Origin of the sequence: Klebsiella sp. JB_Kp031, from assembly GCF_040064295.1 — a bacterium.
GTDB classification, from domain to species: Bacteria; Pseudomonadota; Gammaproteobacteria; order Enterobacterales; family Enterobacteriaceae; genus Klebsiella; species Klebsiella quasipneumoniae.
The window spans coordinates 168,777-224,184 of sequence record NZ_JBEAJW010000023.1; the positions used below are offsets into that span (position 1 = coordinate 168,777).

The window sequence follows — 55,408 nt, forward strand, 5'->3', positions numbered from 1 at the left end:
TGCCGACATCGTGAACGCCAACATCAACTCCCTGCTGGAGAAAGCGGAGGACCCGCAAAAGCTGGTGCGTCTGATGATCCAGGAGATGGAAGACACGCTGGTTGAGGTACGTTCCACGTCGGCCCGCGCGTTGGCCGAAAAGAAACAGCTGACCCGTCGTATTGAGCAGGCGGTCGCCCAGCAGGCGGAATGGCAGGAAAAGGCCGAGCTGGCCCTGCGCAAAGAGAAAGAGGATCTGGCCCGGGCGGCGCTGATCGAAAAACAGAAGCTGACCGACCTTATTGCTCAGCTGGACCACGAAGTGCAGCTGGTGGATGAAACGCTGGCGCGGATGAAGAAAGAGATTGGCGAGCTGGAGAACAAACTCAGCGAAACCCGCGCTCGTCAGCAGGCGCTGGCGCTGCGTCATCAGGCGGCGAGTTCGTCGCGCGATGTGCGTCGCCAGCTGGACAGCGGTAAACTGGATGAGGCGATGGCGCGCTTTGAATCCTTTGAGCGTCGCATCGATCAGATGGAAGCGGAAGCGGAGAGCCACCGCTTTGGCAAGCAGCAGACGCTGGATCAGCAGTTTGCCGAACTGAAAGCGGACGATGAAATCAGCGAGCAGCTGGCGGCGTTGAAAGCCAAAATGAATCAGTCCAACCAGTAAGTACGATTGCACGGCGCGGCGTTGCGCCGCGGCTCACCCCCTGTAAGGAGTACACATGAGCATGCTTTTTCTCGCCATTCCGCTGACGCTGTTTGTGCTGTTTGTTCTGCCGGTCTGGCTATGGCTGCACTACAACAATCGCGGCGCCAACGGCAGTCTGACGCAAAATGAGCAGCAACGGCTGCTGCAGTTGACCGATGACGCGAAGCGGATGCGCGAGCGCATTCAGGCGCTGGAAGCGATCCTGGATGCCGAACATCCGAACTGGAGAGACAAATAATGGCTGGACTGGATCTGAATAAAAAACTGTGGCGTATTCCGCAGCGCGGGATGGTGAAGGGCGTCTGCGCGGGCATTGCTCAGCATCTTGACGTCCCGGTGAAGCTGGTGCGCCTGATTACCGTGCTGGCGATGATTTTTGGCCTCTTTTTCTTCGTCCTGGTGGCCTACATCATTCTGACCTTCGCCCTGGACCCGATGCCGGACAGTGAGCTGTACGGCCATAAAGCGCCGAGCAATGGCGATCTGTTGGCCGCCGTGGATGCCGAACTGGCCTCCGGCGAACAGCGTCTGCGTGAGATGGAACGGTACGTCACCTCCGACACCTTTACGCTGCGCAGCCGCTTTCGTCAGCTGTAAACCCTGTTGTTAACGAGTGAGGCAACGCATGAATAGCAAATGGCAACGCGCCGGGCAGCAGGTGAAGCCCGGTCTGAAAATCGTCGGTAAGCTGGCGCTGCTGACCGCGCTGCGTTATGGCCCGGCGGGCGTTGCCGGCTGGGCGGTCAAATCGGTCGCGCGGCGGCCGCTGAAAATGCTGCTGGCGGTGGCGCTGGAGCCGCTGCTCAGCCGGCTGGCCAACCGCGTCACGCGCGGGATGAAATAACGCCGCCGTGGGGAAGGCGCAAAAGGATTAACGTTGTCCTGCTTATTCCCGGCGGATAGCTTATGATGACGAGACACACCTTCAGGGCATAACGGACTGGCGATGAAGCGACTGAAAACTGAACTGAATGCGCTGGTCAACCGCGGGGTTGACCGGCATTTACGCCTGGCGGTGACCGGCCTGAGCCGCAGCGGCAAAACGGCGTTTATCACCGCGCTGGTCAACCAACTGCTAAATATTCACACCGGCGCCCGCCTGCCGCTGCTGAGCGCCGCGCGCGAAGAGCGACTGCTTGGGGTCAAGCGCGTGCCGCAGCGGGACTTCGGCATTCCGCGATTCACCTACGATGAAGGGCTGGCCCAGCTGTACGGCCAGCCGCCCATGTGGCCAACCCCGACGCGCGGCGTGAGCGAGATCCGTCTCGCGCTGCGCTACCGTTCCAATGACTCCCTGCTGCGCCACTTTAAAGACACCTCCACGCTGTATCTGGAGATTGTCGACTATCCGGGGGAGTGGCTGCTCGATTTACCGATGCTGGCGCAGGATTATCTGAGCTGGTCGCGGCAGATGACCGGACTCCTGCAGGGACAGCGTGCAGAGTGGTCGGCCCGCTGGCGGCAGCTCTGCGCCGGGCTGGATCCGCTGGCTCCTGCCGACGAGGCCCGTCTGGCCGACATCGCCGCCGCCTGGACGGACTATCTGCACGCCTGTAAGCGCGAAGGGTTGCACTTTATCCAGCCCGGGCGCTTTGTCCTGCCCGGCGAAATGGCCGGCGCGCCGGCGCTACAGTTCTTCCCATGGCCAGACGTCGACGCCGTCGGCGAAGCCAAGCTGGCGCAAGCTGATAAACACAGCAACGCCGGCATGCTGCGCGAACGCTATAAGTACTACTGCGAAAAGGTAGTGAAGGGGTTCTACAAAGAGCACTTCCTGCGCTTCGACCGGCAGATTGTGCTGGTGGACTGCCTGCAGCCGCTCAACAGCGGGCCGCAGGCGTTTAACGATATGCGCCTGGCGCTGACCCAGCTGATGCAAAGTTTCCATTACGGGCAGCGCACCTTATTTCGCCGGCTGTTTTCGCCGGTCATCGACAAGCTGCTGTTCGCCGCCACCAAAGCCGACCACGTCACGGTGGATCAGCACAGCAATATGGTGTCGCTCCTGCAGCAGTTGATCCAGGATGCATGGCAGAATGCCGCCTTCGAGGGGATCAGTATGGATTGCCTGGGGCTGGCGTCCATTCAGGCGACCCAGAGTGGGCTGATTGAGCTGAACGGCGAGAAAATTCCCGCCCTGCGCGGCAATCGGCTGAGCGACGGCCAGCCGTTGACCATCTATCCCGGCGAGGTGCCGGCGCGCCTGCCGGGCCAGGCCTTCTGGCAGCAGCAGGGCTTTCAGTTTGAAAACTTTCGTCCGCAGGTCATGGATGTCGATCGGCCCTTGCCGCACATTCGCCTCGACGCGGCGCTGGAATTTTTGATTGGAGATAAACTGCGATGAGCGAACCGTTAAAACCGCGGATTGATTTTGATGGCCCGCTGCAGGCGGAAAAAACGCCGCCGCTGAAAAGCGCTCGCGCCTTCGACCGACTGGAAGCCGATAACTTCGCGCCGGCGCGTCTGGTGACCGGCGAAGAGGAAGAGGGGGCGGCAGAGGCGGTGGTGGAGTCAGTGCTGCGGCCGAAACGCAGTCTGTGGCGGCGGATGGTCAGCGCTGGCCTGGCGATCTTCGGCGTCAGCGTCGTGGCGCAAGGGGTGCAGTGGACCGCCAACGCCTGGCAGACCCAGGACTGGATTGCGCTGGGCGGCTGCGTCGCCGGGGCACTGATCGTCGGCGCCGGCGTCGGATCGGTGGCCACCGAGTGGCGCCGCCTGTGGCGACTGCGCCAGCGCGCCCACGAACGCGATGAAGCCCGCGATATGCTGCACAGTCACGCGGTCGGTAAAGGGAAAGCCTTTTGTGAGAAGCTGGCGCAGCAGGCCGGGCTGGATCAGTCGCATCCGGCGCTGCAGCGCTGGTATGCCGCCATCCACGAAACGCAAAGCGACCGGGAAGTGGTCAGCCTCTATGCCCAACTGGTGCAGCCGGTGCTTGATGCTCAGGCGCGGCGGGAAATCAGCCGTTCGGCGGCGGAGTCGACGCTGATGATCGCCGTCAGCCCGCTGGCGCTGGTGGATATGGCGTTTATCGCCTGGCGCAATCTGCGGTTGATCAACCGGATTGCCACCCTGTACGGCATTGAGCTCGGGTATTACAGCCGCCTGCGCCTGTTTCGCCTGGTGCTGCTGAATATCGCTTTCGCCGGCGCCAGCGAACTGGTGCGCGAGGTGGGCATGGACTGGATGTCGCAGGATCTGGCGGCCCGGTTGTCGGCGCGCGCTGCGCAGGGCATCGGCGCCGGCCTGCTCACCGCCCGCCTCGGGATCAAGGCGATGGAGCTGTGCCGCCCACTGCCGTGGCTCGCCGATGATAAACCGCGGCTCGGCGATTTTCGTCGCGAGCTGATTGGCCAGCTGAAAGAGACCCTGCAGAAAAGCAAAACCAGTCCGGAGAAGTAACCTCCGCTCAGAGACATTGCCGGGCGGCGGCTTCGCCTTGCCCGGCCTTGAGGTTATGTTGAATCCCGGCTCGCCCTGGCGTCAATTTCACCACTGACCGCCTGACTTTACGGCGCAACGCCCATTTTTCCGCCATGCTGTCAATAATTGTTGACAGTTAGCTTCCCGAAAGTCCATTCCTGGCCTATTATTCTCCGGTCATTGGCACTTTTAGGGTGAACACTCCCATGCGTCTTGAAGTCTTTTGTGAAGACCGCCTCGGTCTGACTCGTGAATTGCTCGATTTGCTGGTGCTGCGCGGCATTGATCTGCGTGGTATCGATATTGACCCTATTGGCCGTATCTACCTCAATTTTGCCGAACTGGAGTTTGCCACCTTCAGCAGCCTGATGGCGGAGATCCGCCGTATCGCCGGCGTGACAGACGTGCGCACCGTGCCGTGGATGCCATCTGAGCGTGAACATCTTGCGCTCAGCGCGCTGCTGGTGGCGATGCCGGAGCCGGTGCTGTCGCTGGATACCAAAGGCAGGGTCGAACTGGCCAACCCCGCCAGCTGCCTGCTGTTTGGCCAAAGCCAGGCGAAGTTGCGCAACCATCCGGTGGCCCAGCTGATCGCCGATTTCAACGTCCAGCGCTGGCTGGAAAGTAGCCCGCAGGAGACGCATGCGGAGCATGTGGTGGTGAACGGGCAGAATTACCTGCTGGAAGTGACCCCGGTCTATCTGGAAGGGGAGCATAACGAGCGAGTGCTGACCGGCGCCGTGGCGATGCTGCGCTCAACCGTGCGCATGGGACGGCAGCTGCAGACCATGACCAGCCAGGACACCAGCGCCTTCAGTCAGATCCTCGCGGTGGGGCCGAAAATGCGCCACGTGGTGGAGCAAGCGCGCAAGCTGGCGATGCTCAGCGCGCCGCTGTTGATTGTCGGCGATACGGGCACCGGCAAAGATCTGCTGGCGCATGCCTGCCATCTGGCCAGCCCGCGGGCGGGCAAACCCTATCTGGCGCTTAACTGTGGCTCCATTCCCGAGGACGCGGTCGAGAGCGAACTGTTCGGCGACGCCCTGCAGGGCAAAAAAGGCTTCTTCGAGCAGGCCAATGGCGGTTCGGTGCTGCTGGATGAAATTGGCGAGATGTCGCCGCGAATGCAGACCAAGCTGCTGCGCTTTCTCAACGACGGCACCTTCCGCCGCGTCGGCGAGGATCATGAAGTACACGTCGATGTGCGGGTGATCTGCGCGACGCAGAAAAACCTGGTCGAGCTGGTGCAGAAAGGGCTGTTCCGCGAAGATCTCTACTATCGCCTCAACGTCCTGACCCTGTATCTGCCGCCGCTGCGCGACTGCCCGCAGGACATTATGCCGCTGACGGAGCTGTTTGTTGCCCGCTTTGCTGATGAGCAGGGGATCCCGCGGCCGAAGCTCTCCGCCGACCTGAGTACGGTGCTTACCCGATACAGCTGGCCCGGCAACGTTCGTCAGCTGAAGAATGCTGTCTATCGTGCGCTAACCCAGCTGGAAGGATTCGAACTGCGTCCGCAGGACATTCTGCTGCCGGACCACGACGTCGCCTCGCTGCCGGTGGGCGAGGAGGCCATGGAAGGGTCGCTGGACGACATTACCCGCCGTTTTGAGCGCTCGGTGCTAACCCAGCTCTATCGCAGCTACCCCAGCACCCGTAAGCTGGCGAAGCGGCTGGGGGTGTCGCATACCGCCATCGCTAATAAGCTGCGTGAATATGGCCTGAGTCAGAAAAAGGGCGACGAATAATCCCGCCAGGCCGGCGACTCACGTCGCCGGCATCCCGGCCTGCAAAGCGGGCCAAACCTGTATATACTGGTTTTTTAATCCTTTTTCCGGGGTGGTGCATCTTGGCGTCGCGTCGCGCGATCGGGCACTGGCTGATATTGCTGCTGCTCTCTGTTCTCTTTTCCTCGCTGCTGTTACGAATACACCTGCCGGCAGCGCTGCTGCTGGGGCCGCTGATCGCCGGTCTCATTTTGAGCCTGCGCGGGGTGAAGCTGAGCATACCTCGCCCCTGTTATCTGGCGGCGCAGGCCATTGTTGGCTGCATGATCGCCAGGGCGATTAATCCCTCTGTTTTTGGCGTACTGTTCGCTAACTGGGCGCTGGTGCTGGCGATCCTGTTGACCACCCTGGCGATCAGTGGTCTCACCGGCTGGCTGTTGGTTCGCTATAGCGCGCTGCCGGGCGCCACCGGCGCCTGGGGAAGCTCTCCCGGCGGGGCGTCGGCAATGGTAGTGATGGCCCAGGAGTACGGGGCAGATGTGCGGCTGGTGGCGCTGATGCAGTATCTACGGGTGCTGTTTGTCGTCGGCGCGGCGGCGCTGGTGGTGCGCTATGCCCTGGGCAACGAGGCGCAGGCAATGAGCCAGGCCATCGTCTGGTTTGCGCCGTTGACCCTCAATTTTCCTATCACGCTGTTGCTGACGGCGGCGGCCTGTTGGCTGGGCGTCCGGCTGCGTATCCCTTCCGGAGCCATGCTGCTGCCGATGCTGTTCGGCGCGCTGGTCCAGGGCGGCGGCTGGGTGATGCTGGAGCTGCCGGAGTGGTTGCTGGCGATGGCCTACGCGGTGCTGGGCTGGACGGTGGGCCTGCAGTTTAACAAAGCGGTTTTTCTACTGGCCCTGAAGACGCTGCCGCAGATTATCGCCTCCATCCTCGGGCTGATCCTGATGTGCGCCCTGATGGCCCTTGCCCTGACTCATATTTTGCCGATGGACTTTATGACCGCCTATCTGGCCACCAGCCCCGGCGGGCTGGACACCGTGGCGATTATCGCCGCTGGTACCCGGGCGGATATGTCGTTCATCATGGCGCTGCAGACGCTGCGGCTGTTTACCATTTTGCTGACCGGTCCGGCGATGGCGCGGACGATTTCCCGCTATGCGCCGCGGCAATAAAAAGCCCCCGCAGAGCGGGGGCTGAGCAAAGCGAATGTCCGCAGGCGCGATGCGCCAGGGCAGTCTGTTATCAGGCTTTCAGGGCGGCCAGCGCGGCGTCGTAGTCTGGCTCTTCGGTGATTTCGTTCACCAGCTGGCTGTAGACGACCTGATCGTTTTCATCGATAACGACCACGGCGCGAGCGGCCAGGCCAGCCAGCGGACCGGCAGAGATAGCGACGCCGTAGTCAGCGAGGAACGATGCGCCGCGCAGCGTGGAAAGGGTCACCACGTTGCTCAGGCCTTCGGCGCCGCAGAAGCGAGACTGGGCGAACGGCAGGTCAGCGGAAATGCACAGCACCACGGTGTTGTCCAGTTCAGCGGCCAGCTGGTTGAATTTACGCACTGATGCGGCGCACACGCCGGTATCAATGCTCGGGAAAATATTCAGTACTTTACGTTTGCCGGCGTACTGGCTCAGCGCGACGTCAGAGAGATCTTTGGCGACCAGCGTAAACGGCTGCGCTTTAGCGCCTGCCTGCGGAATGGTGCCCTGAACAGAAACGGGGTTGCCTTGGAAATGCACGGTTTGTGACATGGTTATCTTCCTGTTTACATATAGTTAACGTCGCGAGTAGTGTATGACATCCGCCAGCTACACGGCAAACCCTATTTAACATTGACCAGAGAGGACAAGGGAATGCGTAACGTGCGAGTGTATGAGGAAGCCTGGCCGCTCCACACCCCCTTTGTGATCGCCCGCGGCAGCCGCAGCGAAGCAAAAGTGGTGGTGGTGGAACTGGAAGAGGACGGTGTGAAAGGCGTGGGCGAATGCACGCCTTATCCACGCTATGGCGAAAGCATCGCGTCGGTCATGGCCCAGGTGATGGCTATCGGCGAGCAGCTGGAGGCGGGACTTACCCGCGAACAGCTGCAGCGGCTGCTGCCCGCAGGCGCCGCGCGCAATGCCATTGACTGCGCCCTGTGGGATCTGCAGGCGCGGCGCGAAGGCAAAACCTTGCCCCAACTGCTGGGAGTGACGTTGCCCGAGCGGGTGATCACCGCCCAGACGGTGGTCATTGGCACGGCGGATCAGATGGCGGCCAGCGCCGCGGCGCTGTGGCAGAAGGGTGCTCAACTGTTGAAGGTGAAGCTCGACGACCGGCTTATCAGCGAGCGGTTAATCGCTATTCGCCAGGCGGCGCCGCAGGCCACGTTGATTGTCGATGCCAATGAATCCTGGCACAGCGAGGGGCTGGCGGCGCGCTGCCAGCTGCTGGCGGACCTCGGCGTGGCGATGCTTGAGCAGCCGCTCCCCGCCGACGCCGATGCGGCGCTGGAAAACTTCGTTCATCCGTTACCGATTTGCGCCGACGAGAGCTGCCATACCCGGGAGAGCCTGCCGAGGCTGCGCGGGCGCTATGAGATGATCAATATCAAACTGGACAAAACCGGCGGCCTGACCGAAGCGCTGGCCCTGGCCGGGGAGGCGGAACGGCAGGGCTTTGAACGGATGCTGGGCTGTATGCTCTGCACCTCGCGCGGGATCGCCGCCGCGCTCCCCCTGGCGCCGCTGGCGCGCTTCGCCGACCTCGACGGCCCGACATGGCTGGCGGTGGACGTTGAGCCGGCGCTGCGGTTCAGCACCGGCGTGCTTCATCTTTAAGTTTAAGCCTGCCAGCGCAGCAGGTCGGTCATCGCCGGCAGGTAACGCTCCGTTGCCTCGTCGGCGGAGACCGGCGGAAACTCGGCGGTGATGCAGGGGAGCCCGATATCGGCGCACCAGCTGCCAAAGGAACCTGGGGTGTCGTAGCCCACGCTGCCCACCAGCGGCAGGGAGAAGGCGTCCGCCAGCCAGTGTCCCAGCGGGCTGTGTCCCGGGTCTTCGATGCAGGCCAGCGGATCGTGAAAGGAGACCACCCACGCCGGATGGTTCTGATGGATCAACTGACACAGGGCCTGGGTCTCCCGCTCCGAACCAGGCTGCTCGCCGGTCAACAGCACCACGTCTCGTTCCGCCGCCGCGCTGTTCCAGCGGTACACCGTTTCCCCTTGTCTCCAGTTAGCGGCCGGAAAGTTACGGTTGAGGTCCACGCCGCGGGCGTTAGCGCGTAGCCCGAGCTGACAGCCGTCAGGATTGACCGTCAGGACCACGTGGTGGCGGCGCAGCTCCGGCTTCAGGGTGCGCAGGGCGCAGGAGAGGGTCACAATCGACGAATTCTCATCGCCGTGGGTGCCGGCAATAATCAGGCCGCTGCGGCTGTCGGCCATCGGCGCAGGAAACCACAGCAGCGGCGCGCCCAGTTCCGAGCTGCCGTACTGCCGGGTTCCCGGCGGAAAGTCGCCGCGCTGCGGGCGAGGACGTGAAATAGACATAGAGCTTCCTGTGTGTCGTTATTATTCAGTGTTGGCGAAAAGCGTGTTGGAATCAAACCCATTCCCGAGGCGTGAAATCCGACGGCACATCAATTTTCTATCATATGTTGTTTGCAATTTCAGGTGATGAAACAAATAATTATCGCTCTGTTGGCGGTGTTTTTTCTCATTTTAAAGGGGATCTTATGAAGTATCCTGTCGCTTTGACATGCGGCGCGCTGTGGTTAGCCAGCGTATCTTCTCTGGCCTGGGCGGCGGACGTACCGCCGGGCACGGTACTGGCGGAAAAACAGCAGTTGGTGCGCCATATCAAAGATGAACCCGCCTCGTTAGATCCCGCCAAAGCGGTGGGCCTGCCGGAAATCCAGGTGATCCGCGATCTGTTTGAAGGTTTAGTCAATCAGGATGCGAAAGGCAACCTGGTGCCGGGGGTGGCGACCCGCTGGCAGAGCAATGATAACCGCGTCTGGACCTTTACCCTGCGCGATAACGCCCGCTGGTCCGACGGTACGCCGGTCACCGCCGAGGATTTCGTCTATAGCTGGCGGCGTCTGGTGGATCCGAAAACCACTTCGCCGTTCGCCTGGTTCGCGGCGCTGGCGGGGATCGCCAACGCGCAGAACATCATCGACGGCAAAGCCGCGCCGGAGACCCTGGGGGTCACCGCCGTCGACGCCCACACCCTGCGGGTGCAGCTGGATAAGCCGCTGCCATGGTTCAGCAACCTGACCGCCAGCTTTGCCTTCTATCCGGTGCAAAAAGCCAATGTCGACAGCGGCGCGAACTGGACGCGGCCCGGCAGCCTGGTGGGCAACGGCGCCTATGTTCTGAAAGATCGCGTCGTGAATGAAAAGCTGGTGCTGGTGCCGAACAACCACTACTGGGATAACGCCAAAACGGTGATCCAGCAGGTCACCTTTGTGCCGATCAACCAGGAGTCCGCCGCCACCAAGCGCTATCTGGCCGGCGATATCGATATCACCGAATCTTTCCCGAAAAATATGTACCAGAAGCTGCTGAAGGATATTCCTGGACAGGTGTATACCCCGCCGCAGCTGGGCACCTACTATTACGCCTTTAATACCCAAAAAGGGCCGACAGCGGACGAGCGGGTGCGACTGGCGCTGAGTATGACCATCGATCGCCGGGTGATGGCGGAGAAAGTGCTAGGGACCGGGGAAAAACCGGCCTGGCGTTTCACACCGGACGTAACGGCGGGCTTCACGCCGCAGCCGTCGCAGTTTGAGAGTATGAGTCAGGCCGAGCTTAACGCCCAGGCGAAAGCCCTGCTGGCCGCCGCCGGCTATGGCCCGAATCGCCCGCTAAAGCTGACGCTGCTGTATAACACCTCTGAGAACCATCAGAAAATTGCCATCGCAGTGGCGTCGATGTGGAAGAAGAACCTCGGCGTGGAAGTGAAGCTGCAGAATCAGGAGTGGAAAACCTATATCGACAGCCGCAACACCGGCAATTTCGATGTGATCCGCGCCTCGTGGGTAGGGGATTACAACGAGCCGTCCACCTTCCTGTCGCTGCTGACTTCCACCCACAGCGGAAATATCTCCCGCTTTAACGATCCGGCATACGATAAAATCCTCGCGCAGGCGGCGGTGGAAAATTCAGCCAAAGCGCGTAACGACGATTACAACGCGGCGGAGAAGATCATTATGGTCAAAGCGCCGATTGCGCCGATCTACCAGTACACCAACGGTCGGCTGATTAAGCCGTGGCTGAAAGGCTACCCGATCACCAACCCGGAAGATGTGGCCTATAGCCGTACCATGTACATTGTGAAGCACTAATCGGTACTGGTTTCCTGATTACGCCACGTAACCACGTATAAACCCAGAACTGGCGCGGCTTGCGGCGCCAGTTATTTATTAATAAGTAAATCAGCCAATTGAGAATTTGGTGCTTTAAGCTTTGCCAGATCTTAAAAATTAATATCGTCACTTCCTATAATGATGAATCAGAACTAAATAATATTCCATGTTCGAAATATATAAAAAAGCTGTCCTTTGCATATTAAATGTTTAGTAACTGGTCGCACCGAAGAACGACTTAAGTGAAAATACCAGTTTTCTGTAATCCTGAATTACTAACAATGTACATTGATTTCATATGTCCGGTATGTTCGGTAGCACCATAGAATAGACGAGGGGAAACTATTTCTGTTATAACTGTCTGCAATATTATTTGTTAAAGAAGGAAATTAATGATGGCAAATATACTTCGCTCAATACCTATGCTATTAGTGATTGGTTTTAATCTATTGCTGGCCATCCTGTTTAGTTTGATCTATGCCAGGAAGCATCCGGAAACTGATCTATTCATCATCATAACATTTACTGGTATGTTATTAATTTCTACATATATTATAAATTTCTACTCTGTTCCGACCTTTGCAACTAGTGAGAAAAAGAAAATAAAAGGTGTCTTTCCCGGACGAAGAGGTAAGCTAAAAAGAATTATTACAGACTCGATGGTACTAATCCTGGTTTTTTTTGTATCAGGCTCAATAGTATTTTCAGGGAGTGATTTGAATTATGGTCTTACTCTCTTAGCCATTTCAACAGGCTATTTTACTTTCTTGTTTGTTAATTATTATTTTCTGTGTATGTCAAGAGTAAAAGAAAAGATAGTCAAAATAATAAATAAAATCCTTTTTATTGTGTTCTCGATTATATTGTTTTTTTCTAAGATGATTGCAAATGGTTTTGTTAAAGAGTTTTTTGATGTTGATATCGCTAAAGTTCCTTATATTAGTTGGTCATTCTCGATTCTGTTTGCCATTCCATTTTTTTTGATTACTTCCCACGTGGGGGGGATGATTTTAGAAGGTACAACAGATTTATTCCGGATAAGAAAAATTAAAGTGCCTTCGATGATCCATTATTCGATATTATGTTTATCTTGCGTTTTTTTTAGCATTAGTTATATTTCTTATTTGGGTAGCGCAGGTTGGTTATTTAATGCTGTGACGAAAAAGGTTTATTCTTATGATACCAGGAGCTCTTTTCAATGCAATAATAAGTACTGGACGATTCCAGAGTTAGGGAAGGATGCGAGGTATCTCGCTGAAACATCTGATAGTTACCGTGTTATCTATATTAGAGGAAATAAAATTAATGTGGAAGTTGTAAAATGTGAAAAAAAAGAAGGATATATCCGTTTTCCCATTGAAAATGCTAACGATATATTAAAAAAGCCGGTTCCACAGGGAGGCTGACTCACGTAAGGCTGCGAATATTGAGTCTTGATTTAGTGCGGATAGAGGTACATTTTGCCACAGTTCTAAACACGATCCAGGCATCCTCTACTACATTCGCAATGTATCAATGACCGCTCTCAGCGCGGGCGATACATTGCGGTGCGGGTAATAGAGAAATGAACCTTCCAGACGCTGGCTATAGCGCTGGAGCACCCGGATAAGCGTGCCCTGCGCTAGATCGTCGGTAATCAGTTCTTCCGGGACATAGGCCAGCCCCAGACCGAGCCTGGCCGCTTTGGCTTCCATATAGCTATCGGCGAAAGCCCACTGTCCCTGAGGCGGGTGGGTAATTTTTTTGCCTTCCACGTTAAGTTCCCAGGCGTACAGGCTGCCGTCGCCGAACTGATAGGCGATGCAGGGATGACCGGTTAAATCGGCAGGGGTTTGCGGAAAGCCGTAGCGACGAAAATGCTCCGGGGTTCCGACAACCGCCATCTCCATATCGGGCGAAATACGTACCGCAATCATGCCACTCCCCACTTCCGGGCCCAGACGCACGCCCGCATCGAAACGCTCCGCAATAATATCGACGAACCGGCTTTCGGTGATCAGTTCCAGGCGGATATCGGGATAGCGTTGTTTAAATATCGCCAGCTTAGGCAGCAGAACTTTATCAATAGCGTGCTGGCTGGCATTGATGCGAACCGTACCGGACGGTGTTTGCCGATAATGGGCCAGCGTGGCGAGTCCCATATCTAAGGCGTCGAAACCGGATTCGACATTGTGATAGAGCTGCTCACCCGCCTGAGTGAGCGACAACCGGCGGGTGGTGCGCACCAGAAGCTGAACGCCCAGCCGCTCTTCGAGTTCGCGAACCGCACGGCTGATCCCGGACTGCGCCAGACCCAGTCGTTGCGCTGCGGCGGTAAAACTGCCTTCCCGTACCACCTGCATAAACAGGTAGAGGTCATTATAGTTTTCCCGTTTCGCCATCTTCCGCCTCGTAACAATCGCGCTATTTAGAACTAAATGGTATTAATCTTAGCATTTTTTAGCCTCTAATAAGCACTTTTATTGCTAGCTACAATAAGCGCATGACAACAAAGCCCAGCAGCGTTGTCCTCTGGAGACTGGTTTTCACACGTTTATTTAGGGGGATTTAATGACGGTTTTCAGCAAAAAAATGACAGCCACGATACCCGCCATGCTGCTTTGCGCCTTATTAAGTGGAGCCACAACGATGAGTTATGCTGATACAACTAACCCGAACGCACCTGTTTCATTGATTGAACAATGGGATAAAACATTCCCGGAGAGCGCAAAAGTGGATCACCGTAAGGTGACCTTTCAGAACCGCTACGGGATTACCTTAGTTGGAGATCTCTACCTGCCGAAGGATCGCGGTGAACGCAAACTGGCAGCTATTGCTGTGAGCGGTCCCTTCGGCGCGGTAAAAGAGCAGTCCAGCGGCCTGTATGCCCAGACGCTGGCCGAACAGGGGTTTGTCACCCTGGCGTTTGACCCATCCTATACGGGCGAAAGCGGTGGCTACCCACGCAACGTGGCCTCACCGGATATCAATACCGAGGATTTCAGTGCCGCGGTGGACTTTCTGGGCCTGCAAAAAGAGGTGGATCGCAACCGTATCGGTTTGCTCGGCATTTGCGGCTGGGGTGGTATGGCCCTAAACGACGCGGCGATGGATACACGCGTCAAAGCGGTGGCGACCAGCGTCATGTATGACATGAGCCGCGCGATGGGTCATGGGGTAGGCGATGGCAAAGACCGCTACACGACAGCCGACCGCCGAGCGGTACTGCAGTACTTGAACGCGCAGCGCTGGAAGGATGCGGCAAACGGCACTTTCGCCCCAGGTGGGCATGACATATATGTTGATGATAAAGGCAACGTCAGCGCTGCCGCTCGTATTTTGCCGGAAACCTTGCCCGCCAACCCCAACCCGGTGCTGAAAGAGTTCTTCGATTATTACCGTATGCCGCGAGGTTTCCATGCGCGTTCGGTTAATTCAACCGGGGCATGGAATGCGACGATGCCGCTGTCGTTTATGAATATGCCGCTGCTGAGTTACGCCAGCGAGGTGACTATTCCGACGCTTATTGTGACCGGCGAACAAGCCCATTCACGCTATTTTGCCGAAGATGCTTTCAAGGCGATCGGCAGCAAAGAGAAAGCGCTGGTGATTGTCCCTGGGGCAAACCATGTCGACCTCTATGACAACGCCGCGGGCAAAATTCCCTTTGCTACGTTCGCGCAGTTTTTCGAAACCAACCTGTAATCGCTCTCCTGTGCCGGAGACATCCCCAAAGCCGCCTGCTGGCGGCTTTGTTTTGTCGGAGATAAATAATGTCTGGATTACATAACACCCGCGCATACTGGAGCGGCGTCCTGGCGATGACGCTCTGCGTATTTGTGCTCATTGCCTCAGAGTTTATGCCGGTCAGTCTGTTGACACCCATCGCGGGTGATTTACACATTACCGAGGGATTAGCAGGCCAGGGGATCGCGCTTTCTGGCGCGCTGGCGGTACTGACCAGCCTGACGATTTCCCCTCTTACCGGGTCGCTGGACCGTAAATGGCTGCTGCTGGGGCTCACGGCGCTGATGGCGGCCTCAGGATTGATGATTGCCCAGGCGTCCAGTTTTCCGGTTTATATGCTGGGCAGGGCGCTCATCGGGATCGTCATCGGCGGATTCTGGTCATTGTCGGCAGCAACGGCCATTCGGCTGGTGCCGCAACGCCAGGTTCCCCGCGCGCTGGCCATTTTTAACGGTGGTAACGCATTGGCCACGGTCGTCGCGGCCCCGCTGGGCAGCTACCTGGGGGCCACCGTCGGCTGGCGCGGCGCCTTTTTATGTCTCGTCCCGCTGGCGATGGTAGCCTTCATCTGGCAATGCGTTAGCCTGCCATCGATGAAAAGTCAGCGCGCACGACAGCGACAGGGAACCGTGCTGCGTCTGTTCCGTCGCTCGACGGTATCCCTTGGATTGTTGGCCTGCGGGCTGTTCTTTATGGGGCAGTTTACCTTATTTACCTATGTGCGACCGTTTCTGGAGATAGTGACTCGAGTCAAGCCTTCTGGCCTCTCCCTGATATTACTGGCGATTGGCGCCGCCGGTTTTGTCGGCACGCTGCTTATTACGACCGTTCTGAACGCCCGGTTTTATCCGACACTGGTGGCTATCCCTTTGTTAATGGCCGCGATTGCCGGAACGCTTCTGCTGGCCGGGCACCACACAGGTTCAGTCGCCGTACTGTTAAGCTTTTGGGGCCTGCTGGCGACGGCAGCGCCCACCGGCTGGTGGACATGGATTGCGCGGACGCTGCCCGAGGATGCGGAGGCGGGCGGTGGTCTGATGGTCGCCGTGATCCAACTATCGATTGCCCTCGGGTCAACGGCAGGAGGCCTGGTGTTTGATAGTCTGGGATGGCGCAGCACTTTTGCTCTGAGCGGTCTGTTACTTTTGGGCGCGGCAGGGGGGAGCTTCCTGCTTTCTGTCAAACACAGGAGATATCAGCGCACTGCGATTAATGAGCTGGATGCATAAGTCAAATCACAAATGACGGGGTAATCGCGGCGATGTTTCTGGTCTATCATGAAATTTTTAACAAACTGAGACTGCACCGTGGAATATTGTGTATTAAGTAACAACCGTAAAATGCCGATGCTGGGTTTTGGCGTTTTTAAGGTGACCGATAAAGCAGAGTGTAAGCGGGCGGTGCTGAACGCTATTCGTGCCGGCTATCGCCTTATCGATACCGCTGCCGTCTACGATAATGAAGATGCGGTGGGGGAGGCCGTTCGCGAAGCCATCGCCGAAGGTCTGTGTACCCGCGAGGCGCTATTTATCACCTCCAAACTGTGGGTTCAGGACATGGCCAACGCCGGGATGGCGAAAGCCGGTATCGCCGCGTCCTTAAAAAAATCCGGGCTGGAATACTTCGATCTTTATCTGTTGCATCAGGCGATGGGCGATTATTTCAGCGCCTGGCGCGCGCTGGAGGAGGCTTATGAGGCCGGTATCCTGAAAGCGATTGGCGTGTCCAATTTCTACGCCCATGTGTTAGCGAACTTCTGCGAAACCGTCAGAATTAAGCCGATGGTGAACCAGGTCGAACTGCATCCTTATTTCGCTCAGCCCGCGGCGCTGGAAACCATGAAGCACTATCACGTTCAGCCGGAAGCCTGGGCGCCGTTAGGCGGCGGCAGACATAACCCGTATGAAGAGGCAACGCTGCAGGAGATTGCCGATGCCCATCATAAAACCATTGCGCAGGTTATCCTGCGCTGGAACGTGCAGCGTGGCGTCACGGTCATTCCAAAATCCACCCGCCAGGAGCGTATTGAAGAGAACTTTGCCATCTGGGATTTCTCGCTCACCGTGCGCGAAATGGCGCAAATCAGCGCTCTGGATTTAGGCTATGTCGGCGAAGCGGTAAAACACTTTAACCCTGAATTCGTTCGCGGTTGTCTGGGGGTGAAAATCCACGACTGATCGCGGCTCAGCGGGAAGCCTCCTTCATTTCGCTGCCTGAGCCGCGGCGACGGGTTCGCTATGTTGGTTAGCCCCCATGCGTTTGCCGCGACGGTTGTCGATGCGGTAGACGATCGTCACGGGCTGCTGGCCGGCGGGGGTGACGGTCAGCTCCCTGACCATCTGGCCGGCGTCGGGCGGCAGGGTCCGCGTGGTTTCCCCCTGAGTCAGTATCCGACCATTTTGCCTGACCTGCCAGGTCAGGCGACAATCCTCGCAGGCTGTCCAGGTATCGTTAATCGCCCACAGGCGCACCGTCGCCGGGCTACCCTGACGCCAGCTGGCGGTCACCGGCTCGATGGACGGCAGGATCGGCTGATAGGCGCGCTGCAGGGCATAGTAACCCGCCTTTGGCTGGCGCAGATAATCCACCACCCCCCAGTTGATGGAGGGCCATGTCTCGACAAACATAAACTGGAACAGGGCGGTCACCGGCTGATAACGCTGGCGACGATAGCTCTCCGCCGCCAGGGCCACCAGCCTGGCCTGATACGCCTGGGTGTTTTCAATCATCTCCTGAATATTGTTGCCTCGCGGAATCCCGGCGAATTTAAAGGTCTGGAAAGGCTGAAAATTATGGTACTTCCATCGCACCCAGCCGGGATCGTCGGCGGCGGTGGTTTTCGGCCACAGCAGACGGGCCGGGATAATGGTCTTCAGGGTGGAGAGGCGGGGCAGCGCCTGGGCGCCAAACTCGGTAATAATCCCGGTTTTCGCCGGGGCGAGCAGGTCGCGCAGGGTGCCGAAATACCACCCTGCCCAGTAGTGCTCTTCGACAGCGGAAAAGCGATGCACGATGCGGGAGGTGTCTTCCGCCAGCGCATCGCCCACCCGCTGCGTCAGGGTCTGGTTTAAGGTTTTACGCCAGTCGGGGAAGCGTTTCTCCATCCACGGCGAGTTCCACGGCGGCTCGTTGTGACCGCCCCAGACAATAATCGCCGGTGAATTGCCGAACTGGTCCATCATCGCCCGGGTCTGGCGCACGGCGTTATCGGCGAAGGCGGCGCTATCATCATAACCCCACTGCAGCGGGACATCCTGCCAAATCATGAGTCCCATCTCATCGGCCACCTCATACAGCGCGCGGCCCGCCACGTGGCCATGAACGCGGATGGCGTTGGCGTTCATCGCCGTGACCAGTCTGAAATCCCGGAGATACTTTTTCCGCGTCATGGTGCTTAGCCATGGGGAGCCAATATAGTTGCTGCCCTTAATGAACAGCCGTCTGTCGTTGATGCGCCAGCCCTGATTGTCCGCCAGCGCTTCCACCTTACGTAATCCGGTGCGGGTGACGGCGGTATCCATCATCCCCCGGTCATCCGTTAGGGTGGCGCGCACCCGGTAGAGGTTCGGCTTGCCTGCGCCCACGGGCCATCAGAGCTTCGCGGACGGCATGGGCAGCGAGACGTGCAGGACGCCTGCGGTTTTCTCCAGAGTGACCGCGAAGGCCTGGTGAAAACGTGGGCCGGAAAAATTGTCCGGGGTAGCCGTCAGACGTAGCGTGACGGGGCCGGGCGTCACAGCCCGATAGCGGATTTCGGCACGCAGCATGGGCTGCTCCAGCCCCTGTTGCCAGTCCGGGCGCAGGATCACCTCGTCGATGGTGACGCCGCGGCTCAGATGGAGCCTCACCGGCGCCCAGATCCCCCCGGAGTTGGCATCCTGCCCCTGAACCGACCAGGCGCCGCCCGGGCGGGTGTCGTGCTGATTCAGGATCCCTTTCATCAGCGTTTTGTGCAGCGGCCAGATCTTTTGCGGGTCTTCATAGGGGCTATCGACCCGCACGGCGAGCTGATTATGGCGGCGTATGGCCCCGCTGATGTCCACCGGGAAGCGCTGAAAATAGCCCTCGTGTCGGGTCAGCGTCTTGCCGTTGAGCGCCACCTCGGCAAAGTAATCGACGCCGTCAAACACCAGGGTAGCCATGGCGTCCGGCGACAGGCCATGCAGGGTAAACTGATGGCGATACCACAGGGCGCCCTGATGATCGTATCCCGCGCTGTACCAGTTTGCCGGTACTCGCAGCGTGCGCCAGTCGCCATCCGAAGCCTGCGCGCCGTCGAAGGCGCTGTCGTTGGCGTCATGCACCCGCCATTGTCCGGCCAGTGACCAGGTCACCGGCGCAGAACCGGCGTGCGCCAGCGGCAGGCAAATGACCAGCAGCAGAAGACGTCTAGCGATCACGGGGAACCTCCTGCGTTCTGCGGCGCAGCCACAGGTGGCAGCCCGCGATCGCCTCGGTCAGCGCGTCGCGCAGGTCGCCCGGCACGCTTTGGTCTGGCGAGGCCGCCTGGCTCTCCAGCCGCTGGAGCACACTGGCAAGGCGTTGAAAACCTAGGGTGGCCGCCTCGCCGCGCAGTTTGTGGGCGGCGCGGCGCCATGTCTCCCGGTCATTGGCGTCAATGGCGTGGTTGAGGGCGACGGCCGCAGCATTAAGTCCTGCAGCGAAGAGTCCCAGCAACTCCTCGACAAGCTCAGGATCGTCGGCGCACTGTTTCAGCAGGCGGGCTTCGTCCGGCAGGCCTTCCTCTTCCACCGGCGCGCTATCTTCCGCCGCGCCGACGCGGGCGATGGCTTCCCGTAGCGCCTCCTGGCTCACCGGCTTGGCGATATAGCCGTCAAAACCCATCGCCAGACAGCGTTCTCTATCGCCCTGCATAGCGTGGGCGGTCATGGCAATCGTGGGCTGATGTTGTCTGCCCTGCGCCTGGGTCTCTTCCCGCAGCAGGCGGATGGCGGTTTCACCGTCCATCTCCGGCATTTGCAGATCGATCAGCAGAAGATCCCAGCAGGCTGCGCGCCAGCGCTCCAGCGCTTCCCGACCATTGTTCACCACCTCGCAGCGGTGACCCAACTGCTCCAGCAGCCGTCTGGCGACCTTCTGGTTTACCAGGTTGTCCTCGGCGAGCAGGATATTTAGTCCGGTCTGGTCCCTGACCGGTTGCGCAACGGGGGCAGGCGTTGTCGTCACCACCGGCGTGGGCACCAGAATGCCGGCGATAACCTGATGCAGTTCGCGCTGTGCCACCGGTTTATGCAGATAGTGGGCAATGCCGATGCGCTTAAGCATATTGGCGTCAAAATGACGGCTCATGGAGCTGAGCATAATAATCTGGCTTTGCCTGGCTTCAGGCAAAGCGGAGAGCTCCAGCGCCAGGGATACGCCGTCCATATCCGGCATCTGCGCGTCCAGCAGGATCAGCTGCCATGGCGGGCCTTCGGCGGCCCGGCGTAGCGCCTCGCCAGCGTTGTTCACGCAGGTTGGCATCAGTCCCATCTGGCGAAGCATGGCGTCAAGCAGGCGCAGGTTGGTGCTGTTGTCGTCAACCACCAGCACCCGCTGGTGATTGAAGCGGCTCAGCGGGGCGCTACCGGAGGCCGCGGCGTTCAGGCCTTCCAGCGGCAGGGTGAAGGCAAATTCGCTGCCTGCCCCAGGCTGGCTCTCCACCGTCAGCTCACCGCCCATCAGGCTGACCAGGCGGGCCGAAATGGTTAACCCCAGTCCGGTGCCGCCGTAGCGACGGGTGGTAGAGCTATCGGCCTGGCTGAAGGCCTCGAAGATCGCCTTTTGCTTCTCCGGGGCAATGCCGATGCCGGTATCGCGAATGCGAAAGCACCAGTGGTTTTCGTCCTCGGCCGGCGCTATCGCCAGCAGGACCTCCCCCTGATGAGTGAACTTCAGGGCATTACCCAGCAGGTTGGTCAGGATTTGCCGCAGCCGGGGGCCATCGACGATCAGCACCTCAGGCACCGCAGGGGAGATATCCACCAGCAGCTCAATGCCCTTTTCGCTGGCGGCAGGCATATGCGGGCGGATCAGCGACTGAACAAAAGGGCGGATCTCCAGCGGCTCTACGTCCACCTGCATCTTGCCCGACTCAATGCGTGAAAAATCAAGAATGTCATTGATAATGTGCAGCAGCGACTGGGCTGAGCTCATCACCAGCGAAAGGTACTCCCGCTGCTCCGCGGTCAGCGGCGTGTCGAGGCAGAGCTGCGTCATGCCGAGAATGCCGTTCATCGGGGTGCGGATTTCGTGGCTCATATTGGCGAGGAAAGCGCTTTTCGCTTCGTTCGCCTCACGGGCCTCCTTCGCCGCCTCAATGGCCAGCAGCTCTGCGGCTTTGCGCCGGGTAATATCCTGCAAGGTGCCGATCACCCGCTCTGCCTGCTGCTGCATGTTGAGGGTGACGATCTGCCCCGAGAGCAGCATCCAGCGCCAGCCCTGCGTCGGGTGCTGGACGCGAAGCTCACATTCAAAAACCGGCATGTGCTCGTTTTGCGAGGCGATCATCGCCTGCTGCAGAGTGGCGCGATCGTCCTCGTGGACCAGGTTGAGCATAAAGCGCAGCGGAAAGCGCCACTGCGCCCGCGACTGGCCGACCATCGCCAGCAGGGTGTCATTCACCTGCAGGCTGTCGCCGGAGACCTGCCAGTCCCAGATGCCGATCTGGATCGACTCCGCGGTGAATAAAAAGTCATCATGCAGTTGATGACGCGAACGCCGGGCCTCGTCAAGCTCGGTGATGTCGGTATGCAGGCTGACAATCCCGCCATCCGCCAGCCGCTGATGCTGAACGTAAATCCGGCGGTTGCCCGACTGGCGGACCTCGCAGTGGTTCGTCTGGCGGCAGTTGCGGATAATCGCCTCGCGCAGCGTCTGTTGCCGGCCTGGGTCGATGTTGTATCCGGCATCGATAAACTTTTCCGCCAGGCTCTCAAGAGAGGCGCCGACGGCAAGCCAGGGCGCGATCGTTGGATAAAACAGCGCCACCTTATCATTCCAGGCCTGCAGTCGTTCGCGCTCATCGTAGATCATCACCGCCGAGGGCAGGAGGTTAAGGTCGTTACGGTTAGCGGCATGCATGATTACTGGCCAACAGTTTGATAGTGGAGCTCCGCCTGGCGGCGCAGATACTCGAGCCCAGGGGCGATGGCCATTGCCCATGCGGTGAGGATCTCCTCATCGCACAGCGGATCGCAGGCGCGGACGGTTTTGAGCATCGCTTCCCGCCAGAGGGCAAAAAACCGCGGCGGTAGACGCAGGCCTTCCTCGCTCTGCGCTCGCGCCAGCCGTTCCAGAAAATCGGGTACAAAGAGGTCGCCATTTACCGCCAGCATGGCGAAAAAGCTCTTAAAGATCATCTGCTGGCCTTCCTCGCCGGAGCGTTGGGAGAAGTGCTGCTCGGTTTCCGGTGACATATGGATAAAGGTGCTGTAAAAGGCCTGGAAGAAGCGCTGTTTGTCGTGCTCTGGTACGACGCGATTCAGGCTGGCTTCAAAGAGATCGCGATAAAACTTCATGGTGCGCTCCTCATGACCCGTTCGCCCGGCAGGCAGCGGCGGGGCGGGTTAAATTCGTCCGTCGCGCGGTGGGCAAAGTAGCTGTTGTCATCCGCGAGGCCGTTTTTGAACAACGGCCCGGCGTTGTGTTTGTAAAACAGCGCCTCCAGCACCATGGCGTTGGTGGAGAGGGTGAGAGTGGCGTTGACGTCGCCGGTGGCCTCGACCCGTCCTTCAAACCAGCCGCGCTGCGGGTCGTTAAGATGGGTAGTGACCGCCATCAGCGCATCGGTATACTCGGTTTCCCACAGCGTCCACAGGACAAAGACCGCTTTGGTGGTCACCTGCGCCAGCCGGGGGTAGTACTTCCCATCGTCCCCGAGCGTATTCCAGGCGTAGCCATTCCCCCAGACGGTGTCTTCCACGTGCCAGGGCGCCTGGGTAAGCGAAAAATCGGCCCGGGCGGTAAGCACCTTATCCTGCGTCCAGCGCGTTTTCTGGCTGAGCCATATCCCTTCCGCCCGCTCGCGCATGGCTTTTTGCGCCATCTCCGGCACGCCGGGCGGCTGCCAGCCGAACTCCAGTCCAGGCAGCATGGCGGGCAGAGTAGAGAGCACCACGGGTTGCCAGGTGGTTCGCGGGTCGCGGTCGTCAACGGCGAGGCGGCGCTGATAAATAATCACATGGCGCGCCGGGGGAGAGAGGGCCTTGCCGGCCGGAAATCCCCACAGGCGAAACGCGCTGGCGGCGTATTCACTGTCTCCCAGCCGGAGCTCCTCGCGGATCGTCCGCTGACCGTTCTGCAGTGAGGCGGACCACAGCTCCCCGTCTTTATCGATAACCGGACAGAAGTTCCAGCGCAGGACAATTTTATCAATGTATTCACCATACTGCGGCGCGCGTTCGGCGGTGAGCCGCAGGGCGAGCATCAGTCGGGCCATATCTTTTGCTGACCAGCCGCTGGCCGCCGGTTTGCCGCTGAAGTCGACAGGGGTCGCCGTCTGAGTGGAGTATAGCCTGCCCGGCGAACCGCCGTCGGTCAGCGTCAGGCGATTGAGGGTGCCGAGCAGGGGCGTCAGGCGGGCGTCGAATTCCGCTTCCTTTACCAACCCCAGCTCTCTGGCGGCGAGCAGGGCGATAAGGGTGTCGCCCATCTGCCATAGCGTTGCGCGGGGCTGTTTGTCGCTGCCGTTGACCAGGCCGGTTTGCGGCTGGGTATTGTTCTCGACGTACCGCCAGGCGATCTGCGCCCACGTGCGCTCCTGCGGCGTCAGGCTGCTGATGCGGGCAGTGGTGTGCCAGCCGCCTTTGGTCAGCCAGCGCCACCCCGCGCCTTCGCGACCAAACAGCGCCAGGGCGATAAGAAAAAGGACGACGGCGATGGCCAGCCAGCGGGCTATGGTTTTAAGCATTGCGCGGTCACCGGCGGAAGTTTAACGGGCTCGTCAGCCTTGCAGGCGGCACACTGGCAGGCCTGGCAGGCGGGTTTGGTGCGCTGCGTGGTCCCGGTCTGCTCGCACCATGTTTTGACGGCGGGGGTGTTGCTCAGGAACGGGCGATTGCGCGGGCCGTTATTGGGTTCAAAGAGATCCACCAGCTTCTTGTCCCACAGCGAAGGGGCGAAATCGCGGTTTTTCGGATTGTCGCTGGAAAACTGCAGCAGTTTTCCCTCCTTTTTAAATAGCAGTGCTTCCAGCATGATGCCGTTGTTGTTGGCGGTAAACTCATTGATTGGCCCGTCGCCGTTCTCATACAATCCCTCGTAATAGCCTTTTCCCGCTTCGTTCGCGTTTTCAATGGCGTCCAGCAGACGATCGGTATAGGGCGAGTTCCACAGCACCCACATCCCCATCGCCGCTTTGAGCGACACGGCGGCGCTATTCGGTACGAACTGGCCCTTGTCGGTTATGGTGTTCCAGTTAAAGCCGTCGCTGAACACGGTGTCATAGACAAAGTACGGGGATTTATCGAGCTGATGCTCGGAGCGGGCGGTGAGGAGCCCGGTGATGGCGTAGCGATTCTCCTGGGCCTGGTAGACCCGGTCAGCGAAGTTTTTCATCCAGGGATGGGAGTACTCGCGCGGGCTGTTGTTCCGGTCACCAGGGTTATCAAAGCCAAACTCCATGCCATACAGCACGTAGGATTCACTGACCACATAGTTATGCTGGCTGGTTTGCCGTGGGTCGCGCGAATCATAGGGGACCAGCACGCAGTAAATCTCCGCCAGCTCGTAGGGCTGCGGCCGGCTGGCCTGACAGGTGTTAAATCCCCACAGCTGAAAGCCTGCCGCGCCGTACTCCTCGTATCCCAGACGGCCTTCCTGAACGTATTTGGGCTGGCCGTTTTCCAGATACGCCCCGTACAGCGTGCCGCAGGGATCGACCACATGGCTAAAATCCCACCCCAGCACCACATTATCGATGCTGTTGCTGTATTCCGGATAGCGCTCCTTGATCACCTTCAGCCAGATCAGCATTCTGCCGATATCCAGCGCCGAAAAGCCGATTTCACCCGGCTTGTTCTGGTAGTTAACCTTTTGTCCGCTTATCGTGTTATAGGCTTTGTTGGGTAGTTCGTTACGGAATAAATCGAGCTTATTCAACGTGGCGAGAAACTTCAGCATCCGACGGTCAAACTCCGCCTTATCAATAATCCCCAACTCACGGGCTGCGGTCATCGCGGCCAGATAGGAGGCGCTGTCCCACATGGTGGTGGAGGGATATTTGTTTACCGCATTCACCAGCCCGGTGGTGGGCTGAAAGTTGGCGACGAAGTATTGCCAGGCGTTTCTGGCGATAGTCATCTCCCTCGGCGTCAGCTCCCCGCTGCGCGGGGCGTATTCCGCAGCCGGCAGACCGGTCGCGGCCTGCGCGCCGGAGAGCGAGAGCCACAGCGCCATGAGTCCGGCCAGCAGGGGAAAACGGGAAAAATAGGTCAGCTTCATGGCGTTGCTCCTGCTGAGGACGAGGGTAGAGGGGCAGGGCTCAGGCAGGCCAGACACAGCATCTGCCCCCGGGAAATGTAGGCCAGGCTTTCCAGCACGATCGCGTTGGTATCGCCGTCAATAACGTCGTTGACGCTGCGGTTGAGATTTAACCCTCGCTGCCAGCCCTTGCCCGGGACCTGCAGCGTCTGCACCTGCTGGCGCAGCGCCTCGCTCCAGCTATTACGGAACAGGGCGTACCAGGCAAAGGCGGTGCGGGTGGAGGTGATCGCCGTTTGCTCCGGGGCGGCGCTGCGTGGGGCGAAGGCGCTCTGCGGCTGCCGGTCCGCCAGCGCGCTGGCATAATCCGGCGCGGGCTCGGCGTAGTCAGTGCTGATCGGCGGCTTGCTGACCCTCAGGCTATGACGGCGCTGCTGGATTTGCATGATGCGCCAGGCGATCTCCGCACTCTGCGCGTCAAAGCCCAGCTCAAGTCCGGTGAGCAGGTACGGCAGGCTGATCAGCGAAGGCTGCCGACCCCAGGGCGTGCGCAGCCCCTCGTCGGGCACCATGATGCCGTCGATATCGATCATCTGCTGCCCCTGCGGCGGGTTGGTCACCGCCAGCCCCGCCGCGCTGTCGATCAACCGCAGCGTATGGCTGGCGTACAGCCGGTAGCCAAAGCTGTCCCGCGGTTCATCCGCCGCCAGCGCCCAGTGGTGCAGCGGCGCCGCGGCCTGGCTGGCGGGGCTGTTGCTGATGAGCGCGCCGACCCGCCACTGATTAAACAGATCCCGCACCGCGGCGGCGTGCTGAGGATAGCGCCAGAGCAGGGTTTGCAGGGCGGTGAGCAGGCGTCCCATACCGATGGCGGAGGAGTCCGGGTTGCCGAGGATCTGCAGCGTGTCGGCATGGTACTGAGCGGCGGGCAATCCCTGGGCGTTGAGGGGCAGTTGACCGAGGGTAAACAGGGCGGCGGCAATGCGCTCATCACCTTCGGCGGCGGTCACAATATGCAGCTGCTCTGCGGCGACCACGGCGAAAAGATAGCTGCCGACGCTCCACAGGCTGAGCCAGGGGTCGCCATCGTGCGCGTTGGCCAGGCCGTTTGGCTGGGTATTGTTGACATAATACTGCCAGGCCACCCGCGCCCAGATCGCCTCGTCAAAGGTCAGCTCGCGCGGGGGAGGGAGCGGCGGAAAATCCTGGCTCAATGTCATCCCGCCGCTGCTCTCGACGCGCGCGGGCATTTGTTTTTCCACCCACACGACAATCGCAAAACCCAGCAGGAAGCCAATGAGGATAGTGAGATAGCTGCGCGCGGATAGCAGGGCGTCGCGGATCCTCATCGGCTCGCCTCCTGCTCTTCGGGGGGCGTCCACATGGCGGCGAAGATCAGTGGCAGCATGGCGGCAATATTCACCGCGCCCCAGAAAATGTTGATGACGTACCCGGAGGGGTCGTCAACCTGACCGCGCGCCACCTGAATACCGCCCCATATCAGCCCCGTCAGGGTGAGCAAAACGATGGCAATTTGCGGCTTGACGAGATAGAGAAAACGGCCCGTCTGTCGCTCTTTCGGCGTAACGTGAAATTTGATCTGCTCCCCGCGCAAAACGGTGTCCAGCGCCCGCAGATTCATCGAGAAAAAGGAGAGGTAAGAGGCCCGGCCGTCCCAGGCAGAAATGCCCCAGGTGCCGAACATAAAGGCCAGTTCGGAGACAATAAAAAAGGGTAAAAAGTGCAGATAGAAAGGGGTAGACCACGCCGACACCGGCGGAATGCCGGTGTAGAGATAGATAACAGGCGAGATCAGGAACACGGTGTTCCACACGCAGGCCAGATACGACCAGAAGGTGGTCGCGTACATCAGCGTTTGCGGCAGCGAGAGTTTAAAGCGGCGTCGGTTGAAGATGTTGTCATGGAACAGGATATCCAGCGATCCGGCGGCGTACTTAAAGCGCTGGATCATCCACGTCAGCATATCCTGCGGAGAGAGCATTTTCGACTCGATCCGCGGGTGCATTACCGAGCGCCAGCGGCGGGCAGCGTCGCCGTGTAGCAGGATTGAGGTATAAATATCTTCCGAGACGTGGAACTTATAGGGCGTCAGTTCAGTATCGAAGGCAACGTGGGGGCGCATGGCGTCCTGCAGCGCTTCCCGCGTTGCCGGGTCGCGAATATCCCGCGTATGACGCGCGATTTCGGCGTCAACGCTCCAGACGTAGCTGCGCAGCGCCGCCTGCATCACCGCTTCCCGTCGGTGAACGGAGGCGGCGCCACAGCAGAACGCGGCGTTAGCCCAGTTGCGGCGCCGTAAAATCACGTCGTAAAACATGCGCGGATCGTTGAAAAAAGGATCGCGACCAATGGTCACCGGACCGACGATTTTCTGCGCCAGCCAGCCCACGCCATAGCCTGCGCCGCCTGCTTTACGCCGCAGCCAGCGCGCCAGATCCTCCCCCTCCGGGAGATCGAAAAACCATTGTGGGGTCTGCACCCAGGCGACGTCCGGATCGCGAAAATAGCCGAGCGTGTGGCTCAGCAGGGTCGGGAAAACGCGGGTATCGGCATCACAGATGATCAGAAAGTCGCCATCGGTATGTTCCAGCCCGTTGCGCAGGTTACCGGCCTTGTAGCCGATATTGCTCTGACGGGTGATATAGTTCGCCCCCTCCTGCTCGCAGACCGCCTTCATCTCCGGGCGACGCCCGTCGTCAAGGACATGCACCTTATAATCGAGCGGACCAGGATAGGTCATCCGCATGGCGTCACGAATCGATAGCCTGACCAGCTCCACGTCTTCGGAGTAGGTGGCGATAAACAGATCGACTTTAATCGGCCTCGACTCCACCGCTTCATCCGCGCGCAGACAGTCGTTGATCTCCGTCGGGGGGACCCCTGGCGGAGGATCTTTTTCCTGCCATAAATTAATGGTGAACAGAACTGTGCCAATCCACGCCAGGGTTTCCGCCAGCACCAGAGGGATCGCATACCACAGTGCGTCCGTGTTTAAGGAGGCGGTCCAGCGCCAGTAAATATAATTAGCGCCAAGCACCAGGGCGGCCACAGCTAATACCTGCCAAATCATTCTCACCCAGCGCGGGGTGCTGAGCGGTTCAGGCGGTCGGCGATGTTCAAAACGGGAAAAATAAAAATCCATAGCAAGGATATCCTGATTCCGCGCTGGGTTTGAATGACAGGTCTGTTATCGATTGGGGGCGTTCTGCAGAACGCACAGGGGCTTATAAATAACAGTAAAGTGAGTGTAGATGGTGGCGCAAAAATTTCAACAGCGCGAACTGATAGTCACCGGGATGACTTAACATAGTGTGATACACGCCGGCGGAATTTATAAAACGAACATTGCAAGATAGCCCATTCTACACTATCTAAATAATTTGTAATAAATGTTGCAGGGTAGACGGCAGGATCCCTAATGAGCCAGGTTGCTTCAGCGATTTCGCAAAAAGAAACTCATAAATCAATGCCCTGGCGTTACTCTCTGACCGGGGAACGCGACCTGCGTATCGACTTTATGCGCGGTATTGCTCTTGTGATGATGGTGGTGGCGCATACCGAAGTGATGTCGATATTTAATATTTTCAGCTGGGAACGATTTGGTTTGACCACCGGTGCCGAGGGCTTTGTGATCCTGTCCGGCTTCATGTTAGGGATGCTAAATCGTGTCAGATTACAAAAGGCAGTATTACTTACGGTGAGCTGGGGGCTTTATCTTCGCGCATGGAAAATATATCAGGTTAATATTATTATTATTGTCTCTTTTCTTTTGCTGAGATATTTGCCTTATATTAATGTCTATGAAGTCACTCATTTTACCGACCGCTTTTCCGGGACCAGTTGGTCGCTCTATCCGCTCACCCCGCAAATAAAAGAGACGTGGTTTAACATTATCCTTTATCTGCAGATTGGCCCGCATCAGACGCAGATCCTCGGACTCTATATTTTTTTGTTATTGCTCAGCCCGCTGTTTCTGGGAATGCTGCAAAAGGGTCACGTCTACCCCTTACTGGGCGCCTCGCTGCTGATATACGGCTGCTGGCAACGCTGGCCGATACGGGTCACGCCCTGCGAATTTGAATTCGCCTTTCCCCTGCTGGCCTGGCAATTTATCTTTGTGCTGGGCATGTGCTGCGGCTGGTACAAAGCGGAACTGATCTCTTTCGCCCGCACGCCGCCCGGCAAAGTTGCCGTGGCGGCGCTGGTGTTCATCGCGCTTATCCTTGCGTTTGTCGCCCAGAACCATACCAATCCTTTTATGCCGCCCGCGCTGCTGATGCACGTAATCCCGCCGGCGGATTTTAACGCCTTTTACCATACCTGGGCGGCGAAAAACGGCCTCGGTCCGGTACGGATCCTCAATGATATCAGTCTGATGGTCACCATTTATCTGCTATTGACCTGGTGCTGGCGCCCCCTTAACCGGCTGGCAGGCTGGTTCCTGATCCCGCTCGGGCAGCGTTCGCTCTACACCTTTATTTTGCATGTTTACATCGTGCTCGCCGTAAGCCAGCTGGTCACCTTCGATCTGTGGCGCCAGGCGTGGATAGTGAACACCTTGATCCATGCCGCTGCGCTGGGCGTTCTGTGGCTGATGGCCAAATACCGCGTCGCCGCACGCTGGATACCTAACTAAGGAAGGGCAAATGCGGGAGAAATATATGCTGGCCTGCGCGCTATGGTGCGCCATCGCAGGTGCGGAAGGCGCAGAGAAGAACGACGCACAACCGCTGCGTGATAAAAATGGTGAACCGGTGCAGGCCGGCGTGTTTACCAGCCGCTGGGGACGGCTTTTTTCCGGGAATGACAAGGTATTCTCGGGAGCGCTGAGCTTTAGTTCGGGTTTAAAAGAGCAGTGGATGACCGTCCCCAACAGCTCAGACAGCGCAGAACAGAAGAAAAAATATAATCAGACGCTGAACCTCAGCCTGCAATACTCGCCCTACAGCTTCTGGTTCGCCAACGTGACATCCCGTTTACCGGTGACTGATACCAGCCGCTATACCGCCGATTTTCGCTATAGTTTTGGTTACGACGACTGGCATGCCAACACCTTCAGCCTGGTTTACAGTAACTATGGCGATAACCACTTCTGGACCTCGGGCAGCAAGCGTCACACCTATTTTGAGCAGGGGGCATTTACCCTGGCGTATAAATTTTCGCTGCCGAAGCCGATGGAAAATGCACTATTGATTAACAAAGGCGACGCCATTATCTGCCAGGCAGGCTACAGCTGGGTGCCGCGTTATTACGATCTGGAGAGTAACGATATCCGCAAAAACAAAAATGTGCTGCTTGGGGGGTGTGGATATACCTTTAAACAGCATTTTTTTGTGCGCGCCACCGCCTTCTGGTATCCGGACAGTAGCCAGCAGCAGCCGTGGAATGGCGATTATAGTTACAGTTTTGGCTACGCGGGCTATACGCCGGGATCGTTCTCTGTGCAGTATGCCAACTATGCCGGTACCCGCTACCCGGGGCATGACAGCGGCAGCGGCAAGTTTCGTGAAGGCACGATCAGCCTTATCTGGTTCTTGCCGATTTAGGAGGCGCGATGTCGGCACAGCACGTCCTGATTGTTGAAGATTCGCTGGTTTATCGTCGGCTGCTAAGCCGGATGTTGACGCAGTGGGGCTATATCGTCAGTGAGGCGGAAAACGGCGTCGACGCGCTGGCGATCCTCGAAAACCAGCCTGTCAGCCTGGTGATAAGCGACTGGGAAATGCCGGAGATGAATGGCCTGACGCTGTGCCGGGAAGTGCGCCGCCGCCAGTTTGGTCACTACGTTTATCTGATATTGCTCACCGCCCGCGAAGATCCTGGCGATCTAACGCAGGGGTTTGAGGCCGGGGCCGATGATTTTCTCAGCAAACCGGTAGAGCAGAGCGAGCTGCGGGCGCGGCTGCACGCCGGGGCGCGGATCCTCTCCCTCGAGGCCGACCTCGCCGCGCGCAATGCGCGGCTGAGCGAAGCGCTGCGACAGATTGAACAGGATCTGGAGCTGGCGGCGCGCATTCAACAGTCGGTTCTCCCGGCTCATCAGCTGCGCCATCAGGGATTTTTCGCCGACTGGATTTTCCTGCCCTCGGCCTGGGTGTCGGGGGATATTTTTAACGTCTTCCCGCTGGGCGATCGTCTCGGATTTTACTGCGTGGATGTCTCCGGACACGGCGTGGGGGCGGCGATGATGTCGCTCGCCGTCGCCCGCCAGTTTCTGCATGGCAGGGCCGTTGAGCGCTTTCTTTTTACGGCAGACAACCAGCCGGCGTCGCCGGCCGAGGTGGTGGCGATCCTCAATGGTCGTTTTTGCAGTGACGAAACAGAGATCGTCAGCTATTTCACGTTGATCTATGGCGTCATCGACCTGCAGACCGGCGCGGGCAAACTCTGTCAGGCCGGGCATCCCACGCCTTTTATCGTTAGCCCGGACGCTACCGTCCGCCCGGTCGGCAGCGGCGGAGCGCCGGTGGGGTTGATAGACCATCTCTCGTGGGCAGATGTCAGTTTTTCGCTGGCGCCGGGAGAGCGGCTGTGCCTGTTCAGCGACGGTATCACCGAATGTGAAAACCGGAGCGGTGAACAGTTTGGCGAGGCGCGCTTGCAAGCGTGGCTGCAGGACAGCGTGACGCAGCCGCTGCCCGCGCTGCTGCCGCGTTTTGCCCGGCACCTGATCCGCTGGCGCAGTGGCGACGCGCAGGAGACCCAGGCGATGGCCGATGATGTTTCACTCTTGATTATTGAACGTACAGGGGACAGTGATGAAAATTGAAACTGAACGGCAGGCCTCGGTGACGATCCTGACGCCGGCGGTGCGTCGGCTGGATGCTTCCGTCGCGGTAGCCTTTAAGGCGGCAATCGCCCAGGAGATAGGCGAAGATAGCACCGATCTGATTGTTGATTTCAGTAAAATCGATTTTATCGACAGCAGCGGTTTGGGAACGCTGGTTTCCCTGATGAAAATGATGAACGGTAAAGGAGAAATGACACTGTGCGCGCTGAACCCCGGCATCCGCAATATGTTTACCCTGACCAGGATGGATCGTATTTTTCGTATTTGCGAGGATCGCACTTCAGCCCTTGCGCAGTTCAATCCGTGACGCGCCCGTGAATAACGTCATGAATTTTCCTGCCCAACTCAGCTCGCTATCACCGCTGGCGGCGTGGCTGGCTCAACAAATGGCGCCGCTGTCCGTCGGGGAGGAGTGGCGCTTCGCGCTCGATCTTGCCGTCTGTGAGACGGCCACCAATATCATTCGCTATGCGTTGCATGAGGATCGGCAACGTGTTTTTCGTGTCGAATTTATCGCAACGGAAGACCGGGTGACGCTGCGCTTTATTGATGCGGGAGAGGTCTTTCCGGCCGAGCGCCTGGCGCTGGCGCGTGGCGATGAGCGCTTCGATGTCGATCCGTTAGCGGAAAGCGGCAGAGGTTTGCGGCTTATTCTGCGCACGGTGGACTATTTTAATGTGGAAACCCGCGCCGGGGAGAATGTGACGACCCTGATAAAAGCGTTGCCGGATGCCGTTCTTCGCCATTCCACCGACGATCGCGTCAGGTGAAGGAACAGAGCTTGCCCCCAGGTGAATCCCCGGGGGAATTTTCCCGCCCGCGTTCACCCTCTTCATCCGTCTTATGGCTGGGCCTGAGCGGTGGACAGCGCGCCCAGGTGATAAGGGCGAAGAGTATCTAACGTCATCATGGCCGATTTGCAGAAAATGCATTTCGCACCAAAGGGATTTTTTTCCGTCACGTCAAACTGGGACGTTCTGTACTGGGAGCCATGGCAGCATGGGCATCTAAAATGGATATGTTCAATCATAATGTAAACCTTGTATGGGTAATGTTCTGTTGAAAAGACAATGGTCGTTTTCAGGGAAATTAACGCGGCTGATTTTTGTTAGGAGTAAGCCGGGTATGGGGTCAGTCGGAGGGCTTGTTTAACGAGCCAACAGGGGGCTGACAGGGCCTGTTTACAGAAAAAGCAAAATACTAACGGGACTGCTCAAAGGAAGGTGGTATCAGGGATAACGCCTGGAGATGAGAACACGTACTTAGATAATAACTTTTCGTCTGGTAAATCAACTTAACGATTAACGCACGAGCCGCAAATAATAGCAAACATTATTTTAGCCTTCCGGATGCCTGCTGCGCCAGGAGCGCCTTCATCAGCGCCGTCACCCAGTCGATAAATACCTGTACCCGGGCAGAGAGCTGCCGGCTGCTGGGGTAGAGCAGGGAGAGCGGCAGCGGCGCAGGGCGAAAATCAGCCAGCACCTCCGTTAACACACCGGATGCCAGATCGAGCGGGTTGAAGCTCAGGGCTCGCGGGCGATCGCGCTGCCCTTCAGCGCCGGCGAAACCGACACCTTTGACGGGTTTGTCAGCGCCTTTCAGGAGGCGCTGGCGGCGCTGGGGGCCGATCGGTTTCATTACCTGGTTAATAATGCCGGCAATGCCAGCGGCATGGGGTTTCTGAACGCTACCGAAGCGGAGTTCGATGCGCTTTATCGCATCCATGTGAAGGGGGTTTTTTTCCTCAGCCAAAAATTATTGCCGCTGCTGGCGGATGGCGGGCGAATTGTGAATATCTCGTCCGGACTGACCCGTATCGTGATGGCGAACCGGGCGCCCTATGCGATCATGAAATCTGCGGTGGAAACCCTGACCCGTTATATGGCGTTTGAGCTGGGCGGCCGCGGGATCACGGTAAACTGCGTAGCGCCGGGCGCCATCGCCACGGATTTCAGCGGCGGGGTGGTGCGGGATAACCCGCAGGTCGCTCAGGCGGTGGCGAACATGACGGCGCTTGGCCGACCGGGGGTGCCAGAAGATATCGGGCCGATGACGCCTCGCTGTTATCCGATGATCATCGCTGGGTTAATGCTCAGCGCATTGAAGTTTCCGGGGGAATGCGCATCTGAGTCGAGGAGATAACCCGGCCAGCGTATCGCTGAGCTGGTCAGGTTTGACTGTAGCGGAAACGGCCGCTCGAAAACCGCCGGCCGGTAAGCAAGAGAGCACCAGCGCGGCGATAGTCCATTTGTCTGGTCAGAGAAAATGCGTTACTCCGCCAGCAGGGCGGCGAATTTCGCCAGCCACTGCGGGTGGGCCGGCCAGGCGGGAGCAGTGACCAGATGGCCGTCAACATGCGCCTGATCGATACCGATATCGGCATAATGCCCGCCGCTCAGACGCACCTCCGGGGCGCAGGCCGGATAGGCGCTGCAGGTCCGCCCCTGCAGAATACCGGCGGCGGCCAGCAGCTGTGGCCCGTGGCAGACGGCGGCGATAGGTTTACGCGCGGCGTCGAACGCCTGTACCAGTTTTATCACCTGCTCGTTCAGACGCAGATACTCCGGCGCCCGGCCGCCGGGGATCACTAGCGCGTCGTAATCCTCGGCCTTCACCGCGGCAAAATCGGCGTTCAGGGTGAAGCGGTGCCCCGGCTTTTCGCTGTAGGTTTGGGCTCCGTCAAAATCATGGATCGCCGTCATCACATAGTCGCCGGTGGCTTTATCCGGGCAGACCGCATCGACCTGGTGGCCAATCATCTGCAGAGCCTGAAAAGGGACCATCGTTTCGTAATCTTCGGCGTAATCGCCGACCAGCATCAGGATCTTCTTGCTCATTATTTTTACTCGTTGTGGGAGAAAGGTGTCATAGATATAGCCTGGCGATCCGCAGAATGCGACCTCCTCAGGATGCTGAAGACGGTGGCATGCGCATCTTGTAACCGGGTTCATGTTTTTTTGGTAACGGCAACTTTTTCGCCAATGCTAATGTCTGTTACCACAGAAAAGCGTCCTGTTCAGGGGCACACCGCGCTGCAGTAAAAACGGCGAGCGCAGCGGCAATATCGTGCCGCAGCAGCTGTGGGATGGCATGGAAAAGGGGTTTTAATTCTGAGCCTTGAGGCACCCGGCGGCGCGGTGGCGCGAGAGGTTTGTTATCTAAGTCTGGCGCCGGGGACGGATCCGCAAAGCGCACCAGTCCCCCGGAGGCGAGACTGATCCTCACCGAAGATCGTATTTTATGGCGATCGACAGCCTGGCCTGATGAATCCAGTGGACCATGACGTCAGGACAGCGGCGTGGCAAAGCGCGCGCCGCCGCCGTGGGTCATCAGGCGCCAAACGCTCCGTCGATGGTGTGCATGGCGCCTGTGACAAACGACGCCTCCGGACCGGCCAGCCAGGCTACCATGCCCGCTACCTCTTCCGGTCGGCCATGACGCTTAATGGCCATAAAGCTGTGCATCAGCTCTTTCATTGGGCCGTTCTCCGGGTTGGCGTCGGTATCAATTGGGCCGGGCTGGACGACGTTGACCGTGATGCCGCGCGGGCCAAAATCCCGTGCCAGACCGCGCGCCAGCCCCTGCAGGGCTGACTTGCTGAGCGCATAGGCCGCCATTCCCGGCACCGGCATGCGATCGCCATTGACCGAACCGATGACAATAATGCGCCCGCCTTCCGGCATCCGGCGCGCTGCTTCCACGGAGGCATGGTAGGGGGCATGAATATTGATGCGGAACAGGCGATCGATGGCATCGCTGTCCTGCTCCAGGGCATCGCCAAAAATGGCGATCCCGGCATTGACCACTAACACGTCCAGCGGGCCGCTGTCTCGGACCAGGCTTATCACCGCATCGCGATCGGCGCTGTCCGCCTGCACCGCCGTGCTGCCGGTCTCCGCCGCCAGCCGCTCGGCCGCCTCCGGCGAACCGGAATAGCTGAACCTGACCGACGCGCCGTCGGCGACAAAGCGCCTGACGATCGCCGCGCCAATTCCCCGACTTCCACCTAAAACCAGCACTGATTTGTTGTGAAATGCTGTCATATCCCGCACCTCATGATATTGTAGTGATGATTACAATATGCTGCGGCAAAACAGGCTGTCAAGGATTAATATAGTGACCACTACAAAACAAGGGCGTACCCCGGGGCGCCCCCGTCAATTCAATGCGGAACAGGCTATTGAAACGGCTCAGCGCCTCTTTCACGCGCGAGGCTACGACGCGGTGAGTGTGGCCGATCTGACCCAGGCTTTCGGCATCAACCCCCCAAGCTTTTATGCCGCTTTCGGCAGCAAGCTCGGCCTGTATACCCGCGTCCTGCAGCGCTACAGCCAGACCGGGGCCATCCCCATAGAGACGCTGTTGCAGGACGACCAACCGGTGGCGGCGTCGCTCATCGCCGTGCTGCAGGAGGCGGCTCGACGCTATGTAGCCGATCCGGCCGCCGCCGGCTGCCTGGTGCTGGAGGGGGGACATTGTCAGGATGCCGACGCTCGGGTGGCGGCAGGCGAATGGCATGCTGCGGCGAGGGCCAAAATCCATCAGTATATCGCCCGCCATCACCCGCAGGATGCGCTGCGGGTGACTGACTATATGGATACGCTGATGCTTGGTCTGTCGGCGAAAGCGCGGGAGGGGGATAGCCTCCCGCGTCTTCTGGAGACCGTGCGGCTGGCAGGCGTGGCGCTGGAGCGTATCCTGCCGGCCTGAGTGGTCAGATAGTCTGTCCTCCCGAGACTTCGATCCGCTGGGCGGTTACCCAGCGGTTATCGTCACGCAGCAGGCTGGCGATCATCGGCCCAATATCCTCGGGAACGCCCACCCGTCCCAGCGCCGTCATCGCGGCAAACTGCGCGTTAACACTCGCGTCGTCCCGCACCAGCCCGCCGCCAAAATCAGTGGCGATAGCCCCGGGGGCGATGGTATTGACGGTGATGCCGCGCCCGCCCAGCTCGCGGGCCATGTACACGCTCAGCATCTCCACGGCCGCTTTGGCCGCAGCGTAGGCGGAGAAGCCAGGATATGAGACGCGAGTCAGTCCGGAAGAGAAGTTAACGATCCGTCCACCGTCAGCCAGCAGCGGTAGCAGGGTTTGAACGAGGAAAAACACCCCCTTGACGTGGACGTTAAACAGCCCGTCGAACTGCGCCTCGCGCGTTTCGGCCAGCGGGGCAAATTCGCCGTGTCCCGCGTTATTGATCAGATGATCGAAGGTGTTCCGTCCCCAGACGCTGGCCAGCGCAGCGCTCAGGCTGTCGGCGAAGGCCGGAAAGCGGGTGGTCTGCGCCATATCCAGCGGCAGGGCGATGGCCTTGCGGCCGCGAGCGTGAATGTCGGCCACCACCGCTTCCGCCTGTTCAATATTGCCGCGGTAGGTGACGATGACGTCCCCGCCCTGGCGGGCGATATCCAGTGCGGTCTGACGGCCAAGGCCGCGGTTGGCGCCGGTGATAAGTGCAATCTTAGTCATGTTCGATCCTCTCTGGTATGTGGAGTCCTTACAATAGGGGGGGCCTACCAGACCGGGTTGCCCAATCCTTGTTATTTTTTGCCCATTCCTCTCCATACACTCCCCTCTGGCGGGAAATAGCGCATACTCAGGCTTTAAAACTTGCCTGAAAGGATCTTATGCGCGACGAACTCTTCGCTCTCTGCCGCCGGTATGCCGATGGTCATGTCGATAGCAGCGGGGTGGCGGTCACCCCGGTTCCCGGCATCACCCTGGTGCGGGCCCTGCACCCCGGCGATCTGCAGGCGGCGATCGCCAGGCCACTGGTGGCCATGCTGCTGCAGGGGCGCAAAAGCGTGACCACCGGCCTGGCAAGCTTTGACTACGGTCCGGGGGAGGCGATGGTGATAGCCGCCGATGTTCCCACCACCAGCCAGATCACCGAGGCCAGTCAGCGCTTTCCCTATTACGCGCTGGTGCTGGAGCTGGACCTGGCTATCCTGCGCGAGCTGCAGGACGCCGGCCCATCTGGTCCGGATGAGGCGCCCCGCGTCGGTATCGAACCGATGAATGCTGACGTGACGGACGCCGCTTATCGGCTGGCAAGGCTGTTTGATCAACCGGGGGCGCTGGCGGTGTTAGGCGAAGGGCTGCGGCGGGAGCTGCATTACTGGCTGTTGCAGAGTGTTCACGGGCCAGCCATCCGGGCGCTGGGCGCTGTAGACAGCCATTCGGCGCGGATCCGCCGGGCGGTGGCGATGCTGCGCCGGGATTTTATGCAGCCAGTCAGCGTCGACGCGCTGGCCGACGCCGCCGGGATGAGCGTCTCTGTCTTTCACCGTCATTTCCGCGCCATGACCACCTTGTCGCCCCTGCAGTTTCAGAAGCAGTTGCGCCTGATCCACGCCCGCCGCCTGATGCTTGCGGAAGGGATGAGCATTGCCCAGGCGGCCGGCGAGGTGGGCTATATCAGCGTGTCCCAGTTCACCCGGGAATATGCTCGCCTGTACGGTGCGCCGCCGGGCCGCGATCGCCGACGGGAAAAAATGAGCGCCTGACCTGGCGCGCGGGATGGCGGCGGCTCCTCCCTGAGCCGGGTAGCGGTGGTTCAGTTGTCGAGTGTCGCCGTAATATGCACTTTGTTGCCCATTCGCGCCTCAATGATCCGATAGGCGGTTGCGCCCTCGCGGGCGGCCTGCTGGCGAATTTTGCTCTCCGCGTTGTCCAGGGTATCGCCGGTGGCGGTGATGGTTCTGGCGTTGACCGCCAGCGGCAGCAGACAACTCAATACGATCAGTGGAAGCAACTTGTTCATCGTCATTCTGTCCTGTGAGAGAAAATCAGCGCGCGGCCTGCAGCCAGCCGGCAATGTCCTGGGTCGGTAGCGCGTGGCGGGCATTCCAGGTGTCGCCCATCGGCCACCACACGCCATCCCCCCGGGCGAAGGCAGCGCGATAGCGCAGCATGGCGTTATCCGGGTCCGTCCGCAGCTGGTCCAGCAGGGTGGGCAGGGTGTGAACGGCTTTGCTGAACGTCTGCTGCGTCACGCGCTCCACGGTTTCCGCCAGCTGGCGGTAAGAGGTTGTTTCGCCGGCAACAAACACCACCTCGTTGACGATCCGCGGCTGATGCAGATAAATCGCGGTGGTCAGGCGGCCAATATCCGCCGGCGAGGTGACGGTCACCTGGGTGTCCCAGCCGCCAAGGGCGTGAAGGGTTCGGGTGGCTAAATTCACCACATCGAAGTCTGGCTCGAAGAGAAAGCTGGTAAACATGCCGGTGGAGACAATGACCCACTCCGTGGCCTGCTGCGCGCGCAGCAGGGTCCGGACATCATACTGCTCGTCCCACACCGGCTGGCCGCTGCCTTTGCCGACCACATCGTAATTGACGCCAAACTGCCAGGGAAAATAGCGGGGCACTCCGGCGGCCAGCACCGCGCGGGTAATTTTTAGCTGTGTCCCCGGACCGGCGACAAAGCCCATGCAGTTAATCACGGTGGTGAATCCGCTAAACTGACCAGCCAGCGTCTCCATGTCGCTACCGGCAATGTCGACGGCGAGAAAGGTGGCCCCGGCGTCGGCCAGCGCCCGGTGGTTTGCCGACCGCAGCTGGCCGGCTTCATCCCAGGCCGCCGGCGAGACGATAACCGAGACCGCGCCATGGCGCTGGATCACCGCAGGTACCAGCGCATCCAGTACGGCGGCGCCCAGTTGTCCCGCTCCCAGCACCAATGCCTTTTCCTCGTGGTTAAGATTATCAGATTTCATTTTAACTCCTTACTCAGTTAAGCCTTGTATTGACTGGCTACAGGCTCAGTGTAGGGGGGGGCATCATTAGATAAGAACAGGATTTCGGGTTAGACTGTTCGTCTTAATGGGATAATAACCGCCAGTGGAGAACGAAATGGACAGACTGGATGCCATGCAGTTGTATGTTGCGGTTGTGGATGCCCACAGCTTCGCCCGGGCGGCGGAGGTGCTGGGGCAGCCGCGCTCAACGGTGTCGCGGGTAGTGAAGGAGCTGGAGGCCTGGCTTGGGGCGCAGCTTCTTCAGCGCACCACCCGCAAGCTCAGCGTGACGGCCGAGGGACGCCGGTATTACGCGGAGTGTAAACGGCTGCTGGCCGAGATGGCGGCGATGGAAGCCTCCTTTCCCGGCCGCTCGGCCCAGCCCGCCGGGCGGTTCAAGGTGGGGATGCCGCAATCTCTTGCCCGGCACTGCGTATTGCCAAGGATCGGCGAGTTTCTGCAGCAGTATCCCGACCTGGAGTTGATCCTCTGCTCAAGCGACAACGTGGATGATATTATCCAGGAGGGATTCGACTGCGTGATCCGTAGCGGACAAATCGAAGATTCCACCACCCTGGTGGCGCGTCCTCTGGCCCGCTACCGCTGGATGGTCCTCGCCTCGCCGGCCTGGCTCGCGGCCCACGGCCGGCCGCAGAGCATCGACGATCTGCACCAGCACCGGGCGGTGGGCTACCTGAACCACCGTACCGGGCGGACCATCGACTGGCTTTTCTCCCTCGATGACGGCGATTGCGCGATCCGCATGCAGGAGACGCTGGTGGTCGACGATACCGATGCCTATATCCAGGCCGGCGTTCAGGGGCTGGGCCTGATCCGCGTCGCCAGCTATCTGGCGCAACCTTATCTGCAGAGCGGCGCGCTGGTCGCCTGTCTGGAGCAGGCCGCTTCTGATCTTCCCCTGTCGCTGGTCTATCCGCAAAACCGCTATCTGCCGCCGGCGGTACGCGCGTTTTATGACTGGAGCAGACGCGTTCTGCAACCCCCGCTTAGCGATGCCTGATGTCGGTGGCATTCGCTCCCGCTATGGTCCGCGCATGGCCTGTTTTATCCTCGCTATCAGCCAGTTCAGCGCCGGATCCTGCGCCCGGCGTTTGTGACGCAGTATACACAGGGTAAATTCCGGGTAGGCCACCGGCGGGGCGTCCGCGCGCAGGGCATACTGCGCCTGCCAGCGCTGCGCCAGCCCCTGGGGGACGGTGGCGAAGAGCGGCAGGGTGGTCAGCAGCAGGGGAAAGGTGGAGAAATTCTGCGTGGCAAAGCGCACGCGCCGCGCGAGTCCCTGACTGGCGAGCTGGCGGTCTATTTCCCCGTGGCCGGTTTCGCGATAGGCCACCATCACATGTTCCCAGGCGACGAAATCGCCCACCGACAACGGCCCGCGGCAGGGGATCTGCTGCGGCGACCAGAGAGTGGTCACCCCCATGGTCATCACCGGTTCACTGACGATCTCCCCGCGGCTCTGTTTGTTGAGGGATACCGCGACATCAATGCGATCCTCCTCCAACAGCTGGCGTACCTGGAAGGGGTCGGCGGCTAGTGTCTGGAGCGACACTCCGGGCGCCTCCTGCATCAGTCCGGGTAACAGCTGGGGCATCAGCCAGTGTTCGCTCCAGTCGCTGAGGCCGACGCGGAAAAGCTGCTGGGCGCTGGCGGGGGAAAACTCCCCGGCGCCAAACATTGCCGAATGCAGGTGTTCCATCAGCGGCTGCAGCTCGGTCATCAGCGCTTGCGCCCGCGGCGTCGGCAGCATGCCTCTGGCGCTGCGCACGAACAGTGGATCGTCAAACATCTCGCGCAGCCGTTTCAGTGCCCCGCTGATGGCCGGCTGGCCAAGATGCAGCGCCTCTGCGGTGCGGGTGACGCTGGCTTCGCGGTACAGCACCATCAAGACCGTCAACAGATTCAGATCGATACGACTAAAATCATTTTCAATGATTTTCTTCATTATGATAATCAATTTGAATGTGGGTTATCCCGGCAGCATAGTGAATATCACCCCGATAAATCAACCAGCGCAATGCGCGCGGAGGGAGTGATGCAAACTTACCAGACAGGCGACAGCCTGATATTCAAAGTTCCGGAGCGCGAGATTAGCCTGCAGCCGGCGGCGCTCTATCCCGCAGCGTTCCCTGCGACGGAGGCGGACGCCGATAATCAGCCAATCGCGCTGTCGATCCACAGCTGGGTGGTACAGACTCCCCACGATCTGATTGTTATCGATACCGCCACCGGCAACGGTCGGGAGCGCGGCGGCAATCCGCTCTATCATCAACTTAACACGCCGTATCTGGAGAATCTCCGCGCCGCGGGAGTGAACCCGGAGGACGTGACCCTGGTGCTACTGACCCACCTGCATACCGACCATGTCGGATGGAATACCGTCTGGCAGGACGATCGCTGGGTGCCGCTGTTCCCCAACGCCCGCTACCTGTGCTCGGCAAAAGAGCTGACGCGGGTGAAAAACAGCGAACGCTACCGGGCGCTGTGGCTCGACAGCCTGCTGCCGGTGATCGAAGCCGGCCTGCTGGAAACCGTCGATGTGGCGGCCCGGCCGCGGGTCGGCGGGCGGATCGCCTTTGTGCCCACCCCCGGCCACAGTCCGGACCATGCCGCGCTGATCCTCTCCTCTGGCGATGACTACGCCTGTTTCTCCGGCGATCTTCTTCATTCCCCGCGCCAGTTTACCTATCCGCACTGGAACTCGGCGTTCTGCGGCGATCCCCGGCAGGCGGAAGCCTCCCGACGGGAGATGATGGCGTGGGGAGCCAGCCATCATGCTCAATGGTTCACCGGGCATTTTGCCGGGTCTTCCTGCGGCTGGCTGGAGGAGGATAAGCAAGGTGACTATCGCTGGCGAGAGGCCGGGCAACAAGCTGCAGATAAGGGGAAACAGTGATGAATAATACGCAAAGCGTGTTGGTTTTTGGCGCCACCGGTCAGCAGGGCGGCTCGGTGGCGCGGGCGCTGCTGCACCGCGGCTGGCGGGTTCGGGCGCTGGTCAGGGATCCTTTCTCCGCCGGGGCCGTCGCGCTGGCGGCACGGGGAGCCGAGCTGGTGGTGGGTACCTTTGAAGACCGGGCGGCAATGCGATCGGCAATGGCCGGGGTCGACGGCGTCTTCAGCGTCCAGCCCAGTTCGCCGGGAGGGACGGTGACCGATGAGCAGGAGGTACGCTACGGGATAACCATCGCCGACCTCGCCGTCGAGTGCGGGGTGAAGCATCTGGTGTACAGCTCCGGCAGCGCGGCGGGGGAGACGCCCACCGGCGTAGCGCATTATGACACCAAAGCGGAAATTGAACGGCATATCCGCCGCCTGCCGCTGGCGGCGACCATCGTGCGTCCCGCCACCTTTATGGAGCTGTTGGTGATGCCCGGTTTTGGCCTTGATGAAGGTCATTTTCACTTTTTTATGCTGCCGGAGGGGAGGATGCAGGTGCTGGCGGTGGAGGATATCGGCCAGCTTGTCGCGGCAGTTTTTGCCGCGCCAGCGCGGTTTGCCGGCAAGACGTTTGAGATCGCCAGCGACAGCGTGACGGGCCGTCAACTGGAGGCGTTATTCTCCGCGGCGGCGGGACGGCCGATCCCCTATTCGCGATTTTCCGACGAGGTGCTGGCCGCCAGCCCATTTCTGCACAAGCTGACCGGGCTGGTGGACGACGGGCGGCTGGCGGGCCATGCCGACCTCGACGCCCTGCGCCAGCTGCATCCGCAGCTGCACACCTTCGCCGGCTGGCTGGCGGGCCCCGGCCGTCCCGCCTTCGAGCGGGCGCTGACCAGCGGGGCCAGCTGGGCGTTTAATCGTTAAAGGCGATACCTCCTCTGCGCCGGCGTCTCGGTGTTTGGCCGGCGTGACGACCTGCGCAGGGAGGGCCTACAGGTCGTTAAGACAACTCACGAGGAGTACGATTGTAAAATTTTAAGCGGTTTTCACGCACAACGATAGGTAAAAGCGAACATCCAGAATTTTCAGCCGCTTACAATGGAGGAAACACTCTGGGATCGCCTGAATAATGACAATTTACCGATGGGCTTCGGCCTGCCTGTTAAGCATGACCTGCGCCGCTACGGCGGCGGAATTTAAAACCATCGAGGCCGATCTGCTGGCCTCCAACCGGCTGTTCTGTATGACCGGCTATGACCATAAGCCGATCGGCGTGGCGTGGGAGAGCGTCAAATATAGCCGCTATCAACCGCAGTCGGATGGCGACCGTATTTTCAGCGACACCGTCTCCCGGCGCTTTCTGGAAGAGGAGAATAAGACCGCCTTTTACAATGGCGCCAAATATCGCGTACTGGGTAAACCCGCCAGCGCCTGCTATGACTATTCCGCCGCGCGTATTCAACGCATGGCGGGCTACCTGAAGGTGTAACGGCCCCGCGAGGCGGGCGCTAAAACAGCGCCAGCCGGGCGAGACGGTCCAGCGCGTTGCTCAGCGCGTCGTCCCCAGCCGTCAGACTGATGCGGATAAACCCTTCGCCCCCTTCGCCAAAACCAGTGCCTGGCGCCACCAGAATATGCGCCTCCTGCAGCAGCAGGCGGGCAAACTCTTGTGAACGGTACCCGGGCGGCACGCTCAGCCAGAGGAAGAACGTGCCTTGTGCGGTACGAACCGGCCAGCGCAGCGCGGCCAGTCGACGCAGAACCCACTCCCGGCGCTGATGATACGCCTCCGTCAGCTGCGCAATCCGTTCTGCCGGCAGGCTGAGCGCGGCGATCGCCGCATCCTGAATCGCGCCAAACACCGTGCTGTAGCTGTGGGTGTGCAGCTTTTTAAATGCCCGAATGATCGAAGCGTTGCCGACCGCGAAGCCGAAGCGCCAGCCGGCCATATTAAAGGTCTTGGAGAAGGTGTAGGTTTCCACTCCCCACGCCTTCGCGCCGGGCTGAGAGAAAAGGCTCAGCGGCGCGTCACTGGCCGCGCTGCCGATGGCCGCATAGGCAAAATCGTGCAGGATCGGCACCTGGTGACGGTGGGCAAACTGCAGGGCGCTGGCGAACAGCGCCGGCGTGGCGAGGGCGCCGGTGGGGTTATGCGGATAGTTAAGCACCACCAGCCCGGCCTTGGCAGCCACCTCCCGGGGGAGGTCGTTAAAATCCGGCAGGAAATGGTTCTCAGCCCTGAGCGGCAGGCCATAAAACGTCGCCTGGGACTGCAGCGCCGCTGAGCGATAAATGGGATAGCAGGGATCGGTGGAGATGAGGTATTGCCCGGGACGGAGCAGCGCCCGCGGGATGCCGCCAATACCGATATGCGAGCCCTGAAATACCGCGACTTCGCTGTGCGGATCGAATTCCACATCATACTGGCGACGATAAAAATGGGCGATCGCTTCGCGGACCTGCGGCTTGCCCCAGAATGAGGGGTAGCCATGGTTTTCACGACGATGAATGGCGCTCTGCAGCGCGTCAATCACTTCCGGCGGGGTGGGTTGATCCGGACTGCCGCTGGAGAGGTCGATCAACGGCAGCATGTCGGTGTTGACCTCCGCGGCCAGGTTTTCCAGCAGGCTGAACAGATTCTCTTCCAGGGCGTCCACCAGCGGTGAAGCAGCAAAATCAGGCATAATTTTCCCGGTTTACGTCATCAATAATCTGCCATCTTTAAGGGATTTATGGCGCCTGGCTAAATAACAATATCTGCAAAGGATGATTATTTTTAGGATATGTCGGGATAGCAAAAGGTTATGAGGAATAAGCAAAAGGAAATCCGGCGTTCTGGCTTACAACCCTCTTGCGGCTGTGATTTAATCGCTCAATATCGCCAACCTTCCAGGAAAATACCTTATGAACAAGTCAGTTGCGCTCGGGATGACGCTTGCCCTGTTATCTGCTACCTCTTTTTACGCCACCGCAGATCAAAATATTCGTATCGGCTTCAATCCCGGGCCGTATAAAGAGCAATTTGAAAAAGGGGTCGCCCCCTATTTATTGAGTAAAGGGTATAAAATCGAATATAAAGATTTTAGCGACGGTATTCAGGTCAATGACGCGGTAGCCCGCGGCGATATCGAAGCGAATATTATGCAGCATCCGGTATACCTGAAAGCGATCAATGAGCGGCTGGGGACCGATAACGTGGGCATTGTGCAGGTACCCACACCGCCGATGGGCCTGTATGGCGGTAAACTGACCACCCTGGGCACCCCGGCAGCCGGCACGGTGGTGTCGGTGCCAAACCAGCCGTCGAACGAATATCGCGCGGTGCTGGTGCTGGAAAGTCTGGGCTGGGTGAAGATTAAACCGGACAGCGATCCCGCCACCTTTTCCCAGCGCAACATCGTTGCTAACCCCTATAAAATCGTGCTTAAGGAGATGGACAATGCCCAGCAGGTTCGCGCGCTGCCGGACGTCGACTATGGCCTGATTCAGGGCAATTTCGCCGTTTCCAGCGGCATGGCGCTCACCTCGGCATTAAAGCTGGAGGCCGCCACCAGCCATTTTATTAACGTCGTGACCGTTGCCGGTAAAAATCAGAAGGCGCAGTTTGCCAAAGATATTATCGACGGCTATCACTCTGCCGATTTCAAAAAATATATTCTCAGCCATCCGCAGTATGATGGTTACCTGCTGCCTGATTATTTAAAATGAATAACGCGATGATAGAATTTCGCCATGTCAGTAAAACCTTTTCCAGAAAAGGGCATCCGGTTCTGGCCCTGCAGGATATTAATCTCAGTATCGACCGGGGCGATATTTTCGGCATTATTGGCTACAGCGGCGCAGGAAAAAGCACCTTATTGCGGCTGATTAATCGGCTGGAAACGCCGGGCGAGGGCGAGGTGGTGTTGAATGGTGAGCCGCTACAGGACTGCAGCGGCCAGCGACTGCAGGCGATCAAAAAAGATATCGGCATGATCTTTCAGAATTTTAATCTGCTGAATTCGAAAACGGTATTTCATAACATCGCTATCCCGCTTATTTTGCAGGGACGCGACAAGGCCTTTATCCAGGCGCGGGTTGCGGAGCTGCTGGCGTTTGTCGACCTGAGCGACAAAATGCACAGCTACCCTAATGAGCTGTCGGGAGGGCAAAAGCAGCGGGTCGGTATCGCCCGGGCGTTGGCCACCAACCCGTCGGTGCTGCTGTGCGATGAAGCCACCTCGGCGCTCGACCCCCACACCACGGTACAGATCTTACTGCTGCTGCAGGAGATTAATCGCCGCTATGGCATCACCATTGTGCTGATTACTCATGAAATGTCAGTGATCCAGAAAATCTGTCACAAGGTGGCGGTGATGCAGGCCGGGCGCATTGTTGAGCAGGGGACGGTGTTCGATCTCTTTGCCCAGCCGCAGCATCCGGTCACCGCCAGTTTCGTGCAGTCGGTGGTGCACGATCGCCTGCCGCAGCGGCTGGCGTCGCTCCTGCAGCGCGATAACGGCGCCCGGGCTTTACGCCTCGAATTTATCGGCGCGACGGCCCGGCAGCCGATCATTAACCACCTGATCCGCGAGTATGCTGTCGAGGTGAATATCCTGTTTGCCAGCATGTCCGAAGTTCAGGGCCGGATACTGGGATTTATGATTGTGCAACTCCTCGGCGAGCCTGACGAAACCGAACGCGCTATCACCCATCTGGCCGACGCAGGAGTGAAAATCACCCATGTTTGATCTGATTGATACCGCCATTACCGGCGAGCAGTTTCTGCTGGCGCTGCATGATACCCTGATTATGGTCGCCATCTCACTGGGCTTTGGCGCGCTGATCGGCGTCCCGCTGGGAATTGTGCTGGTGGTTTGCCGTCCCGGCGGCATCGTGGCCAACCCGGTGGTGCATCAGGCGCTGAATCCGCTGATTAACGTGCTGCGCTCGCTGCCGTTTATCATTTTGCTGATTGTGATCCTGCCCTTCACCAGGCTGCTGGTGGGCACGACTATCGGCACCGCGGGGGCCATCGTGCCGCTGATCGTTTTTGTCGCCCCCTATATTGCCCGGCTGGTGGAGAGCTCGCTGCTGGAGGTGGATGAGGGGATCCTTGAGGCCGCAGACGCCATGGGCGCTACCCCTCTGCAGACCGTCTGGCACTTTATGCTGCCGGAGGCGGCGGCGTCGCTGATTCTGGCCCTTACCACCGCGACCATCGGTCTGCTTGGCGCGACCGCCATGGCGGGAACGGTGGGCGGCGGCGGGATCGGCGATCTGGCGATCACCTACGGCTATCAGCGCTTCGACGCCTTTGCCACCCTCACCACCGCCCTGGTGCTGATTGTTATTGTCCAGCTTATTCAGACGCTGGGTACCCGCCTGGCTCGCCGGCTGCGTCGCGAATAACCGCTAATCCGCGCCGGGGTTGCCCCGGCTAGCGTGCGCAGACCGCGGCGAAGGCGCTGGCTACCCGCGCAATATTGCCGTGGTTGAGCCCGGCCACACAGACCCGACCGCTGGCGATCAGATAGATGCCGTGCACTTCGCGCAGAACGTCTACCTGATCGGCGCTAAAGCCGGTGTAACTGAACATGCCGCGCTGGGTCAGCAGATAGGAAAAATCCTCCGCCGGCAGGGCTGTCTGCAGGGATTTCACCAGCGCGACGCGCATGGCGCTGATGCGGGTGCGCATGGCCTCCACTTCTTCCTGCCACAGGGCATTCAGCTCGGGATCGTTGAGCACCTGCGACACCACCTGGGCGCCAAACCCCGGCGGGCTGGAGTAGTTGCGGCGCACGGTGGCTTTCAACTGGCCCAGCACGCGCCCGGCGGCATCGGCATTGTCACAGACCACCGACAGGCCGCCGACACGCTCGCCGTACAGCGAAAAAATCTTCGAGAACGAGTTACTAACCAGCGCCGTCAGCCCGGCGCTGGCGATGGCGCGGATGGCATAGGCATCTTCATCCAGCCCACGGCCAAAGCCCTGGTAGGCAATATCGAGGAACGGGATCAGCTCCCGGGCGATCAACACCTCAATCACCCGATCCCACTGCTCGGGGGTGAGATCGGCCCCCGTCGGATTATGGCAGCAAGGATGGAGCAGCACGATGCTGCGCGACGGGAGCTGCTGGAGGGCGGCAAGCATGGCGGGGAAATTGACCCCGCGAGTGGCGCTGTCGAACCAGGGATAGGTATGCACCTCGAAGCCCGCCCCGGCAAAGATGGCCACATGGTTCTCCCAGGTCGGATCGCTGACCCAGACCGCGGAGTCGGGGAAGTAGCGCTTGAGAAAATCCGCGCCCACCTTCAGCGCGCCGGAGCCGCCCAGCGTCTGGATGGTGGCGATGCGTCCGGCACGCAACGCCGGATGATGTTCGCCAAACAGCAGCGTCTGGACCGCGCGGCGATAGGGCGCCAGTCCCTCCATCGGCAGATAGAGGCTGGCCTTTTGCAACTGGCTCTGTAGCCGGTCAGCGGCCTGGCGGACCGCCTCCAGCTGAGGGATGATGGCCTGCTCGTTATAGTACAGCCCGATGCTGAGGTTAACTTTGTCTGCCCGGGGATCCTGTTGAAAGGCTTCCATCAGCGACAGGATAGGATCGCCCGCGTAGGCGTCGACGTTCTGGAACACAGTGGTTACTCCTGAAATGACCGTTAAAGGTGAAGCCATTACACCGCATAGCGTCCGGGGCGGTGGTTCATGGCGATAATCGAATTCAAAATCACGGCGCCGAGGACAGAGACCAGCAGCATCGGCAGGCTAACCACCCACAGGGAGGCGGTGACGATGCAGGCGTCCACTACCATCTGGAATTTACCGGCGCGGATGCCGCTTTTATCCTGCAGATAGAGGGCCAGTATATTGACGCCGCCGAGGCTCGCTTTATGGCGGAACAGCACCACAAAGCCGATACCGACCATGATGTTGCCGAAGAGGGTGGCGTAATAGGGGTTCAGGCGATCGACATGGATAAAGTAGCCGTGCAGGTCGGAGAACAGCGACACCAGTCCGACCGCGCAGAAGGTTTTCAGCGTGAAGGCGGCGCCCATCCGCCGGACGGAGAGCCAGTAGAAGGGCAGATTAATGGCGAAGAAAACCACGCCGAACGGCAGGTGGGTGGCGTAGTGGATCAGAAAGGCCATGCCTGCCGTCCCGCCGGTCAGGGCACCGGCCTGACGAAACAGGATAATACCAAAGGAGATCATTAGCGTGCCGAACAGCAGCGCCAGGGCATCCTCCAGCCAGGTGTGAGTCAGTTTTTCAGGGGAAAGGACGTTATCCATAAATAAGCACTATCTTTTCGTTAACAAGGATAAGCTCTTGTTTGCAAAAATCGCACCAGCGGAGAGTGCCCGGGCGATCGTTTGCGGAAAAAACAGCCGTGGTAAAGCCTAACCTGTTGTTCTGACAGGAAGAGAAGATTGCACGTGTCGTGCGTTTTATGGTTGCCTAATGCGTGAATTGTGCGAATTTGCCGCTTGTCGCGCATTGTCTGGCCCCGCGTCTGCACCAGCGCAGGGCACTGTGCCCCGGTTCAGCGCAGCGGGAGCGTGCCCGGCATCAGCTGGCCGTTCTCTTTCAGGCGGTTGAGCACAACGGCAGTTTTCAGATGGGCCACCCCTTTGTTTTGCGCCAGAATATGGCTGATCAAATGGCTCAGACCGGGCAGGTCCGGGACCGTTACCCGCAGCAGATAATCGGCGTCGCCGGTGGTTTTCCAGGCGTCCAGAATGGCGTCCACTTCACTGAGCATCTGATGAAAGCTCTCCACGCATTGCGGGGTGTGATTCAGCAGACGCACCTCAATCAGGCCAAGCATCTCCTGCCCGGCGGCATCCGGCGCCAGACGCGCATGGTAGCCGAGGATAAGCTGCGCCTGTTCAAGGGCGATACGGCGGCGCGAACACTGGGAAGCGGACAGTCCGATAAGCTCGCTCAGTTCCTGATTGGTTAAACGGCCATTGGCCTGCAGCAGGGTAAGAATTTTCAGATCATAGTCGTCGATGTTGTACATAGTGGCCACTAGCGGAACGTAAAAGTGGCTAACAGCCTAACAGTTTTTTGCCTGGCGTGAAGCCTGGGCGGACGGCGGCAAAGCGGATGCACCAAAACGGGTCAGGTTCATGCATTAAGTCGCTCTTTTTCTCATGATCTGTGCGTAATCTGGCCATTTTTCGCGTGTGATGCGCCAGGTCAGCGCCGCGATGAGCAGCTACCGGAACTGATGCGAAAACAATAATTCAATATAATTCAATGAATTAATTTTTCTCTGCCGCTGCGCGGCGATCCGCTGGCCTGAAAGTTGCTACCGGCGAAAGTGACTTTTTACAGACAGGGGCAGGTCAGAGATGACAACGCAGCAAGAGCATCAGTTAAAACGCGGGTTAAAAAACCGCCACATCCAGTTGATTGCCCTCGGGGGGGCGGTCGGCACTGGACTGTTTTTAGGTATTGCGCAAACGATCCGTATGGCAGGCCCTTCGGTCCTGCTGGGGTACGCCATCGCCGGGGTTATCGCCTTCTTTATCATGCGTCAGCTTGGCGAAATGGTGGTAGAGGAGCCGGTGGCGGGTTCGTTCAGCCATTTCGCCAACCGCTACTGGGGGCCCTTCGCCGGGTTTATGTCAGGCTGGAATTACTGGGTGTTGTACGTGCTGGTAAGCATGGCGGAGCTGACGGCGGTGGGGATCTATATTCAGTACTGGTGGCCGGAGGTACCCACCTGGCTGTCGGCGGCGATCTTCTTCGTGGCGATCAATGCCATCAACCTGACGCACGTCAAAGTGTATGGCGAGCTGGAGTTCTGGTTCTCGATTGTCAAAGTGGCCGCCATCATCAGCATGATCGCCTTTGGCTGCTATCTGTTATTTAGCGGTCACGGCGGCCCGGCGGCGACGGTGGCCAACCTATGGCAGGACGGGGGATTTTTCCCTAACGGCATCACGGGCTTGGTGATGGCTATGGCGGTGATCATGTTCTCCTTCGGCGGGCTTGAGCTGGTGGGGATCACCGCGGCGGAAGCCGATGAGCCGCATAAAACCATTCCCAAAGCCACCAACCACGTGATCTACCGGATTCTGCTGTTTTACGTGGGGTCGCTGGCGGTCCTGCTGTCACTCTACCCGTGGCGGAACGTCGTGGAAGGGGGAAGCCCTTTTGTGCTGATCTTTCACGCCATTGACAGCAATATTGTGGCCAACGCCCTCAATCTGGTGGTGCTCACCGCCGCGCTGTCGGTCTACAACAGCTGCGTCTACTGCAACAGCCGGATGCTGTTCGGCCTGGCTCAGCAGGGCAACGCCCCGCGTGCGCTGCTGCGAGTGAACCACCGCGGGATCCCATTGACCGCCCTGGCGGTATCCGCCGTCGCCACGGCGCTTTGCGTGGTGATTAACTATGTGATGCCCGGGAAAGCCTTTGCCCTGCTGATGGCCCTGGTGGTGGCCGCCCTGGTCATCAACTGGGCGATGATCTGCATCACTCATCTTAAGTTCCGCCGCGCGATGCAGCGGGCCGGGAAGGTAACGGCTTTCCAGAGTTTCGCCTATCCCCTGACAAACTGGCTGTGTCTGCTGTTTCTCGCCGGGATCCTCGGAGTGATGTATCTGACCCCGGACATCCGCATCTCCGTCTGCCTGATCCCGGTATGGCTGCTGATCCTTGCCGCAGGCTATCTGCTGCGCAGGAAAAGCGCGCTGGAGCCGGTGGCGGCGCTGGAGGAGCGTTAATCTGCGATGCCCTGCGTGGCGGCAGGGCGATATTGTTGCGCTGAAAACATATAGCGCCAATATATAGGATGGTTTATATAATTACGATAAATGATAACTAACAATATCACGCTGAATATAAATGAGAATGTGAGGTGACCGCGCGCTTTTTATTGATCTTGCGTACCGCTTTGCTACTATCCAGCCGGCATTGAGTCTTTATTTTATAATGCCTGGAAATGGAATGGTAAAATACATAATGGAGTAGGGTATGAAGCATGTGCACAAGCTGGCCTGGATTGGCCTGTTCGTCAATATTATTATCTGTTTTGTCGCGCGTAATTTATTACTCGATGAAGGACAACTGAATTTCCATAGTCGGGTGGACAGCATGTGGTCCTGGCTGGTTCTTGCCCTGTTTATCGCCGTGGTGGTTCAGGCGCTCAGCATTATGCTGTCTGGCCGCTATCCTTATATGGCCATTGTGCTGGCCTTTATTGGCGGTATCGTGATGATACCCATCAGCATGATCTTTCTGGTCGGCAGCCTGTTCAGCTTTCAAACGCGGATTAACGCCGGTTTTACCCCGTGGCGGTCAACAACCGGGGCGATGAGCCGCGACGATAATCACCAGCTATTAACCTTTAATGCATCCGCTTTTTATCCGCAGGGAGCGCTGGCGCTCATCGCCGGGATAATTATCTTAATGATTGGCATGGGTATTGGCGGCGTATTTATTGCCGCCGGTATTCTGGCGTTGTGCAACGGCTATCGTCTGCAGAATCGGGTGGTGATTGGCGTCAGCGGCGAGTCGATGATATTTACGCCGGGTCTCTATGCCGACACCTACATTATTCCTTTGCGCGATGTAGTTCTCGCTGAGCGCGGCAGTCATGATGCGAAAGTCCGGCTGCTCATCCCGTCGACAGGCAGAAGTATCACCTTGCGCAAAAAAATGCTCGCCGGCGATAACGTCAGCGACACCTTCGCCGCGATCCTTGCAAAACTGACCACCGTTTAGCGCCGGCAGGAAGAAAAGCCGCCAGCGACAACGAGGGCCCTGGCGGCGGAAGGGGAAACATCAACGGCAGGCGCGTCGGCCTGGCCTTTGGTATACAGCAACAGGCTGCCTGTTAATCCACGTTAGTAAAATAATCGCGCGCGGCGGTCTCGACGCGCTTCGCGTCCAGCCCGGTCTTCTCAGTGATCTGCTCGATAAACGGTTTAAATTTTTCGTCCATCACGTTCCCTCCTTCCCAGTGGGCGACGTAAAATTTGCACTGATAGCGATAAAAATGGAGAGTGGTATCTCCTAACGTGTAGTACATGAGCTTCTCCTGTCCGGTATTGCGGTCACCGCGTCCACAGCGTCAGCAACCTTTTTCTCATCACGATCGATCTGTTCTCTATCCTCCTCCCAATTGGCTGAAATTTCCAGCGGTGCTTTACGCAAAAAGGCAGGATAAAGAAAGGATAATCTGCTGACAGGCAGTGATTATTTCTGGAGTCAGGGCGGTGACCCGGTTACCTGCGGGCCGCGCAGATAACCGGAGTAGCGACAGGCTTAGCGCAGCGCGTTGCGCTCGTCGGCGGTCAGGTCGAGGGTTTGCGCCACGCCGCTTTCCGCGGAACGCACCGCCGCTTCCAGAACGGCCATTACCGCCAGCGCTTCAACCGGCGGCACCGGATTGGCGATCTGGCCCTTCAGCGCGTCGCGGATCTGCATATAGTACTGGCGCTGATCGCCCGACGGGGTGGGCTGAGTTTGGGCCTGCAGCGAGGCGTCATAGATCACCAGCTTGTCATCATCCTGACCCCAGCCGGCGCTCCCCGGTACCACACCCGCCAGCAGCTGGCTCTCCTGCTGGTCGGCCCGCGCTTTGACAACGCTGCCTTTATCGCCATGCACGGTAAAGCGCGAGGAGCCCCCCGCGACCAGCATGCTGCAGTGGAGGATCGCTTTATGCGCCGGGTAGTTTAACACCACATGCGCCCAGTCGTTGATCTCCGCGCCGTCGCGCAGGGTGGCAATGTTGCCCTGTACCGACTGCGGCAGACCAAACAGCTGCAGCGCCTGATCGATCAGGTGCGGGCCCAAATCGAACCATAAGCCGCTGCCGGGAACGTTCTGCTCGCGCCAGCGGACGCGGACTTCCGGGCGGAAACGGTCGAAATGGGACTCAAAATGTTTCACCGTGCCGATGGCGCCCTGCTCAATAACCTGACGGATCCCGAGATAGTCGCTGTCCCAGCGGCGGTTATGGAAGACGGAGAGCAGGCGCTGTTTCTCCTGCGCCAGGGCGATCAGCTCCCGGGCCTCCTGCATATCAAGGGTAAAGGGTTTGTCCACCACCACATGCTTGCCGGCGTTCAGCGCCAGGCGGGCCAGCGGCGCGTGCGTGGCGTTGGGGGAGGCGATGACCACCAGATCGACATCCGGATGCTGGACCGCCGCTTCCGGGGAGGCGATCACCGTGACGTCCGGCAGGTCGCGTTTGACTTTTTCTTCATCGCGCGAGGCGACGAAGGCCAGGTTCAGGCCCGGCACCGAACGGATAAGCGGCGCGTGGAAGGTCTTACCGACGAAGCCATAGCCAATCAGGGCGATATTTATCGTGTTGTTACTCATCAGGTTCTCCGCGTTGTTAAGCGTCAGCAATATGTACAGAGAGGGCAGGGTCATCCCCCAGCTCAGGCCAGGGACGATCGAGGAAAAGATGGTGTATGTCGCTGAGACCGGCCACCAGCCAGGGTTCGCAATGGTTGACTTTGGTATGGTCCGCCACCAGCCAGTGTTCCTCGCTGGCGGCGAGCATGGCGCGTTTTACGTCGGCATCGGCCTCCTGGCTGGCGCTCAGTCCAAGCTCGGCATGCAACGCGCAGGCGCCGAGAATCGCGATATCGGCGCGGTA

Annotated in this window: 53 protein-coding genes and 4 pseudogenes (2 of these 57 only partly in view); 32 read left to right on the forward strand and 25 right to left on the reverse strand. The window is 59.1% G+C overall.

What is annotated here, in order from left to right:
- The 8 genes from pspA to ABLV64_RS08895 all read left to right on the forward strand — a co-directional run.
- Positions 1-649, forward strand: the 3' portion of a protein-coding gene (gene pspA, locus ABLV64_RS08860; RefSeq protein WP_004203910.1) for a phage shock protein PspA. It extends 20 nt beyond the left edge of the window; only the last 649 of its 669 coding nucleotides appear in the window; the start codon falls outside the window, past its left edge; its stop codon occupies positions 647-649.
- A gap of 55 nt (positions 650-704) precedes the next feature.
- A complete protein-coding gene (gene pspB / locus ABLV64_RS08865) occupies positions 705-929 on the forward strand; it encodes an envelope stress response membrane protein PspB (RefSeq protein WP_002901911.1) in 225 nt (74 codons plus the stop codon).
- Positions 929-1,288 carry an envelope stress response membrane protein PspC gene (pspC, locus tag ABLV64_RS08870; RefSeq protein WP_004203911.1) on the forward strand — a complete coding sequence of 120 codons (360 nt, stop codon included), beginning with the start codon at positions 929-931 and terminating at the stop codon, positions 1,286-1,288. The genes pspB and pspC overlap by 1 nt, the downstream gene beginning before the upstream one ends.
- A 28-nt stretch (positions 1,289-1,316) precedes the next feature.
- Positions 1,317-1,535, forward strand: coding sequence for a phage shock protein PspD (gene pspD, locus ABLV64_RS08875; RefSeq protein WP_002901915.1), 219 nt, complete (start codon positions 1,317-1,319; stop codon positions 1,533-1,535).
- Between the two features lie 102 nt (positions 1,536-1,637).
- Positions 1,638-3,035, forward strand: coding sequence for a YcjX family protein (locus tag ABLV64_RS08880; protein ID WP_017900791.1), 1,398 nt, complete (start codon positions 1,638-1,640; stop codon positions 3,033-3,035).
- Entirely contained in the window at positions 3,032-4,093 is a 1,062-nt protein-coding gene (locus ABLV64_RS08885) for a YcjF family protein (protein ID WP_017900790.1), read from the forward strand. The genes ABLV64_RS08880 and ABLV64_RS08885 overlap by 4 nt, the downstream gene beginning before the upstream one ends.
- Before the next feature lie 227 nt (positions 4,094-4,320).
- Positions 4,321-5,862: a transcriptional regulator TyrR gene (gene tyrR / locus ABLV64_RS08890; protein ID WP_004203915.1), complete on the forward strand. Its 1,542-nt coding sequence runs from the start codon at positions 4,321-4,323 to the stop codon at positions 5,860-5,862.
- A gap of 101 nt (positions 5,863-5,963) precedes the next feature.
- Positions 5,964-7,016, forward strand: coding sequence for an AbrB family transcriptional regulator (locus ABLV64_RS08895; protein ID WP_064183105.1), 1,053 nt, complete (start codon positions 5,964-5,966; stop codon positions 7,014-7,016).
- 70 nt (positions 7,017-7,086) lie between these two features.
- Here ABLV64_RS08895 and tpx read toward each other — a convergent pair whose 3' ends face one another.
- Positions 7,087-7,593, reverse strand: a complete 507-nt coding sequence (tpx, locus tag ABLV64_RS08900) for a thiol peroxidase (RefSeq protein WP_004203917.1) — start codon at positions 7,591-7,593, stop codon at positions 7,087-7,089.
- 102 nt (positions 7,594-7,695) lie between these two features.
- Here tpx and ycjG point away from each other — a divergent pair, with 102 nt between their 5' ends.
- The gene (ycjG, locus tag ABLV64_RS08905; protein WP_043521190.1) at positions 7,696-8,661 is read left to right on the forward strand and encodes an L-Ala-D/L-Glu epimerase; all 966 of its coding nucleotides are present in this window, start codon (positions 7,696-7,698) and stop codon (positions 8,659-8,661) included.
- A gap of 2 nt (positions 8,662-8,663) precedes the next feature.
- On the opposite strand, the gene mpaA is transcribed toward ycjG, so the two are convergent.
- Positions 8,664-9,371, reverse strand: coding sequence for a murein tripeptide amidase MpaA (gene mpaA / locus ABLV64_RS08910; protein ID WP_065877782.1), 708 nt, complete (start codon positions 9,369-9,371; stop codon positions 8,664-8,666).
- 71 nt (positions 9,372-9,442) lie between these two features.
- On the opposite strand from mpaA, the pseudogene ABLV64_RS08915 reads away from it, so the two are divergent.
- The 3 genes and pseudogenes from ABLV64_RS08915 to ABLV64_RS08925 form a co-directional block, all read left to right on the forward strand.
- A pseudogene (locus tag ABLV64_RS08915) lies at positions 9,443-9,535 on the forward strand (hypothetical protein); the annotation flags it as partial.
- 21 nt (positions 9,536-9,556) lie between these two features.
- Positions 9,557-11,173 carry a peptide ABC transporter substrate-binding protein gene (locus ABLV64_RS08920; RefSeq protein WP_064183129.1) on the forward strand — a complete coding sequence of 539 codons (1,617 nt, stop codon included), beginning with the start codon at positions 9,557-9,559 and terminating at the stop codon, positions 11,171-11,173.
- Positions 11,174-11,586: 413 nt separating this feature from the next.
- Positions 11,587-12,600 (forward strand): hypothetical protein, encoded by a 1,014-nt coding sequence (locus ABLV64_RS08925; RefSeq protein ID WP_099441550.1) that lies wholly within the window; start codon positions 11,587-11,589, stop codon positions 12,598-12,600.
- Between the two features lie 90 nt (positions 12,601-12,690).
- On the opposite strand, the gene ABLV64_RS08930 is transcribed toward ABLV64_RS08925, so the two are convergent.
- The gene (locus ABLV64_RS08930; RefSeq protein WP_064150217.1) at positions 12,691-13,575 is read right to left on the reverse strand and encodes a LysR family transcriptional regulator; all 885 of its coding nucleotides are present in this window, start codon (positions 13,573-13,575) and stop codon (positions 12,691-12,693) included.
- A 169-nt stretch (positions 13,576-13,744) separates the two neighbouring features.
- On the opposite strand from ABLV64_RS08930, the gene ABLV64_RS08935 reads away from it, so the two are divergent.
- The 3 genes from ABLV64_RS08935 (at position 13,745) to ABLV64_RS08945 (ending at position 17,097) form a co-directional block, all read left to right on the forward strand.
- Positions 13,745-14,878: an alpha/beta hydrolase gene (locus tag ABLV64_RS08935; RefSeq protein ID WP_043521183.1), complete on the forward strand. Its 1,134-nt coding sequence runs from the start codon at positions 13,745-13,747 to the stop codon at positions 14,876-14,878.
- A gap of 68 nt (positions 14,879-14,946) precedes the next feature.
- The gene (locus ABLV64_RS08940; RefSeq protein WP_348843366.1) at positions 14,947-16,149 is read left to right on the forward strand and encodes an MFS transporter; all 1,203 of its coding nucleotides are present in this window, start codon (positions 14,947-14,949) and stop codon (positions 16,147-16,149) included.
- A 78-nt stretch (positions 16,150-16,227) separates the two neighbouring features.
- Entirely contained in the window at positions 16,228-17,097 is an 870-nt protein-coding gene (locus tag ABLV64_RS08945) for an aldo/keto reductase (protein WP_023318057.1), read from the forward strand.
- A gap of 24 nt (positions 17,098-17,121) precedes the next feature.
- On the opposite strand, the pseudogene ABLV64_RS08950 reads toward ABLV64_RS08945, so the two are convergent.
- From ABLV64_RS08950 to ABLV64_RS08980, 7 genes and pseudogenes are all read right to left on the reverse strand, one after another.
- Positions 17,122-19,320: pseudogene (locus ABLV64_RS08950) on the reverse strand (glycoside hydrolase family 2).
- Positions 19,310-22,003, reverse strand: coding sequence for a response regulator (locus ABLV64_RS08955; RefSeq protein ID WP_154982122.1), 2,694 nt, complete (start codon positions 22,001-22,003; stop codon positions 19,310-19,312). Before ABLV64_RS08955 ends, ABLV64_RS08950 begins: the two are co-directional and overlap by 11 nt.
- A gap of 2 nt (positions 22,004-22,005) precedes the next feature.
- Positions 22,006-22,440, reverse strand: coding sequence for a globin (locus tag ABLV64_RS08960; RefSeq protein ID WP_004179506.1), 435 nt, complete (start codon positions 22,438-22,440; stop codon positions 22,006-22,008).
- Positions 22,437-23,831: a DUF3131 domain-containing protein gene (locus ABLV64_RS08965; RefSeq protein ID WP_064150206.1), complete on the reverse strand. Its 1,395-nt coding sequence runs from the start codon at positions 23,829-23,831 to the stop codon at positions 22,437-22,439. Before ABLV64_RS08965 ends, ABLV64_RS08960 begins: the two co-directional genes overlap by 4 nt.
- Complete coding sequence (locus tag ABLV64_RS08970) at positions 23,816-25,363, reverse strand: DUF3131 domain-containing protein (protein WP_085846213.1); 1,548 nt, start codon at positions 25,361-25,363, stop codon at positions 23,816-23,818. The genes ABLV64_RS08965 and ABLV64_RS08970 overlap by 16 nt, the downstream gene beginning before the upstream one ends.
- Positions 25,360-26,691 (reverse strand): DUF3131 domain-containing protein, encoded by a 1,332-nt coding sequence (locus tag ABLV64_RS08975; protein WP_100050784.1) that lies wholly within the window; start codon positions 26,689-26,691, stop codon positions 25,360-25,362. Before ABLV64_RS08975 ends, ABLV64_RS08970 begins: the two co-directional genes overlap by 4 nt.
- Positions 26,688-28,505 carry a cellulose synthase catalytic subunit gene (locus ABLV64_RS08980; protein WP_049002891.1) on the reverse strand — a complete coding sequence of 606 codons (1,818 nt, stop codon included), beginning with the start codon at positions 28,503-28,505 and terminating at the stop codon, positions 26,688-26,690. The genes ABLV64_RS08975 and ABLV64_RS08980 overlap by 4 nt, the downstream gene beginning before the upstream one ends.
- A 276-nt stretch (positions 28,506-28,781) precedes the next feature.
- Between ABLV64_RS08980 and opgC the strand changes: the two genes are divergently transcribed.
- From opgC to ABLV64_RS09005, 5 genes are read left to right on the forward strand one after another with little or no spacing between them, the layout of a single operon-like run.
- Positions 28,782-29,999 carry an OpgC domain-containing protein gene (opgC, locus tag ABLV64_RS08985; protein ID WP_348843365.1) on the forward strand — a complete coding sequence of 406 codons (1,218 nt, stop codon included), beginning with the start codon at positions 28,782-28,784 and terminating at the stop codon, positions 29,997-29,999.
- Positions 30,000-30,009: 10 nt separating this feature from the next.
- The gene (locus ABLV64_RS08990) at positions 30,010-30,909 is read left to right on the forward strand and encodes a hypothetical protein (protein ID WP_048294582.1); all 900 of its coding nucleotides are present in this window, start codon (positions 30,010-30,012) and stop codon (positions 30,907-30,909) included.
- Between the two features lie 8 nt (positions 30,910-30,917).
- Entirely contained in the window at positions 30,918-32,132 is a 1,215-nt protein-coding gene (locus ABLV64_RS08995) for a SpoIIE family protein phosphatase (protein WP_065697062.1), read from the forward strand.
- Positions 32,122-32,460 (forward strand): STAS domain-containing protein, encoded by a 339-nt coding sequence (locus tag ABLV64_RS09000; protein WP_004183770.1) that lies wholly within the window; start codon positions 32,122-32,124, stop codon positions 32,458-32,460. The genes ABLV64_RS08995 and ABLV64_RS09000 overlap by 11 nt, the downstream gene beginning before the upstream one ends.
- Before the next feature lie 19 nt (positions 32,461-32,479).
- Positions 32,480-32,923 (forward strand): ATP-binding protein, encoded by a 444-nt coding sequence (locus ABLV64_RS09005; RefSeq protein WP_071845755.1) that lies wholly within the window; start codon positions 32,480-32,482, stop codon positions 32,921-32,923.
- 71 nt (positions 32,924-32,994) lie between these two features.
- On the opposite strand, the gene ABLV64_RS09010 is transcribed toward ABLV64_RS09005, so the two are convergent.
- Positions 32,995-33,183 carry a hypothetical protein gene (locus tag ABLV64_RS09010; RefSeq protein ID WP_004183775.1) on the reverse strand — a complete coding sequence of 63 codons (189 nt, stop codon included), beginning with the start codon at positions 33,181-33,183 and terminating at the stop codon, positions 32,995-32,997.
- Positions 33,184-33,485: 302 nt separating this feature from the next.
- Positions 33,486-33,665, reverse strand: a pseudogene (locus ABLV64_RS09015) (LysR family transcriptional regulator); the annotation flags it as partial.
- On the opposite strand from ABLV64_RS09015, the pseudogene ABLV64_RS09020 reads away from it, so the two are divergent.
- Positions 33,663-34,285 (forward strand): annotated as a pseudogene (locus ABLV64_RS09020) (SDR family oxidoreductase). The pseudogenes ABLV64_RS09015 and ABLV64_RS09020 overlap by 3 nt on opposite strands.
- 141 nt (positions 34,286-34,426) lie before the next feature.
- On the opposite strand, the gene ABLV64_RS09025 reads toward ABLV64_RS09020, so the two are convergent.
- Complete coding sequence (locus tag ABLV64_RS09025) at positions 34,427-34,993, reverse strand: DJ-1/PfpI family protein (RefSeq protein WP_004203955.1); 567 nt, start codon at positions 34,991-34,993, stop codon at positions 34,427-34,429.
- A 492-nt stretch (positions 34,994-35,485) separates the two neighbouring features.
- Entirely contained in the window at positions 35,486-36,199 is a 714-nt protein-coding gene (gene bdcA, locus ABLV64_RS09030; protein WP_004203956.1) for an SDR family oxidoreductase, read from the reverse strand.
- 73 nt (positions 36,200-36,272) lie between these two features.
- On the opposite strand from bdcA, the gene ABLV64_RS09035 reads away from it, so the two are divergent.
- On the forward strand, positions 36,273-36,866 hold the full coding sequence (locus ABLV64_RS09035) for a TetR/AcrR family transcriptional regulator (protein WP_049002878.1): 594 nt from the start codon (positions 36,273-36,275) through the stop codon (positions 36,864-36,866).
- 4 nt (positions 36,867-36,870) lie between these two features.
- On the opposite strand, the gene ABLV64_RS09040 is transcribed toward ABLV64_RS09035, so the two are convergent.
- Positions 36,871-37,626, reverse strand: coding sequence for an SDR family oxidoreductase (locus tag ABLV64_RS09040; protein ID WP_017898767.1), 756 nt, complete (start codon positions 37,624-37,626; stop codon positions 36,871-36,873).
- 158 nt (positions 37,627-37,784) lie between these two features.
- On the opposite strand from ABLV64_RS09040, the gene ABLV64_RS09045 reads away from it, so the two are divergent.
- Positions 37,785-38,663, forward strand: a complete 879-nt coding sequence (locus ABLV64_RS09045; protein WP_126066031.1) for an AraC family transcriptional regulator — start codon at positions 37,785-37,787, stop codon at positions 38,661-38,663.
- A 50-nt stretch (positions 38,664-38,713) separates the two neighbouring features.
- Here the strand turns inward: ABLV64_RS09045 and ABLV64_RS09050 are convergent, their stop codons facing one another.
- Complete coding sequence (locus ABLV64_RS09050; RefSeq protein ID WP_017898765.1) at positions 38,714-38,920, reverse strand: DUF1471 domain-containing protein; 207 nt, start codon at positions 38,918-38,920, stop codon at positions 38,714-38,716.
- 25 nt (positions 38,921-38,945) lie between these two features.
- Positions 38,946-39,875 carry an aromatic alcohol reductase gene (locus ABLV64_RS09055; RefSeq protein WP_032455908.1) on the reverse strand — a complete coding sequence of 310 codons (930 nt, stop codon included), beginning with the start codon at positions 39,873-39,875 and terminating at the stop codon, positions 38,946-38,948.
- A gap of 136 nt (positions 39,876-40,011) precedes the next feature.
- Between ABLV64_RS09055 and ABLV64_RS09060 the strand changes: the two genes are divergently transcribed.
- Complete coding sequence (locus tag ABLV64_RS09060; protein ID WP_348843364.1) at positions 40,012-40,917, forward strand: LysR family transcriptional regulator; 906 nt, start codon at positions 40,012-40,014, stop codon at positions 40,915-40,917.
- 21 nt (positions 40,918-40,938) lie between these two features.
- Here the strand turns inward: ABLV64_RS09060 and ABLV64_RS09065 are convergent, their stop codons facing one another.
- Positions 40,939-41,862, reverse strand: a complete 924-nt coding sequence (locus tag ABLV64_RS09065; protein WP_032455910.1) for a LysR family transcriptional regulator — start codon at positions 41,860-41,862, stop codon at positions 40,939-40,941.
- Positions 41,863-41,949: 87 nt separating this feature from the next.
- On the opposite strand from ABLV64_RS09065, the gene ABLV64_RS09070 reads away from it, so the two are divergent.
- The 3 genes from ABLV64_RS09070 (at position 41,950) to ABLV64_RS09080 (ending at position 44,289) form a co-directional block, all read left to right on the forward strand.
- Positions 41,950-42,813, forward strand: a complete 864-nt coding sequence (locus tag ABLV64_RS09070) for an MBL fold metallo-hydrolase (RefSeq protein WP_348843363.1) — start codon at positions 41,950-41,952, stop codon at positions 42,811-42,813.
- The gene (locus ABLV64_RS09075; protein WP_341806679.1) at positions 42,813-43,724 is read left to right on the forward strand and encodes an NmrA/HSCARG family protein; all 912 of its coding nucleotides are present in this window, start codon (positions 42,813-42,815) and stop codon (positions 43,722-43,724) included. The genes ABLV64_RS09070 and ABLV64_RS09075 overlap by 1 nt, the downstream gene beginning before the upstream one ends.
- Before the next feature lie 205 nt (positions 43,725-43,929).
- The gene (locus tag ABLV64_RS09080) at positions 43,930-44,289 is read left to right on the forward strand and encodes a hypothetical protein (protein ID WP_048294633.1); all 360 of its coding nucleotides are present in this window, start codon (positions 43,930-43,932) and stop codon (positions 44,287-44,289) included.
- 19 nt (positions 44,290-44,308) lie between these two features.
- On the opposite strand, the gene ABLV64_RS09085 is transcribed toward ABLV64_RS09080, so the two are convergent.
- Positions 44,309-45,484, reverse strand: a complete 1,176-nt coding sequence (locus tag ABLV64_RS09085) for an aminotransferase class I/II-fold pyridoxal phosphate-dependent enzyme (RefSeq protein ID WP_017898758.1) — start codon at positions 45,482-45,484, stop codon at positions 44,309-44,311.
- A 220-nt stretch (positions 45,485-45,704) separates the two neighbouring features.
- On the opposite strand from ABLV64_RS09085, the gene ABLV64_RS09090 reads away from it, so the two are divergent.
- Genes ABLV64_RS09090 through ABLV64_RS09100 form a run of 3 tightly spaced genes read left to right on the forward strand, consistent with a single transcriptional unit; the run spans position 45,705 to position 48,191 of the window.
- Positions 45,705-46,508 (forward strand): MetQ/NlpA family ABC transporter substrate-binding protein, encoded by an 804-nt coding sequence (locus ABLV64_RS09090; protein ID WP_064183120.1) that lies wholly within the window; start codon positions 45,705-45,707, stop codon positions 46,506-46,508.
- Between the two features lie 8 nt (positions 46,509-46,516).
- Entirely contained in the window at positions 46,517-47,530 is a 1,014-nt protein-coding gene (locus ABLV64_RS09095) for an ATP-binding cassette domain-containing protein (protein ID WP_348843362.1), read from the forward strand.
- Positions 47,523-48,191: a methionine ABC transporter permease gene (locus ABLV64_RS09100; protein WP_004203975.1), complete on the forward strand. Its 669-nt coding sequence runs from the start codon at positions 47,523-47,525 to the stop codon at positions 48,189-48,191. The genes ABLV64_RS09095 and ABLV64_RS09100 overlap by 8 nt, the downstream gene beginning before the upstream one ends.
- Before the next feature lie 28 nt (positions 48,192-48,219).
- Here the strand turns inward: ABLV64_RS09100 and ABLV64_RS09105 are convergent, their stop codons facing one another.
- From ABLV64_RS09105 to ABLV64_RS09115, 3 genes are all read right to left on the reverse strand, one after another.
- Positions 48,220-49,419 carry an amino acid aminotransferase gene (locus ABLV64_RS09105; protein ID WP_064183121.1) on the reverse strand — a complete coding sequence of 400 codons (1,200 nt, stop codon included), beginning with the start codon at positions 49,417-49,419 and terminating at the stop codon, positions 48,220-48,222.
- A 38-nt stretch (positions 49,420-49,457) separates the two neighbouring features.
- A complete protein-coding gene (locus tag ABLV64_RS09110; RefSeq protein WP_004176405.1) occupies positions 49,458-50,072 on the reverse strand; it encodes a YitT family protein in 615 nt (204 codons plus the stop codon).
- Positions 50,073-50,323: 251 nt separating this feature from the next.
- Positions 50,324-50,803, reverse strand: coding sequence for an Lrp/AsnC family transcriptional regulator (locus tag ABLV64_RS09115; protein WP_080846621.1), 480 nt, complete (start codon positions 50,801-50,803; stop codon positions 50,324-50,326).
- Between the two features lie 334 nt (positions 50,804-51,137).
- On the opposite strand from ABLV64_RS09115, the gene ABLV64_RS09120 reads away from it, so the two are divergent.
- Both ABLV64_RS09120 and ABLV64_RS09125 read left to right on the forward strand, forming a co-directional pair.
- A complete protein-coding gene (locus tag ABLV64_RS09120) occupies positions 51,138-52,517 on the forward strand; it encodes an amino acid permease (RefSeq protein ID WP_348843361.1) in 1,380 nt (459 codons plus the stop codon).
- A 250-nt stretch (positions 52,518-52,767) separates the two neighbouring features.
- Complete coding sequence (locus tag ABLV64_RS09125; RefSeq protein WP_004203979.1) at positions 52,768-53,517, forward strand: hypothetical protein; 750 nt, start codon at positions 52,768-52,770, stop codon at positions 53,515-53,517.
- A gap of 112 nt (positions 53,518-53,629) precedes the next feature.
- Here ABLV64_RS09125 and ABLV64_RS09130 read toward each other — a convergent pair whose 3' ends face one another.
- The 3 genes from ABLV64_RS09130 to ABLV64_RS09140 form a co-directional block, all read right to left on the reverse strand.
- A complete protein-coding gene (locus tag ABLV64_RS09130; RefSeq protein WP_004203980.1) occupies positions 53,630-53,824 on the reverse strand; it encodes a hypothetical protein in 195 nt (64 codons plus the stop codon).
- A gap of 236 nt (positions 53,825-54,060) precedes the next feature.
- Positions 54,061-55,179 (reverse strand): oxidoreductase, encoded by a 1,119-nt coding sequence (locus ABLV64_RS09135; protein ID WP_053810501.1) that lies wholly within the window; start codon positions 55,177-55,179, stop codon positions 54,061-54,063.
- Positions 55,142-55,408 carry the 3' portion of a DeoR/GlpR family DNA-binding transcription regulator gene (locus tag ABLV64_RS09140; protein WP_065904063.1) on the reverse strand. It continues 477 nt past the right edge of the window, so only the last 267 of its 744 coding nucleotides appear in the window; its start codon lies beyond the right edge, outside the window; the stop codon is at positions 55,142-55,144. The genes ABLV64_RS09135 and ABLV64_RS09140 overlap by 38 nt, the downstream gene beginning before the upstream one ends.

What these genes read in the sequence shown, in the direction of transcription:
- pspB (WP_002901911.1), top strand. Translation starts at nt 705, where the DNA reads ATGAGCATGCTTTTTCTCGCCATTCCGCTGACGCTGTTTGTGCTGTTT.
- pspC (WP_004203911.1), top strand. Translation starts at nt 929, where the DNA reads ATGGCTGGACTGGATCTGAATAAAAAACTGTGGCGTATTCCGCAGCGC.
- pspD (WP_002901915.1), top strand. Translation starts at nt 1,317, where the DNA reads ATGAATAGCAAATGGCAACGCGCCGGGCAGCAGGTGAAGCCCGGTCTG.
- ABLV64_RS08880 (WP_017900791.1), top strand. Translation starts at nt 1,638, where the DNA reads ATGAAGCGACTGAAAACTGAACTGAATGCGCTGGTCAACCGCGGGGTT.
- ABLV64_RS08885 (WP_017900790.1), top strand. Translation starts at nt 3,032, where the DNA reads ATGAGCGAACCGTTAAAACCGCGGATTGATTTTGATGGCCCGCTGCAG.
- tyrR (WP_004203915.1), top strand. Translation starts at nt 4,321, where the DNA reads ATGCGTCTTGAAGTCTTTTGTGAAGACCGCCTCGGTCTGACTCGTGAA.
- tpx (WP_004203917.1), bottom strand. Translation starts at nt 7,593, where the DNA reads ATGTCACAAACCGTGCATTTCCAAGGCAACCCCGTTTCTGTTCAGGGC.
- ycjG (WP_043521190.1), top strand. Translation starts at nt 7,696, where the DNA reads ATGCGTAACGTGCGAGTGTATGAGGAAGCCTGGCCGCTCCACACCCCC.
- mpaA (WP_065877782.1), bottom strand. Translation starts at nt 9,371, where the DNA reads ATGTCTATTTCACGTCCTCGCCCGCAGCGCGGCGACTTTCCGCCGGGA.
- ABLV64_RS08920 (WP_064183129.1), top strand. Translation starts at nt 9,557, where the DNA reads ATGAAGTATCCTGTCGCTTTGACATGCGGCGCGCTGTGGTTAGCCAGC.
- ABLV64_RS08925 (WP_099441550.1), top strand. Translation starts at nt 11,587, where the DNA reads ATGATGGCAAATATACTTCGCTCAATACCTATGCTATTAGTGATTGGT.
- ABLV64_RS08930 (WP_064150217.1), bottom strand. Translation starts at nt 13,575, where the DNA reads ATGGCGAAACGGGAAAACTATAATGACCTCTACCTGTTTATGCAGGTG.
- ABLV64_RS08935 (WP_043521183.1), top strand. Translation starts at nt 13,745, where the DNA reads ATGACGGTTTTCAGCAAAAAAATGACAGCCACGATACCCGCCATGCTG.
- ABLV64_RS08940 (WP_348843366.1), top strand. Translation starts at nt 14,947, where the DNA reads ATGTCTGGATTACATAACACCCGCGCATACTGGAGCGGCGTCCTGGCG.
- ABLV64_RS08955 (WP_154982122.1), bottom strand. Translation starts at nt 22,003, where the DNA reads ATGCATGCCGCTAACCGTAACGACCTTAACCTCCTGCCCTCGGCGGTG.
- ABLV64_RS08960 (WP_004179506.1), bottom strand. Translation starts at nt 22,440, where the DNA reads ATGAAGTTTTATCGCGATCTCTTTGAAGCCAGCCTGAATCGCGTCGTA.
- ABLV64_RS08965 (WP_064150206.1), bottom strand. Translation starts at nt 23,831, where the DNA reads ATGCTTAAAACCATAGCCCGCTGGCTGGCCATCGCCGTCGTCCTTTTT.
- ABLV64_RS08970 (WP_085846213.1), bottom strand. Translation starts at nt 25,363, where the DNA reads ATGAAGCTGACCTATTTTTCCCGTTTTCCCCTGCTGGCCGGACTCATG.
- ABLV64_RS08975 (WP_100050784.1), bottom strand. Translation starts at nt 26,691, where the DNA reads ATGAGGATCCGCGACGCCCTGCTATCCGCGCGCAGCTATCTCACTATC.
- ABLV64_RS08980 (WP_049002891.1), bottom strand. Translation starts at nt 28,505, where the DNA reads ATGGATTTTTATTTTTCCCGTTTTGAACATCGCCGACCGCCTGAACCG.
- opgC (WP_348843365.1), top strand. Translation starts at nt 28,782, where the DNA reads ATGAGCCAGGTTGCTTCAGCGATTTCGCAAAAAGAAACTCATAAATCA.
- ABLV64_RS08990 (WP_048294582.1), top strand. Translation starts at nt 30,010, where the DNA reads ATGCGGGAGAAATATATGCTGGCCTGCGCGCTATGGTGCGCCATCGCA.
- ABLV64_RS08995 (WP_065697062.1), top strand. Translation starts at nt 30,918, where the DNA reads ATGTCGGCACAGCACGTCCTGATTGTTGAAGATTCGCTGGTTTATCGT.
- ABLV64_RS09000 (WP_004183770.1), top strand. Translation starts at nt 32,122, where the DNA reads ATGAAAATTGAAACTGAACGGCAGGCCTCGGTGACGATCCTGACGCCG.
- ABLV64_RS09005 (WP_071845755.1), top strand. Translation starts at nt 32,480, where the DNA reads ATGAATTTTCCTGCCCAACTCAGCTCGCTATCACCGCTGGCGGCGTGG.
- ABLV64_RS09010 (WP_004183775.1), bottom strand. Translation starts at nt 33,183, where the DNA reads ATGATTGAACATATCCATTTTAGATGCCCATGCTGCCATGGCTCCCAG.
- ABLV64_RS09025 (WP_004203955.1), bottom strand. Translation starts at nt 34,993, where the DNA reads ATGAGCAAGAAGATCCTGATGCTGGTCGGCGATTACGCCGAAGATTAC.
- bdcA (WP_004203956.1), bottom strand. Translation starts at nt 36,199, where the DNA reads ATGACAGCATTTCACAACAAATCAGTGCTGGTTTTAGGTGGAAGTCGG.
- ABLV64_RS09040 (WP_017898767.1), bottom strand. Translation starts at nt 37,626, where the DNA reads ATGACTAAGATTGCACTTATCACCGGCGCCAACCGCGGCCTTGGCCGT.
- ABLV64_RS09045 (WP_126066031.1), top strand. Translation starts at nt 37,785, where the DNA reads ATGCGCGACGAACTCTTCGCTCTCTGCCGCCGGTATGCCGATGGTCAT.
- ABLV64_RS09050 (WP_017898765.1), bottom strand. Translation starts at nt 38,920, where the DNA reads ATGAACAAGTTGCTTCCACTGATCGTATTGAGTTGTCTGCTGCCGCTG.
- ABLV64_RS09055 (WP_032455908.1), bottom strand. Translation starts at nt 39,875, where the DNA reads ATGAAATCTGATAATCTTAACCACGAGGAAAAGGCATTGGTGCTGGGA.
- ABLV64_RS09060 (WP_348843364.1), top strand. Translation starts at nt 40,012, where the DNA reads ATGGACAGACTGGATGCCATGCAGTTGTATGTTGCGGTTGTGGATGCC.
- ABLV64_RS09065 (WP_032455910.1), bottom strand. Translation starts at nt 41,862, where the DNA reads ATGAAGAAAATCATTGAAAATGATTTTAGTCGTATCGATCTGAATCTG.
- ABLV64_RS09075 (WP_341806679.1), top strand. Translation starts at nt 42,813, where the DNA reads ATGAATAATACGCAAAGCGTGTTGGTTTTTGGCGCCACCGGTCAGCAG.
- ABLV64_RS09080 (WP_048294633.1), top strand. Translation starts at nt 43,930, where the DNA reads ATGACAATTTACCGATGGGCTTCGGCCTGCCTGTTAAGCATGACCTGC.
- ABLV64_RS09085 (WP_017898758.1), bottom strand. Translation starts at nt 45,484, where the DNA reads ATGCCTGATTTTGCTGCTTCACCGCTGGTGGACGCCCTGGAAGAGAAT.
- ABLV64_RS09090 (WP_064183120.1), top strand. Translation starts at nt 45,705, where the DNA reads ATGAACAAGTCAGTTGCGCTCGGGATGACGCTTGCCCTGTTATCTGCT.
- ABLV64_RS09095 (WP_348843362.1), top strand. Translation starts at nt 46,517, where the DNA reads ATGATAGAATTTCGCCATGTCAGTAAAACCTTTTCCAGAAAAGGGCAT.
- ABLV64_RS09100 (WP_004203975.1), top strand. Translation starts at nt 47,523, where the DNA reads ATGTTTGATCTGATTGATACCGCCATTACCGGCGAGCAGTTTCTGCTG.
- ABLV64_RS09110 (WP_004176405.1), bottom strand. Translation starts at nt 50,072, where the DNA reads ATGGATAACGTCCTTTCCCCTGAAAAACTGACTCACACCTGGCTGGAG.
- ABLV64_RS09115 (WP_080846621.1), bottom strand. Translation starts at nt 50,803, where the DNA reads ATGTACAACATCGACGACTATGATCTGAAAATTCTTACCCTGCTGCAG.
- ABLV64_RS09120 (WP_348843361.1), top strand. Translation starts at nt 51,138, where the DNA reads ATGACAACGCAGCAAGAGCATCAGTTAAAACGCGGGTTAAAAAACCGC.
- ABLV64_RS09125 (WP_004203979.1), top strand. Translation starts at nt 52,768, where the DNA reads ATGAAGCATGTGCACAAGCTGGCCTGGATTGGCCTGTTCGTCAATATT.
- ABLV64_RS09130 (WP_004203980.1), bottom strand. Translation starts at nt 53,824, where the DNA reads ATGTACTACACGTTAGGAGATACCACTCTCCATTTTTATCGCTATCAG.
- ABLV64_RS09135 (WP_053810501.1), bottom strand. Translation starts at nt 55,179, where the DNA reads ATGACCCTGCCCTCTCTGTACATATTGCTGACGCTTAACAACGCGGAG.